The sequence below is a fragment of the Trabulsiella odontotermitis genome (genome assembly GCF_001297775.1).
Taxonomy (GTDB): Bacteria; Pseudomonadota; Gammaproteobacteria; order Enterobacterales; family Enterobacteriaceae; genus Trabulsiella; species Trabulsiella odontotermitis.
Map to the genome: position 1 here is coordinate 172,852 of NZ_LIFX01000009.1, position 46,230 is coordinate 219,081.

The window sequence follows — 46,230 nt, forward strand, 5'->3', positions numbered from 1 at the left end:
GCCATATTTGATAATGGCGACCCCTGCCGCGAGCGTGACCGGTAAACCGACGATACTCATCGACAGCAGCGTACCGGCCAGCGACGATGATACATTCAGGCAGTAGACGCAGAAGAAGACAAAGACCGTGTTATAAACATCTTTTCCGGTGAATGAGAAAAGATAGATAGCCAGATGCTTCCGGAACGCTCTGACTTTCAGCGTCGAGGCATATTCTTTAAACAGTCCGCCAAAGGCCGCCAGTTTTTCGTTCAGCGTGCGGGAGGTGCGCGAGTTTTCCAGCTCCGCTTTCATTTCCGGTGTTAACTCGCGTTCCCAGGTGACTTTCCAGGAGACCAGCACACAGAGCATGAACAGCACCGCAAAGACAATGCCGTTGATCAGATAGGCATTAGCGTTGTGCTCGCCAAAGTAATTGATGAGCAGCCCTGGAATAAAGGTCGCCAGGAAGGTCCCTGAGGCGGAAAGGAACATGCGGCAGGTGGAGAGTTTGGTCCGCGAGTTGAAATCGCGGGTCATCTCAGATGGCAGCGTTTCCCATGGGATCAGCACCATTGCGGCGATGATTTCAAACGCCAGATAGACCGCAAGGTAAAAAGCGTAGTTCATCCCTTCGACCCACAACAAGGCGTAGACCAGCATCAGCGGTGCGCCGATCAGCAGGAAGAAACGACGACGGCCGAATTTTTTACCCAGATAGTTTTTATAGAAATGATCGGTAAAGCTTCCCATAAACAGGCTGACGATCGCATCGACGATACGCGCAATCGCCACAATTGAGGCCGCTTCAACCGGAGAAAGACCGACAAATGTCGTATAGAAATATAACAGCCAGGCGCCAATAACCGTGAATGCGCCACCACCCATAATGTCTGTCAGGCCATAACCGATACTAACGGGAATGGTGATTTTTTTGTTTGTACGGGACATAGTTGTTCTACCCCATCGGATAAGTCGTTAAAAGTTAAAGTAATGACTGGCGTTATCGTGACAAATATTTTTAATCATCCGGGTTAATATCTCCCGGTCGTCAGGAATTTCACCGTGGGCGACCCAGTCACCGATCAGGTTGCATAATATTCTGCGGAAATAGTCATGACGGGTGTAAGAAATAAGACTGCGGGAATCCGTCAGCATTCCGATGAAATTCATCAGCAAACCTTGATCAGCCAGGGTATTTAACTGGTTCTCCATTCCACGACGTGTATCGTTAAACCACCATCCCGATCCAAACTGGATGGGCGATTTCACACCCTCTTCCGCTGACTGGAAATTGGCGATGGTCGAGGCAACCACATCGTTATAGCTGGCGTTTAAGTTATACAGAATGGTCTTCGGTAACTCGTTGCGTTTCGCCAGTGCATCCAGAAATTGATTCAGATTCGCCGCCAGATCGGTTTGATCATTTATGGAGTCGAATCCGCTGTTAATACCGACAGCCTTCAGCATCCTGCTGTTATTATTGCGAATGGCGCCAAAATGAATTTGCATGGCCCATTTCCGCGCCTTGTAGTGGCGGGCAAGCATCAGGAACAGCGCGCTGGTTAGCACATCCTGCTCCGCTGAAGAGAGCGCTTCACCGGCCCGTTTGCGGGTAAACAGGCGTTCGGCTTCACCGGGTTCAGCATCACGAAAACACATCGCCAGCGGGCCGTGGTCGGAAATACGGCAGCCGGATTCATGAAACCAGTCAATTCGTTTTTCAATCGCCTGGCTGAAATCCGCCAGCGAAACGATATTCTGCCCGGTCATGGCGCTTAATTTTTCAATAAACTGAACAAAGCGCTGCGGATCGTTTTCAAATACGTCATCCGGGCGGAACGTCGGCAGGACTTTCGCCGGGAATGAAGCGTCATCACGCAGCAGACGATGATATTCCAGCGAATCCAGCGGTGAATCGGTGGTGCAAATAACTTCCACGTTCGAGCGGGTAATTAACCCTCTCGGTTTAAAATCATCACTGGCTAACTGACGATTACATTGCGACATGATTTCGTGCCAGTTATTCCGGTTCAGCGTCTGGTCAATGCCGAAATAAAATTTCAGCTCCAGATGCGTCCAGTGATATAGCGGATTACCAAAACAGGCTTCTACCGTCTCCGCCCACGCGCGGAATTTTTCCTCCGCGCTGGCATTGCCGGTAATAAAATCTTCGCTGATACCATTGGCGCGCATTGCACGCCATTTATAATGGTCCCCCGCCAGCCAGAGCCGGGTAATATGGTCGAAGGCTTTATTTTCGTAAATCTCTTTCGCATCCAGATGACAATGGAAATCGATAATTGGCAGCGCTCGGGCGATATCGCAATACAGTTTCACACCTGGCGCGTTGTTAATCATAAAGCTGTCATTGATAAAGCTCATGATCGTCTCCGGTTTACCAGTTCCACAACGTGCCGTCTTCAAGACGGGCAACGGGCAGACAGGCGGGTTCGTAGGGATATTTCGCGGCGAGTTTTTCATCGAATTCGATGCCGATGCCCGGCTTGTCGCCCGGATGCATATAGCCGTTATCGAAGGTCCAGCTGTGCGGGAATACTTCCAGCATTTGTTCGGAATACCCCATGTATTCCTGAACGCCAAAGTTCGGCACCCACAAGTCGAAATGCAGCGCGGCGGCCATACAGACTGGCGACAGGTCAGAAGGACCATGCGCACCGGTACGTACCTGGTAAAGTGAGGCGAAATCAGCAATGCGGCGCATGCCGGTGATCCCGCCCGCATGGGTCAGCGTGGTGCGGATGTAGTCAATCAGTTGCTCTTCGATAAGCTGTTTGCAATCCCAGATGCTGTTAAAGATTTCCCCGACGGCAATCGGCGTCACGGTGTGCTGGCGAATCAGGCGGAAGCATTCCTGGTTTTCCGCCGGGGTCGGATCTTCCATCCAGAACAGGCGATAATCTTCGATGCTCTTGCCAAAGCGCGCGGCTTCAATCGGCGTCAGACGGTGGTGCATGTCATGAAGCAGATGTTCGTGGAAACCAAATTTTTCGCGCACGGCCTCGAACAGTTTCGGTGTGAAATCGAGGTATTTTTCCGTCGACCACAGTTGTTCGTCCGGCCAGGCGCCTTTGGTTGCCGGTTCGTAAGCCAGCCCTTTCCCCTTCGCCATGCCATACGTGGTTTTCATCCCCGGAATGCCGCACTGCACGCGGATCGCTTTAAATCCCATCTCCTTATGGCGCGCGTAATCATCCAGCACGTCGTCGATGGTATGACCGGTGGTGTGGCAATAAACCATCACGCCGTCACGCGATGCCCCGCCCAGCAACTGGTAAAGCGGCATGTTGGCGGCTTTCGCTTTGATATCCCAGAGCGCCATATCAATCGCCGAGATGGCGGACATGGTGACCGGCCCGCGGCGCCAGTACGCGCCTTTATAGAAGAACTGCCAGATATCTTCGATGCGCCGCGCGTCGCGGCCGATCAGCTGCGGACACAGGTGATCTTTGAGATAGGATGCCACCGACAGCTCGCGCCCGTTCAGCGTGGCATCACCCAGTCCGACAATGCCGTCCTCGGTGGTGATTTTCAGTGTGACAAAGTTACGACCCGGGCAGGTGACAAAAACATCAGCACCAACGATTTTCATTTTTTTCGATCCTTACATCTCAGCGGTTAATGCCGAAACTTTATGCATTTGCCTACTACCATACAAGTATATTGATCACAAAAATGACATCGCCCTGGATTATTTTTCAGATTCTCTGCCACCCTTCCCGGCCCAGCGGTGATGCGCTGTCTGACATTAACTACTGCGTTTTCTGGCGAGAATGTTGTAAACTTTGCACAGGGATTAACCGCATTCATCACCAAAGGAAACCGCAATGAAAATTACGCTTAGCAAACGCCTGTGCCTTGCGGCAATGCTGACGCTGGGTGCCCTCGGGTACACGACTTCCTCTTTTGCCGAAACCAACAAACTGGTTATTGAATCCGGTGACAGCGCGCTGAGCCGTCAGGAAGCGGCGATGCAAAAAGAACAGTGGGGAGACACCCGCTCGTTACGCCAGAAAGTGAATAAACGCGCTGAAAAAGAGTTCGATAAAGCCGATGTGGCGTTTGATGCCCGCGATAAATGCGAGCAGAGCGCCAACCTGAATGCCTACTGGGAACCTAATACCCTTCGCTGCCTCGATCGTTCAACCGGCCGCGCGATCAACCCATAATCCCGACGGGTGCCGACTCCGGCACCCTTTTTACTCGTTGTCACAGTAAGGATTTTTCATGGCTGACGCCTGGACTATCAAGCTACGCCCGCTTGAGCGCGAAGACCTGCGCTTTGTTCATCAACTCGACAACAACGCCAGCGTCATGCGCTACTGGTTTGAAGAGCCGTACGAAGCCTTCGTCGAACTCTCTGACCTGTACGACAAACACATCCACGATCAGAGCGAGCGTCGGTTCGTGGTGGAGTGCAATGGTGAGAACGCCGGTCTGGTTGAACTGGTCGAGATCAATCACGTTCACCGCCGCGCCGAATTTCAGATCATTATTTCCCCGGAATATCAGGGCAAAGGGCTGGCGTCGAGAGCGGCAAAACTGGCGATGGACTACGGCTTTACCGTCCTGAATCTCTACAAGCTCTATTTAATCGTCGATAAAGAAAACGAGAAAGCCATTCACATCTACCGCAAACTGGGCTTTATGGTGGAAGGAGAACTCATCCATGAGTTCTTCATCAATGGTGAATACCGCAACACCATCCGGATGTGTATTTTCCAGCAACAGTATCTTTCCGCGCATAAAACCGGTCACTCGCTGCTGAAACCAACGGCTCAGTAGTATTCAATATTGTTTTTGATGGTGTAATGCCGCGTTACTGGCGGTTTTACGCTTTCGTCAACAATCTGCAAATCACAGTTGATGGGGTTATCGTGGTGATCGTAGTCGCAGCTTTGCTTCACGTTGCCGACCCGCTGCTCATTCAACGTACTGATGGCGGTGTAATCCATCTTTTTACGCTTGTCTTTTGACGGCGTGGCAACCACCGACAGATGCTCATTCTTCACGTCGGTGGTTTTCCCCAGCGGATAACCATCGCTGTCGTAACGATAGGTAATGTGCATATCTTTTCCGCTCGCGGAAACGACAAACCCGTTGTCATCGGTGTCCCATGTCACGCCTGAAGCGGGCAACGCCGCCAGCTGACACTTCCCCTGCAGCCGCAACAATTTTTTCTGCGAGATAGCATCAAGATAATAGTTGGCATCCAGCACCAGCGACGCGCCGGTGTTCTTTTCCAGGTCATGAAACTCCAGCAGGTCGAAGCACCCTTCTTCCGACATTTTGCCGGTCACGTATTTCGACACTTTTCCCTGCGCGTCCATCAGCGTCTGGCTGAAATCTTTCACCGGGCCGCGCAGCGGGTCAAAATCAAACTCGCTGGAAAAGCTCGCCATTTCCGGGGTAAAAGCCGCTGGCGTCGACGAATTATCACAACCCGCTAAAATCAGCGTCACTGGCGCCATCATCAGCAATTTCTTCACGCTTTTTTCCTGTTCGGAGAATTCTCCCGTCAATAGTAACAACTAAACCCCGCTTTCGAACAGTCATCGCGGCAACGTTGTTAACATCGCCCTACGACAGGTTCACTCTGCTATCCTTTGAAGACTATCCAACACAAGGAGGCGAACATGAAATCTGTAAAATGGTTACTGGCTTTATTGATTGCAGCATCCGCGCCCGCGCTGGCGGCCCCCGATTCCTGCGAACGTGTCAAAGACGAGATCGCACAGAAGATCATCAACAACGGCGTTCCGGAGACTGGATTCACCCTTGATATCGTCCCGAACGATCAGGCAGATAAGGCAGGCTCGCAGGTGGTTGGCCACTGTGCTAACGATACCTTTAAAATTCTCTACACCCGTACAAGTGATGCACAGTAATTCGTGACAACGTCACGAACATCTACAATAAAAGAGTGAATGAAGGGAAGTTGCCGGGCAGGCAGAACGCTGCCCGGTGGTTTACGGTGTTACGCGAAAACGCGGTCAACCGCCAGCACGCTGCCGAGAATGGACACATCGACATAATGCGACAGATCGCGCTGTTCGGCGCGAGGCAGATATGGCAGTTCACCGATCAGCGGTGCGGGAAGCTTTTTACTCAGGACTTCAATGATTTCAGCATAATGCGCCAGCCCCGGGTTGATGCGATTCGCCACCCAGCCAATCAGCGGCAGGCCATCATTGGCAATCGCCTGCGCCGTTAACAGCGCGTGGTTGATGCACCCTTCCTGGATCCCCACCACCAGTATGACCGGCAGTTGTTCCTGGACTACCCATTCAGAAAGCGGACGCAAATCGTTCATCAGGCTGCGCCAGCCGCCGGTGCCTTCCACCACGACGTGTTCAACCTGCTGGCTCAACTGCGCCAGCCCGTTCGACAGCAACGAATAATTAATCGGGCCACTGTGCGCAACGCTGCTTTCCTCTTCGCTGAAAGCCAGCGGATTGACCGCCGCATACGGCAATTCTGGCGTGGAGACGCTTTGTAGCACCAGCGCGTCTTTATTGCGCAGCCCGTCTGGCGTCTCTTTACTGCCTTTCGCAACCGGTTTATACCCTGCGACGCTTTTGCCACTGGCAGCCAGCGCCTGCAGCAGTGCGCGAGAAACGACCGTTTTCCCGACCGCAGTATCAGTTCCCGTTACAAAGAAACGCTTAAGCATCACTAACTCCACAGTTATGCCGGTAAAATATCAAGAAAGGTAATTATTCAATATCAGGGAAAGTCTACGCGATGCCAGAATGGGACAGATTGAGATAGCGCAATTTTTCTTGAACTATGAAAAATTGTTAACCCTGTAACAGTCGAATGAGCAAAGATCCGTTATAGAGGGCGTCCTTTACCAGCGCGGCCCCGGCCATCGTGCCACGGTTGGAAAATTGCGTGCTTTCCACGGCGATGTGCCGACTGTAGGCGGGTAAGGATTGCTGGCGGATACAATCGGTTATTGCCGGGAAAAGAATTTCTGCCGCCTGGTTAAACGGCGAGCCGATCAATATTTTTTGCGGGTTAAACAAATTCACCATGATCGCGAGAATGCGCCCGACGTTAGTACCGACACCGCTAATGATGTCTTTCGCCAGCAGATCCCCTTTCAGCGCTGCCTGACACAGCCAGTCCACGCTCAGCGGCTGCTGATGCAACATGGAACTCATTGACTGGTTCATTCGCACCTGCGCCAGTTCCAGTACGCTCTCCACGCTGGCGATAGTTTCCAGACAACCATGGTTGCCGCAATAGCAGCGTTTTCCGTAGGGATCGACCTGCGTATGGCCAATCTCCACCAGGCTGCTGCTACCGGCATGAAGCAGTCGTCCGTCAGTGATCACCCCGGCGCCCACGTTATGGTCGATGACCACCTGAATCACGTCACGTGCGCCACGCGAGGCGCCAAACAGCGATTCGGCCATGGTCCATGCGCTGATATCGTGCTGAATGTATACCGGTACACCAGTGTGCTCCGCCAGCGTTTCGCCGAGCTGCACTTCTTTTACGTCATCATAAAACGGCATCCGATAGATAATGCCGTTTTCGGTATCGATAATCCCCGGCAGGGTGATGGCGATAGCCGTCAGACGTTCCAGCATGTGCTGATGACGGATAAAAAACTGGTCAATGTGGGTGATGATGCGGGTCAGAAACGGGGTGGGATCCTGCAATGGCAGCGGCAGTTGTTCTTCCACCACCAGCTTACTGCTGAGATCACGCAGCGCCAGATGGATCTCGCCACGGTTAATCCGCAGTGACAGATAATGCCAGGCTTCTGTCTCTACCATCAGCCCGACAGCGGGTCGGCCACGGCTGCCTGGCTCCTGGATTTCCGTCTCCTGCACCAGATGCGCTTCGAGCATTTCGCGAACAATTTTGGTGATACTGGCCGGAGCCAGTTGCGCCAGCCGGGAGAGATCGATACGCGAAACCGGACCGAGCTGATCAATCAGGCGATATACCGCTCCTGCGTTCGTCTGCTTTATTTGATCAATATGCCCTGGCTGACTATCGGCTACCACCACTCTCTCCCTTATTTTCGCGCTTCGAAATAAACTGTGGACTATGGTGAAGCACTTCAATAGCGGTCGTCAAATATTTACTTAGCCTTGTGATTTACTGCACATTTTTAACCCCGATTCAGCAGAATTATTAAGTATTCGCCACATGAATAAGGTGTTGCCTGAATCGTTCCGTCGCCTGACTCAGTTCGTGATGTTTGGACCACACCAGCCACATTTCTGATACCGCCTCTTTTTCGGTGATCGGCAACCAGCACATTTCATGCAACTGCACCCGCTTAAACGATGCCGGTAAAATCGACACGCCAAGCCCCGCCGCGACCAGTCCAATGATCGTCATCGCCTCGCCCACTTCCTGGGTAATCACTGGTGTCAGACCGAAGTGCCGCATCAAACCGAGAATGTCGTCGTACAGCCCGGTTCCCACATGCGGATCGAAAAAAACAAACGGTTCTTTCGCCAGATCATACAGGCTGACTGATGATTGCTGCGCCAGCGGATGCACGCGCGGGATCATCGCCAGCAGCGGTTCACGCAGGATCATCTGCCACGCCAGGGTGTCCGGCAGTTGCGTGTTGCGCATCAACCCCAAATCCAGCGTTCCTTCATTCAGCGGCGCTATCTGTTCGCGGGTGTTGATCTCACGTGTCTGCAGGTGGACATCCGGGTAATGCTGGCGAAACATCGACAGCGTGTCAGAAACCGCCTTAATAAAGGGAGCCGATGACGTAAACCCGAGGCGCAGTTCCCCTGTCTCGCCCTGATGGAGTCGTTCGGCGCGCGAGGCGGCATCTTCTACCATGCTCAGGATTTGCCGGCTGTCCGCCAGAAACTGTTTCCCGGCGGCTGTCAGACTCACGCTGCGGTTGGTACGGGCAAACAGGCGTGCGCCGATCTGCTGCTCAAGCGACTGAATTTGCTGGCTCAATGGTGGCTGAGAAATGTTCAGCCGTGCGGCCGCGCGGCCGAAATGCAACTCTTCAGCAACGGCAACGAAATAGCGGAGATGACGCAGTTCGATATTCATAGGTAAAAAGTATCATTTGAGATTATTAATATATTAGACAGAATATTTACAATTTCCTACTCTGGTGTTGCGTCGTTCTGACGTGTGATGAATCGCTCGTTTTTGCAAGGATCTATTGTGAGTCGTACTACTACCGCTGACACCGCCCCGGCTGGCGACGTCAGCGAAGCACCAGCATCTCAGCCAACGGAATTTATCCGGCGAGGAACGCCACAGTTTATGCGCGTTACCCTCGCTCTTTTCTCTGCCGGTCTGGCGACCTTTGCCCTGCTCTATTGCGTGCAGCCAATTCTGCCGATTCTGTCGCATGAGTTTGGCATCTCACCTGCCAGTACCAGTATTTCACTGTCGATTGCCACGGCGATGCTGGCGATAGGCCTGCTGTTTACCGGCCCGCTCTCTGACGCGATCGGCCGCAAACCGGTGATGGTCACCGCGCTGCTGCTGGCCTCCTGCTGTACGCTGCTCTCCACGATGATGACCAGCTGGCATGGCATCCTGATCATGCGTGCGCTGATTGGTCTGTCACTGAGCGGTGTGGCCGCGGTCGGCATGACCTACCTGAGCGAAGAGATCCACCCCAGCTTTGTGGCGTTCTCGATGGGGCTGTACATCAGCGGTAACTCTATCGGCGGAATGAGCGGACGTCTGCTGACCGGGGTATTTACCGATTTCATGGGCTGGCGTATCGCGATGGCCGTCATCGGCTGCTTCGCCCTCGCCTCCGCGCTGATGTTCTGGCGAATATTGCCCGATTCCCGCCATTTCAGGCCAACGTCGCTGCGGCCCAAAACGCTGTTTATCAACTTCCGTCTGCACTGGCGCGATCGCGGGTTGCCGCTGTTGTTCCTTGAAGGTTTCCTGCTGATGGGGGCGTTCGTCACGCTGTTTAACTACATCGGCTATCGCCTGATGATGTCGCCGTGGTCACTGAGCCAGGCGGTAGTGGGTTTACTTTCTGTTGCCTACCTCACCGGCACATGGAGTTCGCCAAAAGCAGGCGCGATGACCGCGCGCTATGGCCGCGGCCCGGTGATGCTGTTCGGTATCGCCGTGATGCTCACCGGTTTGCTGGTGACGCTGTTTTCCTCCCTGTGGCTAATTTTTGCGGGCATGCTGCTGTTCTCTGCCGGTTTCTTTGCTGCGCACTCGGTCGCCAGTAGCTGGATCGGCCCACGCGCCCGCCGTGCCCGCGGGCAGGCATCGTCACTGTATCTGTTCAGCTACTATCTGGGCTCCAGTATCGCCGGTACCCTCGGCGGCGTTTTCTGGCATAACTACGGCTGGAATGGCGTCGGCGGGTTCATCGCGGCAATACTGGTTGTGGCGTTGCTGGTGGGTGCTTCGTTGCATAAGCGGTTGCATTAACATTTATCGTGGCTCTGTTCAGGGGCCACATAATTCCCGCAAATCCTTTTCCCTCGCCGCCAGGCATGTAATAGTGACCCCACTCATTCACAACGCACTTCAGGGCACTATGGAAAACGAAAACTACCAACAACTCACCCGCACTTTCCTTCGTCTCTCCCGTTTCTCGCATCTTTCGGCCATCGCTGGCTGGGATATGTTCGCGATGATGCCCCCGGGCGGCAGTGCGGCGCGTGGCGAAGCGCTGGCCGAACTCGGCGTACTCCAGCATCAGATCCTGACAGATAAAAACGTCGCGCAATGGCTCAATGCGGCGCAGCAGGAAGATCTGAACGATGACGAGCAGGCCAACCTGCGGGAAATGGCGCGGGCGCATTATCAGGCCGCCCTGCTACCGGAAAGCCTGGTAGAAGCGAAATCGCTGGCGGGCAGCCGTTGTGAACATGCGTGGCGCACGCAGCGCCCGGCCAATGACTGGCAGGGTTTCTCGGCAAATCTGAAAGAAGTGGTCAGACTGAGCCGCGAAGAGGCGCGCATTCGTGCGGAGGCTAAAGGCGTTTCCTGCTACGACGCACTGCTTGATATCTTCGAACCGGACATGACCAGCGCCCGGCTGGATGTGTTGTTTGCCGACCTCAAATCCTGGCTGCCGGATCTGCTGGCACAGGCGGTGGAGAAACAGTCCCGTCAGTCACTGGTGGCGCCACAGGGCCCGTTCCCGATAGAAAAACAGCGCGCGGCCGGGCTGGAAGTGATGCGGATGCTGGGGTTTGATTTTGACCACGGTCGTCTGGACGTCAGTGCGCACCCGTTCTGCGGCGGCGTGCCGGAAGATGTGCGCATCACTACCCGTTACAATGAAAATGAACTGCTGAGCGCCCTGTTCGGCGTGATCCACGAAACCGGTCACGCACGCTATGAGCAAAATCTGCCTCGCCACTGGCCGGGGCAACCGATCGCGCTCGCCCGTTCCACCGCCATTCATGAATCGCAAAGCCTGTTCTTTGAAATGCAGTTGGGTCGCAGCAAGGCGTTCCTGCAACACCTGCTGCCAGTTGTCATCCAGCACTTTGGCATGCAGCCCGCGTTTGAACTGGATAACTTCACGGCGTGGAACCAGCGCGTGAAGCCTGGTTTTATTCGCGTTGACGCCGATGAAGTCAGCTATCCGGCCCATGTGATCCTTCGTTATGACATTGAGCGGGCATTGATTGATGGCGACATTGAGGTGGATGACATCCCCGCCCTGTGGGATGAGAAAATGCAGTCCTGGCTGGGGCTTTCCACCAAAGGTAATTACCGCGACGGCTGTATGCAGGATATTCACTGGACCGACGGCGGATTCGGTTATTTCCCGTCCTACACACTGGGCGCGATGTACGCCGCACAACTGTTTAATGCCGCGCGCTCGGCGCTGCCGGATCTTGATGACGCTCTCGCCCGGGGAGATTTCAGTCCGCTGTTTGGCTGGCTCTCGCAGAACATCTGGCGGCACGGCAGCCGCTTCAGCACCTCGCAACTGATTCAGCAGGCCACCGGGGAAGATCTCAACAGCCGTTATTTCCGCCAGCACCTCACCGCCCGTTACCTCTGAAATCCGCGCCGGGAGCCTGCTCCCGGCGTTGTACAAATGGTTACACGCCGATACCAATCACTCACGGAAAGCCTTTAAACACAGGGATATAGTTTCTTCAACGGCCCCGCAGTGGGGTTGAAATGAAGAAACTAATTTCGAGGGTATCAGAATGAATAAAGTATTAGCTCTGGTTGTTGCCGCTGCTATGGGTCTGTCTTCCGCTGCATTCGCGGCTGACACTGCAACCTCTACTGCGGCTCCGGCAGCACCTGCTGCAACAGCCTCTACTACCGCTAAGGCTGCTCCGGCAAAAACGATGCATCACAAAAAACACAAAAAAGCAGCGCCAGCTCAGAAAGCGCAGGCTGCTAAAAAACACCACAAAAAAGCCGCAAAAGCTGAAGCGACCAAACCGGTAGAACAGAAAGCGCAGGCCGCTAAAAAACATAAAAAACACGTGAAACACGAAGCCACTAAACCGGCAGCAAAACCAGCCGCATAATCTCGTCTGGTCGTACATTCCTGTGTAATAAATCGGCGCTGGTTCAGCGCCGTTTTTTTCTGGAGAGCAATGATGTTGCGGCGCTATCGATTTGAGCTCATCCTTATTCTGCTGATTATTTGCGCGCTTGTTGCGACGAGATTTTTCTTATCCTGAATGTAGCACGCTGATTTTACTCCCCCTTTTCCGCTGTCCCGTCTATAGTTATTTCATTGGGTTCACTTTTAATAATTCTAATTGCCCCATCAGAGTGAGATATGCACAAATTCGTAGTACCTGTTCTGGGATCGCTTTGCTTGTTTTGTACTTTCGCCCACGCCGATAGTCCCGATGATGACAGTATCAGTGCGAGCGATGTGAAAACGCTTTTCTTCGGGCAGGACGACAGGATACGCGTCACCCATCCAGCCGACGCCCCCTGGGACGCCATCGGTCAACTGGAAACCGAAAGCGGGAACCTCTGTACCGCAACACTTATCTCACCACGACTGGCACTTACCGCCGGTCATTGCCTGCTGACACCACCCGACGCAAAGCCCGATAAAGCCGTCGCATTGCGCTTTGTGTCGCAAAAAGGCGTCTGGCGCTATGAAATTCATGGTATCGAAGGACGCGTTGAACCCTCACTGGGTCGTCGTCTGAAAGCCGATGGCGATGGCTGGATTGTGCCGTCCTCCGCCGCGCCCTGGGATTATGGCCTGATTGTGCTGAACTATTCGCCATCAGGCATCACCCCACTGCCGCTGTTCGAGGGCAACAAAGCAGCGCTGATTGCCGCCCTGAAAGCGAACAACCGCAAGGTGACGCAGTCCGGTTATCCTCTCGATCATATCGATGATCTCTATAGCCATCAGGATTGTATTGTCACCGGCTGGGCGCAGACGTCCGTGATGTCACATCAGTGTGACACGCTCCCCGGCGACAGCGGCTCTCCGCTGCTGCTGAAAACGGATTCCGGCTGGCAGGTGATTGGCGTGCAAAGCTCGGCACCGGCGGCGAAAGATCGCTGGCGCGCCGACAACCGCGCCATCTCCGTCACCGGTTTTCACGACAAACTGGAAGCGCTGGCAAACGAATCGCCTTAGCCCTCCTGGCCTTGTTGCTGATGCAACTGCAGCAGCGAGGCGATGGGTACCGGCTCGCTGAAGTAGAATCCCTGCAACAAGTCACACCCCGCCAGACGCAGCATCGTCAGCTGTTTTTCCGTCTCCACGCCTTCAGCAATGACGGTCATTCCCAGTGCACTGGCGACGCGGATCGCGCCACTCACCAGCGCCGCCGCCTGCTCATCTTCCGTCACCAGACCCGCCAGTGATTTATCGATTTTGACGGTATCAAAGCTGAAACGCCGCAGATAGCCGAGGCTCGAATAGCCGGTGCCGAAATCATCCAGCGCCACCGTGGTGCCGAGGGTTTTCAGGTTGAGGATCGCCGTGCGGGCGCGCTCAGGGTTTTCCAGTACGTAGGTTTCTGTTACTTCGAGTTGCAGACGCGAGGCGGGAAAACGACTGGCAATCAGCACGCCCGCCACCTTCTCTTCAAATCCAGGATCGCGAAACTGCGCCGGGGAAATATTCACCGACAACCGGAGATCATTCAGCGGTTGCAAATCCTGACAGGCGCGGCGTAAGACAAATTGTCCCAGCGAATAAATTAGCCCGCCGGTTTCGGCGATACCAATAAACTCATCCGGTTTCAGTTCCCCTTTCGGCCGCCGTGGCCAGCGTACCAGCGCCTCGACGATGATCGTCGTCTGCGTACGGGCATCAACGATCGGCTGATACCAGACGTCAAATTCGTCGTTTTCCAGCCCCAGGCGAATGTCGTTTTCAATCATCAACTGGTATTCACGGGCGCTGTTCAGCTCGGCGTCGTAATGGGTGATCCGTCCTTTGCCGGTGATCTTGGAATGGTACATCGCGATATCCGCGCGCCGGAACAGTTCGGAGCGCAGACAGTCCGCTGGCGAACCGCTGGCGATACCGATGCTGGCGCCAATATAAATGGTGCGATCGCCCAGTCGGACAGGCGCGTTAAGGCGCTCCAGCACGCGCCCGGCAAAGGCCGACGCCTGTGCCTCTGAGTATTCGCCTTCGAGGGTCATGGCGAACTCGTCGCCTCCCAGTCGCGCCAGCATGCCGCCTGGTGGCACAATCGCCTGCAACGTATGGGCGATGTGAATAATCAGCTCGTCACCCACATCATGACCGTGCACATCGTTGACGTCTTTAAATCCATCGAGATCGATAAAGACCACGGTTTTGATTTCGTTGTTATCCGGGTTCTGCGCGTCTTCCAGCCGTTCGATCAACGCGCGACGGTTCGGTAAGCGGCTGAGCCAGTCCGTCAGTGCAATATCCCGCGCGTACTTTTCGTTGCGTGCCAGCCTGAACAGCCCCACACCACTGAAGAGGATGAACAACACAATTAACCCGGCGGCCAGCAACACAATATGACGGATGTCAGCGGACGCGGCGCCTGCTGCCTCCGCACCCGGCAGCCGCGGACGCCAGTTGAGATAACCCACGACAGCGCCATTGGCAGTACGCAACGGCACGCTGAAGCTGCTGTTTTTCCCGGCGGTCATGTTGAGATTATTAATCTGGAAGATATTTCCCAGCTCTTTGAGATTTGCGGCATTAATATGGCGGGTTATCACCAGATAGCGACGGGTGTTGTCATAAACCTGCAGCCGACCGGTCATCGGCCGAATCAGACCGATCCCGACAATAGCGACGCCAGCGCCTGTTTTGGTGATCCCGGCGTAGATATTTTTTCCGCTTTTCAGTTCGTCACCATGCAGGCGAATAATAGACTGCAGGCCATCCCCTAAAAAGCGTATGTTGGTATCCGTAAATGGCTTGCTGCGAAATGATCCCCACAGCAATTTGAAATTCTGATCGAGCACAAAGGTGCCGTCATACAGATTGTTGACTTTATAACTACCCGCCCAGGTTTCATATAACCAGGCGTTGTCCAGCACCGGAGAATATATTTTGCGTACGGCATCGTTCCAGATGGCATTATCGATAACCAGCGAAAGCACGCGATTAACCGAACTCTGAATGGCCCCCTGGACGGCGAGTGTTGTACGGCGTTCATCTATTTCATTGGTTTTAGAACTGATGAGATGGAGAGAAAGATAAAGCAACGCAACAATAGAAACGACAAGCCCGGTCCCGGCTATAAGGATCATGACAAAAAGCGTCCGTGCGGTAGTAATATTACGCCACTTTAACGAATTGAGCATTCACTACCCTCATACAGACAGAGGCCAGAAAAAATTTCCTGTTGTTTCCGTTAAGCGTAATACAGCCGTTAAATTTCGCTGCCCATAAATACGGACAGCGATCACATCAGGCGAGTTTTATCATTACCATGCCGAGGATCAGCAGGATGACGCCAGCCCAGCCTTTGCCGTTCAGTCGCTGGCCAAACAGCACCCAGCCCGCTGCCAGCGTCGCGGCGATACCAAACCCGCCCCACAGGGCGTAGGCAACAGAAAGATCAATCCCTTTCACCGCCTGCGACAGAGAACTGAACGCCGCCAGCACCGCGACCAGGGACAGGATGCCATAGGTTTTGCGACGAAAACCGTCGGAAAACTTTAAAAACACGTTAGCCAGAATTTCCAGCACGATGGCCAGCGCCAGCCAGACGCCGTGGATCCACTCAAACTGTTGCATGGCCTGGCTCCTTTTTCCGCGCGGCCGCTTTGCGGGTGCCTGATTTAATCAGCACAATCCCCACAACCAGCGTCGACAGACCGGCCACTTTCATCATCGTCAGTGTTTCATCAAATAACAGCACGCTGAATAACGTGATCAGCAAAATACCAATCCCTTCCCACAAAGCATAGGCCACACCGAGGGCGATTTTTTTCACAGCAAACGCCAGGAAAATATAGGAAAGGGTGATCATTGCCAGCATTAAAATAAAACCGGTGCTGCCGTCACTGATACTTGCCCATTTCATCGACAACGTCCCTGTGATTTCGGCAACAATAGCGAATGCTAATAAGATCCAGTAAAACATCTTTTTTCTCCTGCAGAGAATATATCCCTTGACGGCTAGCGACTTAGCGCGAACCGAAAATAATTCGATAAGATTTAGTCAGACGTGAAACGTCTGCTCAGGCAGGAAAAAAGACTATAGCGCGGTGCGCCAGTGCTGCTCACCCAGAGAATGAGTAAAGGAGGAGGAAAGCGTAACAGAGTGGGTAAAAAATAACGTCCTGAACATATTGTCCATAAAATTACAATTATCCGCGGTGTTGCTTCTCGTCATTGCGGATGAAAATTGTCCTCGGTAGTTAAACACGCTTAATTTGTAGCATAACGCCACATTTTACTCAAAACCTTTTCATTTCTTTACTGAATGTATTTAGTGGTATTACCTCCTGACGGCAAGGCGCCAGGAGGTAACGACTATTTTTGCAGGCGGTCGACGCGCAGGATCGGCGGCGTCATTTTCTTATCCAGACTGCCGTTGATACTTAACAACTGGTCGGGCTGCACCTCCCGGCCATCAAACACCGCAGCGGGAATAATCGCCTCAATGTGGTCGGTTTTATCGCGGAAAACGTAGCGATCGTCGCCCAGATGTTTGACCAGATTACCGCGCAGTGAAATTGTCGCCCCGTCATGCATCGTTTTAGCAAATTTGACGGTCATGACGTGCTCATCTTCCGTACCACGGTAGCCGTCTTCCATCTTATGGGGTGGAGGCGGTGCGGCATCGTTTTTTAAGCCCCCTGCTGTTTCCGCTGCATAGCCATTTTGCATCATGAGCAAACAGTATCCCAACAGTAATAGTTTTTTCACGCATTCCTCCACGTTATCCGTTGCCTTGACTTATTAAGCCTGGTTGCTATTTTTAATTTTTACAAACATTAGTTCGCATAATTGTCTCTGCCAGAATAGCGCTACCCGGCAGCAAAGCATTTTTATAAATAATTGGTCAGCGAGATATTTATGTATGAAACAACAAGATAAGGAAGATCCTCGTGTTGAGGAAAGCGCCAGCGCCCTCAACTTCGAATATAATGTTAATCGCTTTGGCGTTCTTTTTCTGCTGGCTGTCATTTTTGCTGCCTTATTAGGAGTTTTCTCAAACGGACTGCTTAGTTCTGCCAGCAAACAAAATACCGCCCACACGCTCGATGTTAATTATGATCGTTTTGCACGATTAATGAGTGAATCCGAAATAAATATCGTGATTCAGGGGATTCATGCCGATCGTTATATCGTCAGTGTTGGTGATTCACTGCTGAATACTTATCAAGTGGGTGATATTCGGCCTGAGCCGGACAGCATGTACAGTCACGGCGGCACGCTATATTTAATTTATAACACCGCTGATTTTCCGCCTCCACTTTCGTTGTGGCTTTCCATTACACCGAGAAAACCAGGTTATGTCACCAGCACGGTTAAGGTCAACGGCGAACCCGAAATAACCTACAACCAGTTGGTCTATCCCTAGGAGATGCTATGGAAATGGTGTTCAGAGCGATAGCGATATATCTCATCCTGTTGATTGTATTCAAAATTGCAGGGAGAAGAACGCTGTTGCAGATGACCAGTTTCGACCTGATTTTATTATTGATCATCAGTGAGGCAACACAACAAGCGCTGCTGGGAACTGATTATTCTGTGACCGGCGCGATGCTCACCATTGTGACATTAATTGTCGTCGACATCCTGTTCGGTTTTATGAAAAAACGCTTTTCTCGCGCTGAACAACTATTAGATGGCGCACCGGTTGTGCTGGTTGAAAATGGCACGCCCATCGACAGTAAGATAAAAAAGGTTAACGTCTCTACGGACGATATTATGCTGGTCGCCAGGCAAAATCATGGCATTTATCAGATCGAAAAAATTAAATTTGCTATTCTTGAACGTAACGGACAAATATCAATTATTCCGGCAGACGGTTAACCGCCTGCCGGTTATGGTTATTTACCACGCTCTGGCTGTTTATCTCCTGACTCCGGATTAACTCCGAATCTGATGTTCACTGAAAAATATCGAGGTCTGTATGTCTGTCGTTGTGATTACCGGTGGCAGCGCGGGGGCAGGAAAAGCTACCGCACTGCGTTTTGCCGATGCAGGATACGATATTGCCGTTTTCGCCAGGGGCGATGCCGGTCTGGAAGCCACGCGCGTCGCCTGTGAACGCCGTGGCGTCAGGGTGCAGGTTTTCAGCGTCGATGTGGCTGATGCCGATGCCGTAATGCGGGCAGCGCGTGAGACCGAAGACAACCTCGGTGAGATCGCGGTCTGGGTCAATAACGCCATGTGTGCCGTACTCTCGCCGTTTACAGAGATGAACCACGACGAGTTTCGGCGTGTGACGGAAGTGACCTATTTTGGCTTCGTCAACGGCACCCGGGCGGCACTTGCGATGATGGGGCCGCGAAATCGTGGCGTTATTATTCAGGTGGGATCCGCGCTCGCTTACCGCTCCATTCCCCTGCAATCGGCCTATTGCGGCGCAAAAGCGGCGATTCGCGGTTTTACTGATGCGGTGCGTACAGAACTGATGTATGAGAAAAGCGGCATCCGGATAACCATGGTGCAGTTGCCGGGCATGAACACGCCGCAGTTCGCATGGGCGCGCAACAAAATGGGGTTCGCGATGCAACCGGTGCCACCGGTCTACCAGCCAGAAGTCGCTGCGGAGGCGATTTATTCCGTTACCCGGCGCCCGGTTCGCGAACTGTGGGTGGGCAAAAGCACGTTACAGTCGATTGTCGGCCAGTTTTTGTTCCCGCGCTTTCTCGATCGCCTGATGGTCAGGAAAGCCTGGACGGGTCAGCTCACCGATGAGCCGCATTTTGACGGCCAGCCAGACAACCTGTTTACGCCGTTACAGGGTCACCACCACACCCACGGACGCTTCGGCGAGGGCGCCAGACACCAGGCGCTGAACGTCCCCTCCGACCTGCCCGGCAAAGCCCTCTCCTGTGCGGCAGTGGTCACCGGCGTGGTGGTGCTGGCGCGGTTGTTACAGCGAAAACGCTAGTCGCATTGTTGGCTGAACCACCGGTAGCCATAACCGCCAAGTTCAACGCCCGTCTCAGCATCGGGCGCTGAATAGTGTTTGTCTTCGAGGCAGGCTTCCCAGTACCCGTCTGCCAGTTGTTCGAGAGTAACGCAGGCGGGACGATCGCTGAAATTGGCCAGCGTCAGCACTCTTTTGGTTTCACTTTGATAGAGAATGACCAGCACGGACGCCTGCTCGACGCGGACAAGGGTAAACGGCGCATTGCCGATTTCCGGCAGTACCGCCCGCGCATTGACCATATCGATAATCCGGTGCAGCAACGAGTTTCGGCTCAGCAACGCCTTTTCAACATTCACCTGCTGATAGCGCCATGGGCCGGACGAGATGGGCGATCGGATTAGCTCATCCGGAGCCGCGCTGGAAAACCCGGCGGCTTCGCGGGATGACCACTGCATGGGCGTTCGTACCGCATACCGCTCTTCAAGACGCAGATCGTCACCCATACCGATTTCATCACCGTAGCGCATCACTGGTACACCAGGCAACGACAGCAATATGGCATGCGCCACCGCCAGGTGCTGAATATTCCCCGACAGCATGGGTGCCAGCCGCCGCCGGATGCCGCGTTGATAAACGTACATCGTCTTATCCGGCGCGAACGCTTTCAGCACCGCTTTCTTGTCGGCCTCGCCGATGCCTTCCAGATCCAGTTCATCATGGTTGCGTAGCCAGTTGGCAAAACAGCATCCGTCGGGCGGCGTGATCATTTGATCCAGCGCGTCGATCACCGGCCGCGCGCTTTTCCGCGCCAGACTGACGTAAAAGTATTTGTTTAACCAGAAATTGAGCGTGATATGCAGACGATCGCCATCTCCAAAATAATGACGATACTCTTTTACCGGTACGTCCACTTCGCCAAGAATAATCGCCTGCGGGTTGGTGCTGGTAACGAGCTGGCGCAGATGGTTGAGGATCCAGTACCCCTTTTTTTCATCCCCTTTCCCGGCCTGCTTTGTCAGGTGCGACGCCGCATCCAGTCGAAACCCCGACACGCCGAGCCTGAGCCAGAACAACACAATGTTGTCGATCTCTTCAATCACCGCCGGTAAGGCCAGGTTCAGATCAGGCTCGTGATGATAAAACATATGCCGGTAATACTTTTTTGCCTCGTCGTCCCAACTCCAGACGCTTTTCTCCACACCGGGAAACATCGGCGGATCATCGTTGGGATCGGGCTCGTCAGCCCAGAGATAATAGTCTCTGTAGGGTGAGTTTTTGTCGCGCCTCGCCTGCTGAAACCAGGGATGCTGCGACGAGGTATGCTGAATAACCAGTTCTATGATGACGCGCAATCCCAGCGCCTTCGCCTGACTGACAAACTCAATAAACGCCGAAATGGAGCCAAAACGCGGATCCGGCTGCAGGTGATCCGTCACGTCATAACCTTCATCCAGAAACGGCGTCAGGTAAAAGGGGGTTATCCAGATTGCCGTCGCCCCGAGGCGGCGAATGTAATGCAACTTTTCGGTGATCCCTTCTATGTCGCCACATCCGTCACCATTTGAATCATAAAAAAGCGAAGTATCTATCTGATAAATAACCGCCTGGCTATACCAGCTCTTTTTAGCATTCATTTTGGGATTGCGCCTTTCTTGTTGATTTATGAGTGCAGACCGGCCAGCGTCATCAACCAACGTAACAACGCACTGACCGCCAGCAAGGCCAGGACGCTGCCCAGCCATATCAGTATCATCCACCCGGTTCTGGTTGCTATTTTTCGTACCATCAGTGATACCCTTCGTCGCTTTGCACTTTGCCGCGAAAGACGTAGTAGCTCCATGCGGTGTATACCAGGATCACCGGCACGATCAACAACGTGCCGACCAGCATAAAGCGCTGGCTGGCCAGCGGCGCCGCGGCCTGCCAGATCGTAATATCCGGAGGAATAATATGCGGCCATACGCTGATACCCAGCCCGCTGAAACCGAGAAAAACGAGCCCTAATGTCAGGACAAATGGCCAGACGTGGCTGCTGGCGCGTCGGGTCTGTCGCCACAGCCACAGGCTGAAGACCACAACCAGCGCCGGTACCGGCATAAAGTAGACGATATTCGGAAATGAAAACCAGCGTTCGGCAATCTCCGGCAGCGCCAGCGGCGTCCACAGGCTGACAATGGCGATGGCGACCAGCAGCGCCAGCAGGAACCCCCGCGACAACGCACGCATGTGCTCCTGTAACGCGTCGCTGCTTTTGAGGATCAGCCACGTCGAGCCCAGCAGGCTGTATGCCACCATCAGTCCGATACCGCAGAACAGATTAAACGGGGTGATCCAGTCCAGCGCCCCGCCTGCGAACTGGCGGTTAACGACCGGGAAGCCGTGAATAATGGCACCCACCACAACGCCCTGGCTGAAGGTTGCCAGCAGCGAACCGCCCATAAAAGCATAGTCCCAGAACGGCCGGTGTTCCTCCGTCGCTTTGAAGCGAAACTCAAACGCCACGCCGCGAAAGATCAGCCCAATCAGCATCGCGGTCAGGGGAATGGTCAGCGCATCAATGATCACCGCATAGGCCAGAGGAAAAGCGCCAAACAACCCGGCCCCGCCAAGCACCAGCCAGGTTTCGTTGCCATCCCACACGGGCGCCACGCTGTTCACCATCGCGTCCCGTTCTTCTTTTCCGCGGACAAACAGGAACAGGAGGCCGATGCCCAGATCGAACCCATCCATGATGATGTACATCAACGTGGCAAAGACAATGATCGCAAACCAAATCACCGTAACATCGATACCCATCAGAATTTCTCCTGTGGTGGTAATTTTTCCGCCGCAGAGAGTGGGCGTGCCGGGGTACCGTCAGTATGCAGGGTCAGATCCTGTTCCGGTTTCGGGCCTTTTTTGATAAGCCGAATCAGATACAGATAGCCAACGCCGAATACCGCAAAGTAGACCACGATAAAGGCGAGCAGACTGATACTCATCTGTAATGTACTGTGAGCGGAAACCGCATCCCGGGTGCGTAACAGACCATATACCACCCACGGCTGGCGCCCGACTTCCGTGGTTATCCACCCGGCGAGAATGGCTACCAGCCCCATCGGCCCCATGCCCAATGCGAACCACAAAAAGGGACGCGACTGATAAAGGCGTTTTTTGTAACGCAGCCAGAGTCCCGCCAGCCCCATCGCAATCATCAGCAGACCGGCGCCGACCATCACGCGGAACGACCAGAAAACAATCGTCGAGTTGGGTCTGTTTTCGGCAGGGAAATCTTTCAGGGCTGGCACCTGCTTATCCAGGCTATGGGTCAGAATCAAGCTGCCCAACCCGGGGATGGCCAGCGGATAACGGGTCCGCTCTTCGTCCATATCTGGCAGACCAAACAGCAGCAGTGGCGTCGCTTCTCCCGGTTTGTTTTCCCAGTGCCCTTCTATGGCGGCGATTTTGGCGGGTTGATGTTCAAGCGTATTCAGCCCGTGCATATCGCCAATCACGGCCTGGACCGGGGCGACCAGCAACGCCATCCACAGGGCCATGGAAAACATTTTACGTATGGCCGGGGTGTCGTTGCCCCGCAGCAGATGCCACGCGGCCGACGCGCCCACGAACAGCGCGCTACTGAGGAAAGCGGCGGTAGACATATGAATCAGTCGCCACGGAAACGACGGGTTAAAGATGACTGCCATCCAGCTGTCCGGCACCACCTGCCCGTCGGCAATATGAAAGCCTTGCGGGGTGTGCATCCAGCTGTTTGAGGCGAGTATCCAGAAGGTGGACATCAGCGTGCCCAGCGCGACCATGCAGGTGGCGAAAAAATGCAGTCCTGGACCGACCTTATTCCAGCCAAACAACATGACGCCAAGAAACCCCGCCTCCAGAAAGAAGGCGGTGAGCACTTCGTAGGTCAGCAATGGCCCGGTAATGCTTCCTGCAAACTGCGAAAAGCCGCTCCAGTTGGTCCCGAACTGATAGGCCATCACCAGACCCGACACCACCCCCATCCCGAAATTGACGGCAAAAATGCTGAGCCAGAAATGGTAAAGCGAACGCCAGAGCGCATTACGGGTTTTCAGCCACATGCCTTCGAGAACGACCAGATAACTGGCGAGTCCGATGGTCAGGGCTGGAAAAATGATATGAAAGGAGACCGTAAACGCAAATTGTAGTCTGGCAAGATGAAAGGCATCTAACTCAGCCATTATTATCTCCTGAATTTACCCGGACGATTTATTTTTTGGCTTCAACGCCTTCTGCTTCTGAGCGCAGAATAAATTGTTCAGTCACTTCAGGGAGATGTTGCAATAACCAGTCGGCCATATTGCGTTCTTCTGCAAGGATGGTCTGAATCGCCGGGATGGAGGCGGTGTCCCCTGCTTTTTCAGCGGCGATCAACAGCGAGGTATAGCAGGCAATTTCAAACTGCTCAAAGACATACCCGCTAATTGCGCCTTTGACTATTTCGTCTGACGGGAACATACCGCCGATAGATTGCCCCAGCGCCGCCAGTTTGCTCACTGAATCTTTAATGACGGAACGGGAAATACCGTTCTGATCAATAATACCTTCAAGGACCGTTAACTGACGTTTTGTTTCAAAAAGATGCTGTTCAATTCTGGCTTTTAAATCCGGATAATTTTCTATCCGGCTTGCCATTGATTCAAGCATGGATTCTGCTTGTTTTTCCATTGCATGGGCGTCACGTAACCAGGCATGATAATTTTCAATATGCGTCATCATTCTTCCTCACGATATTTATCAGTTATTCAGATTTTGAATTTTCATCCTCGGCAGCCTGATCGGCTCTTGCGGCGCTATAACCCGATAAATGACCAACAATATTTGCATAAATACTGATAATAATTACCCACAGCACGCTGTTTTTCCACCAGATAACGGATGGAATGGCAAGGACACACCATGTAACAGCGGCTGCAAGATGGCATCGTTTAATAATGCGCGGCGACAGATGCATTTCTGTTAACCTTCAATAGATAACGCGGTTATGCCGTTTTTTGTGCGCCCTGATTGACTTTACCGACTGCGATATCGGTGAGTTTTAAATCGGCGCTTTTTTCCTCTTCCAGCGTTTCCGCCAGAAGTTTCACCGCTTTTCTGTAACCGAGCTGTTCTGCCAGGGTACAGAGCGTACCGTAAGCGGCAATTTCGTAGTGCTCGACTTTTTGTGCGGCGGCAATTAACGCGGCGTCACGAACTTCATTTTTTTCCGTGGACTCAATGACTTCGTTGGCTTCTTCAATCAGCCCTTCCATTGCGACACATTTCATACGCTTAATACGAACATTGGCTTCCTGCTCAACGATCTGGTCGATGCGCTCAATTTGCCCCTGAGTCTCTTCAAGGTGGCTGCTGAATGCGGTTTTCAATTGTTCACTGGAGGCTTCCCTTGCCAGTTTAGATAAGGCACGGGTGAGTTGTTTCTCTGCACTATAAGTATCAGATAATAGATGGATAAAGATATCTTCTATGGTCTGAAGTTTCATGCTGTATGCTCCTGTGTTATTTCCGGAAGCTGCGAGTCCGTAGACCCGCAGCATGCTCATTTCATTCACAATTGCAATGAAAGATTAGTCATAAACTTATTTATCGCCAGATTTACGGCCACCGCCGTGGCTACTTTGGCCGCCTTTTTTCCCGGCTTCGGATGCACGTTCCGGGTCATTTTTAAAATTCCCGCCGCTGTGCTGTCCGCCTTTACGTCCTGCGTCAGACGCTTTTTCACGGTCTTCTGCGAAATTACCTGAACCGCCTCTATGCTCTGCCATAACGTTACCTTTCTGTGTTGTTGAAAAAGTAATGACATGCATTTGCATATCATCGCCGTGGATATTTAAAACTAGCCGCTATTGCCGCATAGTCAAATAGAAAATGACGACCTGTGTTGTTATAAACGAGGCGGCAAAATATGAATAACATCTTAAAAATAATGAGGTAACAGGCTGTCACTCTGTGCGATAAAATTATTTTAGAGACATTTTCTCTAATTATTCTGATTTATTCCCCAAACAGCGAAACAACGTCTACGCTTAAATCTCACGTGTACAAGGAGGCCAATTATGAGTGACAACGCAAACCACTCGCAGCACTATCCCCGCCCACCCTTTGTTAAACAGCCACAGAATCCGCCGGGGCTGGCATCGGAAATGAAACCGATCCCCGATCATGGTGAAACCAGCTACAAAGGCTCAGGACGGCTTCTCGGTAAAAAGGCGCTGATCACCGGTGGCGACTCCGGGATAGGACGCGCTGTGGCTATCGCGTTTGCCCGTGAAGGCGCCGACGTCGCCATCAACTACCTGCCTGAAGAAGAGAGCGATGCGGAGACCGTGATTGAACTCATCAAGGCGGAAGGCGGCAAAGCGATCCCGATCCCGGGGGATATTCGTGATGAGGCCTTTTGTGGATCTCTGGTGGAAAAAGCCGTACAGCAACTGGGCGGACTGGATATTCTGGTGAATAACGCGGGCCGCCAGCAGTATTGCGAATCCATTGAAGAACTGACGACAGAGGCGTTTGACGCGACCTTTAAAACCAACGTTTATGCGACGTTCTGGATCACTAAAGCCGCGCTGCGACACCTGAAAACCAACGCGGTGATCATCAACACCTCCTCCGTGCAGGCGTTTAAACCCAGCGCCATTCTTCTCGATTACGCCCAGACCAAAGCCTGTCTGGTGGCCTTCACCAAAGCGCTGGCCAAACAGCTCGGGCCGAAAGGCATTCGAGTGAACGCCGTTGCGCCGGGGCCTTACTGGACCGTGTTACAGTCCAGCGGCGGTCAGCCGGAAGAAAAAGTGCAGCAGTTTGGCGCAGACGCACCGCTGGGCCGCCCGGGCCAGCCGGTTGAGATCGCGCCGCTGTACGTTACCCTCGCCTCCGACGCCTGTTCTTACGCGTCCGGCCAGGTGTGGTGTTCTGACGGTGGCACCGGCACGCTATAAACCACAACGGCAGGGAAACCTGCCGTTTGTTTTCCTGCCAGATTAAATTTCCTCACACTTCAATATCTTTGGCTGAAGACCCGATAAGCCGCTTGATTCGTTCCGTTAATTCGCAATACTGTATATAAATACAGTATGCAGTAAGGATCACCATCATGCGAACAGCCAGCCAGTCTGAAACCAGCGACATCAACGCGTTACCGCTCTTCCTTGAGCGCGTCCCCTGCGGTTTCCCGAGCCCTGCGCAGGATTACGTCGAAAGCAGTTTTGATCTGAATAAGTTCGTCATCAGACACCCATCGGCCACCTATTTCATCCGTGCCACTGGCGATTCAATGATCGACGCCGGGATCGGCGACGGTGATTTACTGATCGTCGATCGCGCGCTCACCGCCGTGGATGGCGATATCGTCATTGCCGCCGTCGAAGGCGAATTCACAGTCAAAGAACTGCGCACACGTCCGCGGCTGCAACTGATGCCGCGCAACCCGCTTTTCTCCCCGATCATTATTCACCGTGAAGAGACGCTGGAAATTTTTGGTGTCGTCACTTTTACGCTAAAAGCGAATCGCTGATGTTTGCCCTGGTCGATGTGAACAGTTTTTACGCCTCCTGCGAACGGGTGTTTCGCCCGGACCTGAAAGGCAAACCCATTGCCGTGGTTTCCAATAACGACGGCTGTCTGATCTCCCTTTCGCCGGAGGCCAGACAGCTTGGGCTGAAAATGGGGCAGCCCTACTTTAAGCTCAAAAACGATCTGCAACGTCTTGGCGTCAGCGTGTTCAGTTCTAACTATGAACTGTACGCCGACATGAGCCATCGCGTGATGTTGACGCTGGACGCGATGGCGCCGTCGATGGAAATTTACTCTATCGATGAAGCATTTCTGGACGTCTCCGGCGTTGAAAACTGTCTCAGTCTGGAAACGTTTGGCCGACAGGTGCGGGACACCGTTTACAAGCACACCGGGCTGTATGTCGGCGTCGGCATTGCGCAGACGAAAACGCTCGCCAAACTGGCGAACTATGCCGCCAAACGATGGCAACAACACACTGGCGGGGTGGTGAATTTGTCAAACGTCGACCGGCAGCGGAAACTGCTGGCCAGCGTTCCTGCGGATGAAGTCTGGGGCGTGGGGCGTCGGATCACGAAAAAACTGAATCTGATGGGCATTCAGACCGCGCTGGATCTGGCGAACTGCTCGACCTGGGTAATTCGCAAACACTTCAATGTGGTGCTGGAACGTACCGTGCGTGAACTCCGTGGCGAGCCCTGTCTGGCGCTGGAGGAATTTGCCCCCTCGAAACAGCAGATCATCAACAGTCGCTCCTTCAGTCACCGCATCACACAATATGACGAGATGTATCAGGCCGTGTGCGCTTATGCGGAGCGCGCGGCGGAAAAGTTGCGCGAAGAAAAACAGTATTGCTGCATCATCAGCCTGTTTATGCGCACCAGTCCTCATGCGGAAAACGAAGTGTATTACGCTAACCAGGCTTCTGGTCGTTTAAACACGCCCACTAACGACACGCGGGACATCATCCGCGTCGCGACGGAAAACCTGAACCGCATCTGGCGCAACGGCTGTCGCTATATGAAAGCCGGTGTGATGCTCAGCGATTTTTACAGCCAGGGCGTGGCGCAGCTAAATCTGTTCGATATGATTCAGCCGCAGGCAAACAGCGCGGCGTTGATGGGAGTAATTGATTCGCTGAATAAATCAGGCCGGGGAACGATCTGGTTTGCCGGTCAGGGCATCCAGCAACCCTGGGCCATGAAACGGGAGATGCTCTCTCCCGCCTGGACCACGCGCTATGAAAATTTTCCGCTCGCGAAGTGACCTAGCGACTGCGCTTAGCGTGACGTTCCCAGTTTTCCAGACGGGCTTCGGCCGATTTGCGCAACGCCACATAGCAGGCGCCGTTTCCGCCGTGGTGCGGCAAGGCGCAGCAGAACGCCTGAACATCGTCGAACTCTGTCAGCCAGCGCGCAAGATAACTGCGGACGATATTGGCATGAGACTTATCCTCGCGCCCTTTTCCGTGAACAATCAGCACGTTGCGCAAACCTTTTTCACAGGCCTGATGGATAAACGCGAACAGTTGCTGGCGGCACTGCTCCACTGGCTGGCGCAACAGATTCAGGCTGGCCTGCTGGGTGTATTTCCCCTGTCGCAGTTTATCCAGCACGCCGGTCTGGAGCCCTTCGCGTTTAAATTCCAGTGGCGTGCCCAGCGGGATCACATCCAGAAAACCGGTGGTCAGGAAATTGTCGAGTTGCAGGGTGTCGAGGGTTTGCGGCTTGCGCGTGTTTCGGTTCGGCTGCCAGTGCACATCGTTACATCGTTTCAGGGGCCGGACATCTTCCATGGCGTCAAGAAACAGCGATTTGTCGTCAGGGTTCATCATCAATCCTCCAGCAACGTCTGAAGAAGTACTATAGCCGTGCTACCGTACTGTCACAATATGGTATTTGTTAACAATTAAACCTCACTTACCGAGATGGTATTCAGAATAATATTTATCAATTTTGTTAATTGAATGTGAAATAAGATGATGAGAGAGATGGAAATATTTCCTCAAACCGCTATAACTTTTATTAGCTCGCACAGGGGAAAACGTGCGGGGATAAATGAAGGACGAATTGCTGTGTGTACTTCGGGGCCTGGCGGATGTCGGCAGGCCCTGATTTTTTTATACCTGCCCGCCGCTGGGGCGATATATCCGGTATGTTGTTGATGTAAACGGCATGATATCGTGTCGGCAGTCCACCTCTTCCTCTTGTCGATATAAAGGAATATGCATGCTGAAAATACTCGAAGATAAGATCGCAACGCCGTTGGGACCATTGTGGATCCTGTGCGATGAGCTATTTAACCTGCGTGCCGTTGAGTGGGAAGAGCACAGCGATCGTATGGAACAACTGCTCGATATTCATTATCGCGCGGAGGGTTATCAGCGCATCGCGGCCAGTAACCCCGGCGGTCTGAGCCAGAAACTGCGCGATTATTTTGACGGCGATCTGGCCATTATCAACACACTGCCCTCCGCCACCGCAGGCACGCCGTTTCAGCGTGAAGTCTGGCAGGCGCTGCGCACCATTCCCTGCGGTCAGGTGATGCATTACGGCCAACTGGCTGACGCGCTGGGCCGCCCCGGCGCCGCGCGCGCCGTTGGTGCAGCGAACGGTTCTAATCCGGTCAGCGTGGTGGTTCCCTGCCATCGCGTCATCGGACGCAACGGCACAATGACCGGTTATGCGGGCGGAGTTCAGCGCAAAGAGTGGCTGTTACGCCACGAAGGTTACCTGCTGCTTTAGCGTTCCGTGCTTTCTGGAACCGTTCGGTAAGTTCAGGGCTCAGAACCGTTAAAATAAATGCCAGTTTTTCAGAAAGTTGCGGTTTTGAGACTTTTTCACTTTCTAATATTGCGTGAAACGGGATCTCCAGACTTACTTGCCACATAAAAAGATGTTAAAATTGACCAATATCAATTACGGCTTGAGCAGACTTATGATCCCGGAAAAGCGAATTATACGACGCATTCAGTCTGGCGGTTGCGCAATCCACTGTCAGGATTGCAGCATCAGCCAGCTCTGTATCCCGTTCACGCTGAATGAGCACGAGCTTGATCAGCTGGATAATATCATCGAGCGTAAGAAGCCGATCCAGAAAGGACAGACCCTGTTCAAAGCGGGTGATGAGCTGAAATCGCTGTATGCCATTCGTTCAGGCACCATCAAAAGTTATACCATCACCGAGCAAGGCGACGAGCAAATCACCGGTTTCCACCTGGCGGGTGACTTAGTCGGTTTTGACGCCATCGGTACCGGTCATCATCCGAGTTTTGCGCAAGCGCTGGAAACCTCCATGGTCTGCGAAATCCCGTTTGAGACGCTGGATGATCTGTCAGGCAAAATGCCGAACCTGCGCCAGCAAATGATGCGCCTGATGAGCGGCGAGATTAAAGGCGATCAGGATATGATCCTGCTGCTCTCCAAGAAAAATGCCGAAGAGCGTCTGGCGGCGTTTATCTATAACCTGTCCCGCCGTTTCGCGCAGCGCGGTTTCTCCCCTCGCGAGTTCCGCCTGACCATGACCCGTGGCGACATCGGTAACTACCTCGGCCTGACGGTCGAAACGATCAGCCGTCTGTTAGGTCGCTTCCAGAAAAGCGGCATGCTGGCGGTGAAAGGCAAGTACATCACCATCGAAAACAGTGATGCGCTGGCCGTGCTGGCAGGCCAGGCGCGTAACGTCGCCTGACAGTACGACCCTCTCATGCAATAGCCGGAGCGTCCCCGTTCCGGCTTTTTTATTTCTGGCCTGGATAAGACTAGAAATACGTAATTAATATCACCACTCCATTTTTTGTATAAAAATAACCCAGCCCTTCTTTATCATTAATCAATTCTTGTGCGTAATGTCTTATGGCTCGTATATGCTGTGGATGTTAATCTTATTATGAGTTGCTGATTTTCGAAAAGATGATCTATCGTTATAAATAAGGTATGGGAGGATTATTTGAATAAAGGAGGTGAGATGCATTGGGAGATAAAGAAAATGATCGTGTGCCCGGGAAGCGGCACGGCATATGCTGTTGCCACAACGCCGGGGGATCTGGATATCATCGTGTGGTATAAAGGTTCCTACTTTTTACGTCCGGGTAACACGTTGACCACCAGTGACTTAGGCTTATTTGTGAACGGTCGATCACGCGATATTAAACTCATCAGTTGTTTCCCCTACAGCCACTCTTTATGGTTATATTACAAAGTCAGATCCGCCTGTCCTGGTAATAATAACGAACTTCTTAGTCACTGCAACGATACAGACCATTGCCAGTTCGAATACTGTCCCTATGGTGTGCCGTTATGTCATCAGCGTCGCGAGCTGGAATAATGTCTTCTTTCACAGACAGATGCGCGAACATCAACATTTCATCCTTTTTTCTGATTTGTTGATCTGACAGCGTCTCTTTGCTGTTTCATTTTACGCGTATGGGTTATCTTTTAGTTAATGAATGTAGTTACAGCTGTAAGGAGACCCTGTATGGCAATGTATCAAAACATGCTGGTGGCAATCGATCCAAACCAGGACGATCAGCCAGCGTTACGGCGTGCTGTTTATCTGCATCAGCGGATTGGAGGTCGTATTAAGGCCTTCTTACCGATCTACGACTTTTCGTATGAAATGACGACCCTGCTTTCCCCCGACGAACGCACCGCAATGCGCCAGGGGGTGATCAGCCAGCGCACCGCATGGATCCGCGAACAGGCAAAATATTACCTGGAAGCCGGTATTCCTATTGATATCAAAGTGGTCTGGCACAACCGTCCGTTTGAAGCCATCATCCAGGAAGTCATCAGCGGTGGTCACGACCTGCTGCTGAAAATGACGCACCAGCATGACCGTCTGGAAGCGGTTATCTTTACCCCTACCGACTGGCACCTGCTGCGTAAATGCCCTTGCCCGGTGTGGATGGTGAAAGATCAGCCCTGGCCGGAAGGCGGCAAAGCGCTGGTCGCCGTTAACCTCGCCAGTGAAGAGGCGTATCACGATTCGCTGAACATAAAACTTATCAAAGAGACGCTGCAACTGGCCGAGCAGATCAACCATACCGAAGTCCATCTGGTGGGCGCCTACCCGGTCACTCCCATCAATATCGCTATCGAACTGCCGGATTTTGACCCCAGCGTGTATAACGACGCGATTCGCGGGCAACACCTGCTGGCAATGAAGGCGCTACGGCAGAAGTTTTCCATTGCCGAAGAGCTGACGCATGTGGAAAAAGGCTTGCCGGAGGAGGTGATCCCGGATCTCGCAGAGCATCTGCAGGCGGGGATTGTGGTGCTGGGCACCGTGGGGCGTACCGGGCTCTCGGCGGCGTTCCTCGGCAATACCGCGGAACAGGTGATAGACCATCTGCGCTGTGACCTGCTGGCGCTCAAACCCGAACAGTATCAGACACCGGTCGAACTCGACGACGAAGAAGACGACTGACCACAAAAAAAGCCGCTCTCAGAGCGGCTTTCTCATCGTGAATCACATCAATGGATACCCAAACGCCAGGCAAAATAAATCTCTTCTTTCAGCTCACTGGAAGACAGCGCCATCAGATCGGCAAATTCCAGCTCCAGCTGTTTCAGCTTTTTCAGGTACTGTGCGGGCGTCAACAGGCTGGTGTCGCGACGAAGGTATTCAATGGCCAACTGCGCCGGGGTTATTTCGGTATCCATAACATCCTCATTCGTGTTTAAATCCTGACCAGTATAACACATCAGCCTGGGTGTTTTTTGACCATTTGCAATAAATATGTGAATAAAAAAGCCGCCTCATGAGAAGCGGCTTTAACAACGGGAACGGCAATCAAAGTTCTTTCAGGATCGCATCCACGCTGGCTTTCGCATCGCCAAAGAGCATCGACGTGTTCTCTTTGAAGAACAGCGGGTTCTGTACCCCGGCATAGCCGGTGTTCATCGAGCGCTTAAAGACGATAACGTTTTGCGCTTTCCACACTTCCAGCACCGGCATACCGGCAATCGGACTCTTCGGATCATCCTGCGCTGCCGGGTTAACGGTGTCGTTAGCGCCGATCACCAGCACGGTGTCGGTATCAGCAAAGTCGTCGTTGATTTCGTCCATTTCCAGCACGATGTCATACGGCACTTTCGCTTCCGCCAGCAGCACGTTCATGTGACCAGGCAGACGCCCCGCCACCGGGTGGATACCGAAACGCACCTTCACACCACGCGCACGCAGTTTCTCGGTGATTTCCGCCACCGGATATTGCGCCTGCGCCACCGCCATACCGTAGCCCGGGGTGATGATGACGGAATGCGAGTTTTTCAGTAAATCCGCCGTCTCTTCGGCGCTGATTTCGCGGTGCTCGCCCGCTTCTTCATCACTGCCTGTTGAAGAGCCATCAGTACCAAAACCACCGGCAATCACGCTGATAAACGAGCGGTTCATCGCCTTACACATAATGTAGGAGAGGATCGCACCCGACGAACCGACCAGCGCACCGGTCACGATCAGCAGGTCGTTGCTCAGCATAAAGCCTGCCGCCGCGGCCGCCCACCCCGAGTAGGAGTTCAGCATCGATACCACCACCGGCATATCCGCGCCGCCGATGGAGGCCACCAGATGCCAGCCAAACGCCAGCGCAATAATGGTCATCACCAGCAGTGCCAGTACCTGCAGCCCGACGCTTTCGGTACGTACAAACACGATCAGCAACAGGAACGAGACAACCAGCGCCGCCAGGTTCATTTTGTGACGGTTCGGCAGCATCAGCGGTTTAGAGGAGATCTTACCGCGCAGCTTACCAAACGCCACGATGGAACCGGTGAAGGTCACCGCACCGATGAAGATACCGAGGAACACTTCAGTGAGATGAATGTTCACCAGAATCGGTTCGAGGCCAGGTTCGTGGTAAAGGTAGCTGTTGAAACCAACCAGCACCGCCGCAAGACCCACAAAGCTGTGCAGGATCGCCACCAGTTCCGGCATTTCCGTCATTTCGACTTTCTTCGCCAGACGAATACCGATAGCACCACCGATGATCATCGCGACGAGGATCCACGCCACGTTGCCGGTATCCGGCCCGAAGATGGTTGCGACCAGCGCAATCGCCATCCCGGCGATACCGTAATAGTTGCCCTGCTGAGACGTCTCATGCTTAGAAAGCCCCGCCAGACTGAAAATAAACAGGATCGCGGCAACAATGTATGCAGCTGTAACTAATCCACCAGACATTTGTTACCCCTTACCCTTTGCGGAACATTTTCAGCATGCGCTGAGTGACGGTGAAACCACCAAAAATGTTAATACTGGCGATCAGTACCGCGATAAAACTGAGGAAACTGACCCAGCCACCCTGCCCGATCTGCAACAACGCACCCACAACAATGATCCCCGAAATAGCGTTGGTGACGGACATCAACGGCGTATGCAGCGCATGCGACACGTTCCACACCACGTAATAACCCACCACGCAGGAGAGCGCGAAAACGGTGAAGTGACCGAGGAACTCTTTCGGCGCCACATCGGCCAGCCAGCCGAACAGGATAATCACCAGCGCCATCAGCGCGTATTTACGCCACGGTGAAGCCGGTTTTTCTGGCGCTTTCGGCGCTGTATTGACTTTTGCCGCCTGCGGTTGCGCAGAAACCTGAATCGGCGGTGCAGGCCAGGTAATTTCGCCTTCACGCACCACGGTCACGCCGCGCACCACGACATCATCAAAATCAATGGTGACTGTGCCGTCTTTCTCTTTGCACAGCAGTTTCATCAGGTTAACCAGGTTGGTGCCATACAGCTGAGAAGACTGCGTCGGCAGGCGCCCCGGTAAATCTGTATAGCCAATCACCTTCACGCCGCCCGGCGTGGTCACCACTTCGTTGGCGATGGTGTATTCACAGTTACCGCCGTTTTGCGCCGCGAGGTCAACGATCACGCTGCCCGGCGTCATGGAGTCGACCATTTCACGGGTGATGAGCGTCGGCGCGGGTTTGCCGGGGATCAGCGCCGTGGTGACGATGATGTCCACCTCTTTCGCCTGGGCGGCGAAAAGCGCCATTTCTGCCTTAATAAAGGCTTCTGACATTACTTTGGCGTAACCGTCGCCACTGCCCGCTTCTTCTTCAAAATCCAGTTCGAGGAACTCAGCGCCCATACTCTGCACCTGCTCTTTAACTTCAGGGCGAGTATCGAACGCGCGGACAATCGCGCCGAGGCTGTTTGCCGCGCCAATGGCCGCAAGACCTGCCACCCCGGCGCCGATCACCATCACTTTGGCTGGCGGCACTTTCCCGGCAGCGGTGATCTGACCGGTAAAGAAGCGGCCGAACTCGTGAGCGGCTTCGACGATCGCACGATAACCGGCGATGTTAGCCATTGAGCTCAGGGCATCCAGTGACTGCGCACGTGAAATACGCGGTACAGAATCCATCGCCATCACGTTAATGTTGCGCGCCGCCAGCTTTTCCATCAGTTCAGGGTTTTGCGCAGGCCAGATAAAGCTGATTAAGGTCGTGCCCGGATTGAGCAACGCGATCTCTTTGTCCGTCGGCGCATTCACCTTGAGAATGACATCCGAATGCCATACGACATTGCCGGTCACAATCTCCGCGCCCACGGCTGCGAAGGCGCTGTCGTCGAAACTGGCCAGATGCCCCGCGCTGCTTTCAACGGCGACCTCGAAACCGAGTTTGAGTAACTGTTCCACCGTTTTTGGCGTCGCAGCAACCCGGGTTTCCTGGGCCCACCTCTCTTTTGGTACACCAATACGCATAATTTTCCCTTCCATCGTTATGTAATGATGGTTTGTTGAGTCGTCGGCTAAAGTGGGTCGCGACGCGACGCAAGCCCTTTCTCAGCCTGAAAATAAAACAGTAACAAACTTTCTATAACCTACTGAAAATAACGGCTGCGATCTACATCCTGAAAAAAGTATTTGTGAATTTATTGCGGAAAAGGCATCGCTGCACTGCGCAGCAGCAATATTTACCTTTATTTTAAGACGAGCCCTGATAATTCGCTCTAACGAAGCGGTAAAACGTGATCAATCGCCTGGGTGAAAAGCGTTTTTAACAATACATTAACTTATAAAAGTGGTATCAATGACCAGTTTGACTGTTCAAGCGGCTGTTTTTTCAACATATCGACAAAAGTTATCTTACTCTGCTATCGACTTCGCACTGGAAATGAAAAATGCCGCAGACAGCGAGCTGAATTAAATGCAATAATCAGCCACGTTTCTATTCAACAACACTACCAGTATCTGGTTTGCGCAAGGCGAAGGATTATTTTTATGAAGCTTAAGTATACACTCCTGGCGTCAGCACTCCTGTCTGCAACTGCCCTGTCAGCCAATGCAGCCACCGAGTTGACCCCGGAGCAAGCGGCAGCACTGAAGCCCTACGACCGCGTTGTGATCACTGGCCGCTTTAATGCTATTGGCGAAGCGGTACAGGCAGTTTCCCGCAAAGCGGATAAAGAAGGCGCGGCCTCTTTTTATGTTGTAGATACCTCAGATTTTGGCAACAGCGGCAACTGGCGCGTCACTGCCGACCTTTATAAGAGCGATGCAGGCAAAGCTGACGTACCGGAAAACCGTGTGATTAACGGCGTGACCGAACTGCCGAAAGACCAGGCCGTTGAGCTTGAGCCTTTTGACACTGTCACCGTTCAGGGTTTCTTCCGCAGCCAGCCGGACGTGAACGATGCCATCACCAAAGCTGCGAAAGCGAAAGGTGCGGCGTCCTTCTTTATTGTGCGTCAGGTTGATGCGAACGATGGCGGCAATCAGCGCGTAACGGCGTTCATCTATAAAGCCGATGCGAAGAAACGTGTTCTGCAGAGCCCGGATGCTATCCCGGCGGATTCCGAAGCAGGCCGCGCAGCCCTGGCGAAAGGCGGTGAAGAAGCGAAGAAAGTCGAAATCCCGGGCGTGGCGAGCACCGCTTCCGTCGGTATGGGAACCGGCGTAGGTCGTTTCTTCGAAACGCAATCCTCTAAAGGTGGTCGTTACACTGTCACCCTGCCGGATGGCACGAAAATCGAAGAAGTGAATAAAGTTACGGCAGCGCAAATGGTTCCGTTTGACAGCATCAAGTTTACCGGCAACTACGGCAACATGAGCGAAATCTCCTACCAGGTTGCCAAACGTGCGGCCAAAAAAGGCGCGAAGTATTATCACATCACGCGTCAGTGGCAGGAACGTGGCGGCAATATGACCATCAGCGCCGATCTGTATAAATAAGCAAATACCCTTCACAAAAAGGCGGTTTTTACCGCCTTTTTTCATTTTTTTATGCATACGTCATTGCATGCAGCGTAGACTCTTCGTAAAATCCCGCGCCTTAGCGTAATCCACCATGTTTATGCGATTACACACAATAAATATTCTTTCATCCCGATTTTCTGCCACAGGATGCCCATGGAAAAGAAACTAGGTCTCAGCGCGCTAACGGCTCTGGTATTAAGCTCAATGCTGGGTGCCGGCGTGTTCAGTCTGCCGCAAAACATGGCCGCCGTGGCCAGCCCGGCAGCGCTGCTCATCGGCTGGGTTATTACCGGCGTCGGGATCCTGTTTCTCGCCTTTGCCATGCTGGTACTGACGCGAATTCGCCCTGACCTCGACGGCGGCATTTTTACCTATGCCCGCGAAGGGTTTGGCGAGCTGATCGGCTTTTGCTCAGCCTGGGGATACTGGCTGTGCGCGGTGATCGCCAACGTCTCCTATCTGGTTATCGTCTTTTCCGCGCTGAGTTTCTTCACCGATACGCCGGAACTGCGGCTGTTTGGCGATGGCAACACCTGGCAGTCGATCGTCGGCGCGTCAATGCTGCTGTGGTTCGTGCATTTTCTTGTCCTGCGCGGCGTACAGACAGCGGCGAGCATCAACCTGGTCGCCACGCTGGCAAAACTGCTGCCGCTCGGGCTGTTTGTGGTGCTGGCAGCGATGGCGTTTCGCCTTGACGTGTTCAGTCTGGATTTCAGCGGCATTGCGCTCGGCGTGCCGGTCTGGGAACAGGTGAAAAACACCATGCTGATTACACTGTGGGTGTTCATCGGTGTCGAAGGCGCTGTGGTGGTCTCCGCCCGCGCGCGCAATAAGAATGATGTCGGGCGCGCGACGTTGCTGGCAGTGCTTTCTGCGCTGGCGGTTTATCTGCTGGTAACGCTGTTGTCGCTGGGCGTGGTCGCCCGCCCGGAACTGGCAGGCATGCGCAATCCGTCAATGGCCGGTCTGATGGTGAACATGATGGGCTCCTGGGGTGAAGTGATCATCGCCGCCGGGCTTATCGTCTCGGTGTGTGGCGCCTATCTGAGCTGGACGATCATGGCGGCCGAAGTGCCTTATCTGGCCGCGACGCATAAGGCGTTCCCGCGCATCTTTGCCCGGCAGAATAAAAATAACGCACCGTCCGCCTCGCTGTGGCTGACCAACATCAGTGTTCAGGTCTGTCTGGTGCTGATCTGGCTGACCGGCTCCGACTACAACACGCTGCTGACCATCGCCTCAGAGATGATCCTCGTGCCCTATTTTCTGGTTGGCGCATTCCTGCTGAAAATCGCCACCCGTCCGCTGCATAAAGCGGTAGGTATCGGCGCCTGCATTTATGGCTTATGGTTATTGTATGCTTCCGGCCCGATGCATCTGCTGCTGTCCGTGGTCCTGTATGCGCCGGGGTTACTGGTCTTTCTTTACGCGCGTCGTACGCATCAACATGATGGGGTGCTGAGACGCCGTGAAATGGCATTAATTGGTTTTATACTGGTTGCCGCCTTCCCGGCAACGTGGATGCTGATGGGGTAACCGTGTTTCCCCGTCGCTGAACGCTAAGGAGACACTGATGGGTACCACCCGACAGCGCCCGATCCTCATCACCGGTGGAGGTCGTCGTATCGGCCTCGCCCTTGCCCACCATTTTATTAATCAGAAACAGTCCGTTATCGTCAGCTACCGCAGTGAATACCCGGCCATCGACGGATTACGTGAGGCCGGAGCACTCTGCCTTCAGGCTGACTTTTCCACCGACGCGGGTATTCTGGCGTTTGCAGATACAGTGAAAAGCCACGCCCCACAGGGTCTGCGTGCAATCCTGCATAATGCCAGTGGCTGGGTTGCAGAAAAGAGCGGCATCCCGCTGAGCGAGGTGCTGAACACGATGCTGCAAATTCACGTTCATGCGCCCTATCTGCTCAACCATGCACTGGAAGGATTACTGCGCGGTCACGGCCACACCGCCAGCGATATCATTCATTTCACCGATTATGTGGTGGAACGCGGTAGCGACAAGCATATCGCTTATGCTGCCAGCAAAGCGGCACTGGATAACATGACCCGCTCGTTTGCGCGGAAGATGGCACCGGAAGTAAAAGTGAACGCCATTGCTCCCTCGCTGATTCTGTTTAACGAAGGCGACGATGCTGACTACCGGCAGCAGGCGCTGAATAAGTCGCTGATGAAAACCGCGCCGGGCGAGAAAGAGGTTATCGAACTGGTCGATTATCTGCTGGTCAGTTGCTTTGTGACCGGACGATCTTTCGCCGTGGATGGCGGTCGCCATCTGCGTTAATGGAAGCGACTCCACAGGGCAATTAGCAGCCAGGCGCTGAGCCCCCAACAGGCGACAGCGCCGGTCAGCGCCCACGAAAGCCGCCAGAAGCCGGTGAAATACCAGAGCGACAGCAGGTAGAGAAAGTACGGAATGATTGACCACATGCCAAAAACAATCGTCGCGCGCAGTGCTTCAGTGCCCCGCTCGCTGGCCACAATGTAATGGGCGATCAGGGCAAAGGTCGGAAATAACGGGATTAGCCCGGCGATATAGTAGTTTTTGGTTTTCGCCAGTATGCCAATCAGTAACACCACCAGCGCACCCAACGCTGCCTTGATCACCAGCCCCATCGTTTTGCCTTAACATTCAAATAACAAGAACCGGCAGCATAACGGAATTCATTGTGTTTATAAAAGATTAATGGAAGCCGGTTGTCCGCGGGTGTATGTTACGTTTTTTAGTTGCGCATGTAGATTATGAACAAGATTGTTTATGTCGAAGATGATCCCGACGTTGGCGCGCTGATTGCCGCCTATCTGGGCAAGCATGATATGGATGTTGTCGTTGAGCCGCGCGGGGATCGCGCAGAAGAGATTATCGCCCGCGAGAAGCCAGATCTCGTGTTGCTGGACATCATGTTGCCGGGCAAAGATGGCATGACGTTATGTCGTGATCTGCGCAACCAGTGGCAAGGACCGATTGTCCTGCTGACCTCTCTCGACAGCGACATGAACCATATTCTGTCGCTGGAAATGGGTGCCAGCGATTACATCCTGAAAACCACGCCGCCCGCCGTTCTGCTGGCGCGTCTGCGATTGCATTTACGTCAACGTGTCGCCCCTGCGACGGTGACAACGGCATCGTCGTTAACCCCGCATAAAGCCCTGCGCTTTGGTTCGTTATCGATTGACCCGGTGAACCGGCAGGTGATCCTCAGCGGGGAAAACATCGCGCTCTCAACCGCCGATTTCGATCTGCTCTGGGAGTTGGCAACCCATGCCGGGCAAATTATGGATCGCGACGCGTTGCTGAAAAACCTGCGCGGTGTGACCTATGACGGGCTGGATCGCAGCGTTGACGTGGCGATTTCCCGCTTACGCAAGAAACTGCTCGACAGCGCGACGGAGCCGTACCGGATCAAAACCGTTCGCAATAAAGGCTATCTTTTCGCGCCCCACGCCTGGGATAACTGACCCAATGACTTTACAGGTCGCACTATGAAAAAGCTGTTCGTTCAGTTTTACCTTCTGCTGTTTGTCTGCTTTCTGGTGATGACCATGCTGGTCGGGTTGGTCTATAAATTTACCGCCGAGCGGGCCGGACGCCAGTCGCTGGACGACCTGATGAAAAGCTCTCTGTACCTGATGCGCAGCGAACTGCGTGAAATCCCGCCGCGCGACTGGAGCAAGACCCTGAAAGAGATGGATTTCAACCTCTCTTTTGACTTGCGCGTGGAGCCGCTCAATAAGTTCCAGTTGAACGACATCGCCATGAAACATTTACGCGGTGGCGATATCGTGGCGCTGGACGATCAGTACACGTTCATTCAGCGCATCCCGCGCAGCCATTACGTGCTGGCGGTCGGCCCGGTGCCCTATCTCTATTTTCTGCATGAAATGCGCCTGCTGGACATGGCATTGATGGCGCTGATTGCCGTTTCGCTGGCGTTCCCGGTATTCGTCTGGATGCGCCCGCACTGGCAGGACATGCTGCGACTGGAAGCCGCTGCCCAGCGTTTCGGCGAAGGACACCTTGCCGAACGTATTCATTTTGACAATATGTCCAGCTTCCAGCGGCTCGGCGTGACCTTCAACCAGATGGCCGACAACATCAACACGCTGATCGCCAGTAAAAAGCAATTGATCGACGGCATTGCCCACGAACTGCGAACACCGCTGGTGCGTCTGCGTTATCGTCTGGAAATGAGCGAGAATCTGGATGAAGCTGAATCCCAGGCGCTTAACCGCGATATCAGCCAGCTCGAAGGGCTGATTGAAGAATTGCTGACCTACGCCCGCCTCGACCGCCCGCAGAACGAGCTGACACTGACCACCCCCGATTTACCGCTGTGGATCGGCGCGCATATCGAAGATATTCAGTCGGTGAATCCTCAGCGGGCTGTCGCGTTGTCGCAACTGAATCACGGCGATTATGGCGCGCTGGATATGCGCCTGATGGAGCGTGTACTCGATAATCTGGTCAATAACGCACTGCGTTACAGTAATCAACGCGTTGAAGTGAGCCTGACGTTACAGGGTTCCCGCGCCACGCTGTGCGTTGAAGATGATGGTCCGGGTATTGCGCCAAATGAACGCGAACGCGTGTTCGAACCGTTTGTTCGTCTTGATCCGAGCCGTGACCGGGCGACAGGCGGTTGCGGCCTTGGACTGGCGATTGTGCATTCCATCGCCCAGGCGATGTCCGGCGATGTGGCCTGCGACCCGAGCCATCTTGGCGGCGCGAGGTTCAGTTTCAGCTGGCCGGTTTACCATCACATTCCCCTTTCTGCCCTTACCTGACACTGGTTTGCACAAATGCTGACCTGTGCGTATACTCAGCCGATATTTAGTATGTTGTAACTAATGAAGGGCATGACGATGCACTACGATCTTGTTGAACGGCTGACCGATACCTTCCGCCAGTTAGAACGTGAACTGGCCGCCTTCCGTGACGATCTTACCGACTGTCGACTGCTGGCGGCGCGGGTGTTTGTTCTGCCGGAAATCAGCAAAGAAGACGAGCATGCCCCGCTGTCGCAGATTCAGGTGACGCAACTGATCGGCCAGGAGGCGCGTGATACGGCGCTCGCTCATTTCAGCCATCTGTTTATTCAGCAACAATCTGAGAGGCGCAGCAGCAAGGCCGCGGTTCGCCTGCCGGGGGTGCTCTGTTTTCAGACCAGCGAGGAGCAGCGAGCACAGCTGACAGCACGCATCACGCATATCAATACCCTGAAAGCCGCGTTTGAAACGATCGTGACGGTGGAATCCGGTCTGCCCTCCGCCGCCCGCTTTGAGTGGGTGCACCGTTATTTGCCCGGACTGCTCACCCTCAGCGCCTATCGTTCGCTGACGCTACTGAACGACCCGAGCACACTACGTTTTGGTTGGGCGAACAAGCATTTCATCAAAAATCTGACTCGTGACGAGGTGCTGAAACAGCTGGAGAAAAGCCTGAGTGCGCCGCGCGCCGTGGCGCCGTGGACGCGGGAACAATGGCAGGCGAAACTGGAGAAAGAGTATAAGGATATCGCCGCCCTGCCGCAGCGCGCGAAACTGAAAATCAAGCGACCGGTGAAAGTACAGCCTGTCGCCCGCGTCTGGTATGCGGGCGAGCAAAAACAGGTGCAGTACGCCTGCCCTAGCCCGATGATTGCCCTGATGACCAGCACGCGCGGTGTTAGCGTGCCGGATATCGGTGAACTGCTGAATTATGATGCAGAGAATATTCAGTACCGCTATAAACCACAGGCACAACCGCTGACGCTGATGATCCCACGGCTGCACCTGTATCTGGCTAGCGATTAACGTCCATGCTGCCGACCATCTCTTGCGGGCGCACCCAGCTGTCGAACTCGTCGGCGCTGAGGTAACCGAGCGCCAGCGCAGACGCTTTCAGGGTCAGCCCCTCTTTATGCGCTTTCTTGGCGATTTCCGCCGCTTTATCGTAACCGATGTGAGTGTTGAGCGCCGTCACCAGCATCAGCGATTCATTCAGCAACTGATTGATTCGCTCACGGTTCGGCTCGATACCCACCGCGCAATGCTCGTTGAAGCTCTCCATGCCGTCGGCCAGCAGACGGACAGACTGCAGGAAGTTGTGGATCACCATCGGACGATAGACGTTAAGTTCGAAGTTACCGGACGCGCCGCCCATATTCACCGCCACATCGTTACCCATTACCTGGCAGCACAGCATCGTCATCGCTTCACACTGCGTCGGGTTGACTTTACCGGGCATGATTGACGAACCGGGCTCATTTTCCGGAATGGCAATTTCCCCGATGCCGCAGCGCGGACCGGAGGCCAGCCAGCGCACGTCATTGGCGATTTTCATCAGCGACGCCGCCAGCCCTTTCAGCGCGCCGTGGGCATGCACCAGCGCGTCGCAGGTTGCCAGCGCTTCAAACTTATTCGGCGCAGTAATAAATGGCTGCCCGCTGAGCGATGCCAGCTCTTTTGCCACGCGTACGGCATATTCCGGGTGCGTGTTCAGCCCGGTGCCCACCGCCGTGCCGCCCAGCGCCAGTTCGCTCAGATGCGGCAGGCTTAATTCGATATGCTTCAGGTTGTGCTCCAGCATCGCCACCCAGCCGGAAAACTCCTGCCCGAGGGTCAGCGGCGTGGCATCCTGCAGATGCGTACGGCCAATTTTGACGATGTCAGCAAACGCGGCGGATTTATCGCTCAGCGTTTTTTTCAGCACTTTCAGTTGAGGCAGCAACTGCTCGTTGAGAGCAATCACCGCGGCCACGTGCATGGCCGTCGGGAAAACGTCGTTAGAACTCTGGCTTTTATTGACGTCGTCGTTGGGGTGGATTTTCCGCTCCATACCGCGAATGCCGCCGAGCAGTTCACTGGCGCGGTTCGCCAGCACCTCATTCATGTTCATGTTGCTCTGGGTGCCGGAACCGGTCTGCCAGATAGCCAGCGGAAATTCGTCTGCATGTTTACCAGCCAGCACTTCATCCGCGGCAGCGATAATCGCCCCGGCTTTTTCATCGGCCAGCAGGTGCAAATCCTGATTCACTTTTGCCGCTGCCCGTTTGGTCAGCGCCAGTGCGTGGATCAATGCGGTCGGCATCTTCTCCGTTGAGATACGAAAATGCTCCAGCGAACGCTGAGTTTGCGCGCCCCACAGTTTATCTGCCGGGACGTCAATCGCGCCCATGGAATCTTTTTCGCGGCGTAACGTTGTCATTACTTTCTCCTTGATAACAATGAAGTCAGGGGCATTGCTCACATGCCAGCCAGGATAAAGTATTGCGTGATTCAGAATGACTGCATGGCGCTTTGTGCGCTCTTAAAAATGCCGGGTGGCGGCTATCGCCTTACCCGGCCTGTTGATCACTTCACGCAGCGCGTGCACTGCGATGACTGGATCTGCTGGAAGAAGTCGTTGCCTTTATCATCCACCAGGATGAACGCCGGGAAATCTTCCACCTCGATTTTCCAGATAGCTTCCATCCCCAGTTCCGGGTACTCCACACACTCCAGGCTCTTAATGCTGCCCTGCGCCAGTACCGCTGCCGGACCACCGATGCTGCCAAGATAGAAACCGCCGTGCTTATGGCACGCGTCGGTCACCTGCTGGCTGCGGTTGCCTTTCGCCAGCATGATCATGCTGCCGCCTTCCGACTGAAGCTGATTCACGTAGGAATCCATCCGCCCTGCGGTGGTTGGCCCCAGCGAGCCGGAAGCATACCCTGCCGGGGTTTTGGCCGGACCGGCGTAGTAGATAGGGTGATCCTTGATGTACTGCGGCAGCCCTTCGCCTTTATCCATCCGCTCTTTCAGCTTCGCGTGGGCGATATCGCGCCCGACGATAATGGTGCCGGTCAGCGACAGGCGCGTGGATACCGGGTACTGCGACAGTTGTTTGAGGATTTCATTCATCGGGCGGTTCAGATCCACACGTACTGCTTCACCCTCGCCCGCCTTACGCAGCGCTTCCGGGATGTATTTGCCCGGATTGTCTTCCAGTTTTTCCAGCCAGATACCGTGACGGTTAATCTTCGCCTTGATGTTGCGGTCCGCCGAACAGGAAACGCCCATGCCGACCGGGCAGGAGGCGCCGTGGCGCGGCAGACGGATCACGCGGATATCATGCGCGAAATATTTACCGCCAAACTGCGCGCCGAGGCCGAGGTTCTGCGCCTCTTCCAGCAACTCTTTTTCCAGTTGTACGTCGCGGAACGCCTGGCCGTGCTCGTTACCTTCCAGCGGCAGACCGTCATAGTATTTGGTCGAGGCGAGTTTGACGGTTTTCAGCGTGGCTTCCGCCGAGGTGCCGCCAATGACAAACGCAATATGGTACGGCGGGCAGGCCGCGGTCCCCAGCGTGCGCATCTTCTCAACCAGATAGTTTTTCAGTTTACCCGGCGTCAGCAGCGCTTTGGTTTCCTGATACAGATAGGTTTTGTTGGCCGAGCCACCACCTTTGGCGATGCAGAGGAATTTGTACTCGTCGCCGTCCACGCTGTAGAGGTCAATCTGCGCCGGCAGGTTGGTGCCGGTGTTAACCTCTTTATACATGTCCAGCGCGGCGTTCTGCGAGTAACGCAGATTGTCTTCGATATAGGTGTTGTACACCCCGCGGGCCAGCGCCGCTTCATCGCCGCCGCCGGTCCAGACGCGCTGGCCTTTTTTACCGGTGATGATGGCGGTGCCGGTGTCCTGACAGGTCGGCAGAATGCCCTTCGCGGCGATTTCCGAGTTACGCAGGAACTGCAGCGCGACGTATTTGTCGTTCTCGCTGGCATCCGGGTCGTTCAGGATATCGGCGACCTGCTGCTGATGCGCCGGACGCAACATAAAAGAGGCATCGTGGAAAGCGTGTTGCGCGAGGAGCGTCAGCGCCTGCGGGTCTACTTTGAGGATCTCCTGCCCTTCAAATTCTGCGACAGAGACATAATCGGGGCTGAGGAGATAGTATTCGGTGTCATCCTTTGCCAGGGGGAAAGGATCCTGATAATGAAAGGGTTT

51 protein-coding genes (1 of these 51 only partly in view) are annotated in these 46,230 nt (G+C 53.9%); 24 read left to right on the plus strand and 27 right to left on the minus strand.

Annotated features, from left to right (window positions below; all coding sequences use genetic code 11):
* The 3 genes in view from AOY23_RS13600 to manD are tightly spaced (at most 27 nt apart) and all read right to left on the minus strand, a layout consistent with a single transcriptional unit that may run on beyond the window.
* A protein-coding gene (locus tag AOY23_RS13600) for an MFS transporter (RefSeq protein WP_054180147.1) crosses the window boundary here: on the minus strand, positions 1 to 930 show its 5' portion. Its footprint begins 615 nt before the window's first position; the window shows 930 of its 1,545 coding nt (coding positions 1-930); it begins with the start codon at positions 928 to 930; the stop codon falls past the left edge of the window.
* 27 nt (positions 931 to 957) lie between these two features.
* The gene (gene uxaC / locus AOY23_RS13605) at positions 958 to 2,364 is read right to left on the minus strand and encodes a glucuronate isomerase (protein WP_054180148.1); all 1,407 of its coding nucleotides are present in this window, start codon (positions 2,362 to 2,364) and stop codon (positions 958 to 960) included.
* Between the two features lie 13 nt (positions 2,365 to 2,377).
* Positions 2,378 to 3,592 carry a D-mannonate dehydratase ManD gene (gene manD / locus AOY23_RS13610; RefSeq protein ID WP_054180149.1) on the minus strand — a complete coding sequence of 405 codons (1,215 nt, stop codon included), beginning with the start codon at positions 3,590 to 3,592 and terminating at the stop codon, positions 2,378 to 2,380.
* Between the two features lie 235 nt (positions 3,593 to 3,827).
* On the opposite strand from manD, the gene AOY23_RS13615 reads away from it, so the two are divergent.
* Entirely contained in the window at positions 3,828 to 4,169 is a 342-nt protein-coding gene (locus tag AOY23_RS13615) for a DUF1283 family protein (protein ID WP_054180150.1), read from the plus strand.
* Between the two features lie 58 nt (positions 4,170 to 4,227).
* Positions 4,228 to 4,785, plus strand: a complete 558-nt coding sequence (gene speG / locus AOY23_RS13620; protein ID WP_054180151.1) for a spermidine N1-acetyltransferase — start codon at positions 4,228 to 4,230, stop codon at positions 4,783 to 4,785.
* On the opposite strand, the gene AOY23_RS13625 is transcribed toward speG, so the two are convergent.
* Positions 4,779 to 5,489, minus strand: a complete 711-nt coding sequence (locus AOY23_RS13625) for a YnfC family lipoprotein (protein WP_081005604.1) — start codon at positions 5,487 to 5,489, stop codon at positions 4,779 to 4,781. The two genes, speG and AOY23_RS13625, sit on opposite strands and share 7 nt — an antisense overlap.
* 147 nt (positions 5,490 to 5,636) lie before the next feature.
* On the opposite strand from AOY23_RS13625, the gene AOY23_RS13630 reads away from it, so the two are divergent.
* Positions 5,637 to 5,888: a DUF1161 domain-containing protein gene (locus AOY23_RS13630; protein WP_054180152.1), complete on the plus strand. Its 252-nt coding sequence runs from the start codon at positions 5,637 to 5,639 to the stop codon at positions 5,886 to 5,888.
* Positions 5,889 to 5,977: 89 nt separating this feature from the next.
* Here AOY23_RS13630 and bioD read toward each other — a convergent pair whose 3' ends face one another.
* From bioD to AOY23_RS13645, 3 genes are all read right to left on the minus strand, one after another.
* The gene (gene bioD / locus AOY23_RS13635) at positions 5,978 to 6,673 is read right to left on the minus strand and encodes a dethiobiotin synthase (RefSeq protein WP_054180153.1); all 696 of its coding nucleotides are present in this window, start codon (positions 6,671 to 6,673) and stop codon (positions 5,978 to 5,980) included.
* A gap of 127 nt (positions 6,674 to 6,800) precedes the next feature.
* On the minus strand, positions 6,801 to 8,021 hold the full coding sequence (gene mlc, locus AOY23_RS13640) for a sugar metabolism global transcriptional regulator Mlc (protein ID WP_054180194.1): 1,221 nt from the start codon (positions 8,019 to 8,021) through the stop codon (positions 6,801 to 6,803).
* 130 nt (positions 8,022 to 8,151) lie between these two features.
* Entirely contained in the window at positions 8,152 to 9,048 is an 897-nt protein-coding gene (locus AOY23_RS13645) for a LysR family transcriptional regulator (protein WP_054180154.1), read from the minus strand.
* Between the two features lie 117 nt (positions 9,049 to 9,165).
* Between AOY23_RS13645 and AOY23_RS13650 the strand changes: the two genes are divergently transcribed.
* The 5 genes from AOY23_RS13650 (at position 9,166) to AOY23_RS13665 (ending at position 13,579) form a co-directional block, all read left to right on the plus strand.
* Positions 9,166 to 10,416, plus strand: a complete 1,251-nt coding sequence (locus AOY23_RS13650; protein WP_054180155.1) for an MFS transporter — start codon at positions 9,166 to 9,168, stop codon at positions 10,414 to 10,416.
* Between the two features lie 109 nt (positions 10,417 to 10,525).
* Positions 10,526 to 12,010 carry a carboxypeptidase M32 gene (locus AOY23_RS13655; protein WP_054180156.1) on the plus strand — a complete coding sequence of 495 codons (1,485 nt, stop codon included), beginning with the start codon at positions 10,526 to 10,528 and terminating at the stop codon, positions 12,008 to 12,010.
* Between the two features lie 151 nt (positions 12,011 to 12,161).
* Positions 12,162 to 12,494 carry an acid resistance repetitive basic protein Asr gene (gene asr / locus AOY23_RS13660; RefSeq protein WP_054180157.1) on the plus strand — a complete coding sequence of 111 codons (333 nt, stop codon included), beginning with the start codon at positions 12,162 to 12,164 and terminating at the stop codon, positions 12,492 to 12,494.
* A 72-nt stretch (positions 12,495 to 12,566) separates the two neighbouring features.
* Entirely contained in the window at positions 12,567 to 12,650 is an 84-nt protein-coding gene (gene ydgU / locus AOY23_RS23300; RefSeq protein ID WP_456154869.1) for a small membrane protein YdgU, read from the plus strand.
* 101 nt (positions 12,651 to 12,751) lie between these two features.
* On the plus strand, positions 12,752 to 13,579 hold the full coding sequence (locus AOY23_RS13665; RefSeq protein WP_054180158.1) for a trypsin-like serine peptidase: 828 nt from the start codon (positions 12,752 to 12,754) through the stop codon (positions 13,577 to 13,579).
* Here AOY23_RS13665 and AOY23_RS13670 read toward each other — a convergent pair.
* From AOY23_RS13670 to AOY23_RS13685, 5 genes are all read right to left on the minus strand, one after another.
* A complete protein-coding gene (locus AOY23_RS13670; RefSeq protein WP_054180159.1) occupies positions 13,576 to 15,744 on the minus strand; it encodes a bifunctional diguanylate cyclase/phosphodiesterase in 2,169 nt (722 codons plus the stop codon). The genes AOY23_RS13665 and AOY23_RS13670 overlap by 4 nt on opposite strands.
* 106 nt (positions 15,745 to 15,850) lie before the next feature.
* Positions 15,851 to 16,180, minus strand: a complete 330-nt coding sequence (gene mdtI / locus AOY23_RS13675; protein ID WP_054180160.1) for a multidrug/spermidine efflux SMR transporter subunit MdtI — start codon at positions 16,178 to 16,180, stop codon at positions 15,851 to 15,853.
* The gene (gene mdtJ, locus AOY23_RS13680) at positions 16,167 to 16,529 is read right to left on the minus strand and encodes a multidrug/spermidine efflux SMR transporter subunit MdtJ (protein ID WP_054180161.1); all 363 of its coding nucleotides are present in this window, start codon (positions 16,527 to 16,529) and stop codon (positions 16,167 to 16,169) included. The genes mdtI and mdtJ overlap by 14 nt, the downstream gene beginning before the upstream one ends.
* Positions 16,530 to 16,643: 114 nt before the next feature.
* Positions 16,644 to 16,814, minus strand: a complete 171-nt coding sequence (locus tag AOY23_RS23305) for a protein YdgV (RefSeq protein WP_456154870.1) — start codon at positions 16,812 to 16,814, stop codon at positions 16,644 to 16,646.
* A gap of 107 nt (positions 16,815 to 16,921) precedes the next feature.
* Complete coding sequence (locus AOY23_RS13685) at positions 16,922 to 17,317, minus strand: YdeI family stress tolerance OB fold protein (RefSeq protein ID WP_072171004.1); 396 nt, start codon at positions 17,315 to 17,317, stop codon at positions 16,922 to 16,924.
* A gap of 154 nt (positions 17,318 to 17,471) precedes the next feature.
* On the opposite strand from AOY23_RS13685, the gene AOY23_RS13690 reads away from it, so the two are divergent.
* The 3 genes from AOY23_RS13690 (at position 17,472) to AOY23_RS13700 (ending at position 19,517) form a co-directional block, all read left to right on the plus strand.
* Positions 17,472 to 17,975 carry a hypothetical protein gene (locus AOY23_RS13690; protein WP_054180162.1) on the plus strand — a complete coding sequence of 168 codons (504 nt, stop codon included), beginning with the start codon at positions 17,472 to 17,474 and terminating at the stop codon, positions 17,973 to 17,975.
* 8 nt (positions 17,976 to 17,983) lie between these two features.
* Positions 17,984 to 18,430, plus strand: coding sequence for a DUF421 domain-containing protein (locus AOY23_RS13695; RefSeq protein ID WP_054180163.1), 447 nt, complete (start codon positions 17,984 to 17,986; stop codon positions 18,428 to 18,430).
* 100 nt (positions 18,431 to 18,530) lie between these two features.
* Complete coding sequence (locus AOY23_RS13700) at positions 18,531 to 19,517, plus strand: SDR family oxidoreductase (protein ID WP_054180164.1); 987 nt, start codon at positions 18,531 to 18,533, stop codon at positions 19,515 to 19,517.
* On the opposite strand, the gene AOY23_RS13705 is transcribed toward AOY23_RS13700, so the two are convergent.
* The 8 genes from AOY23_RS13705 to AOY23_RS13735 form a co-directional block, all read right to left on the minus strand.
* On the minus strand, positions 19,514 to 21,133 hold the full coding sequence (locus tag AOY23_RS13705) for an alpha-amylase family protein (RefSeq protein ID WP_054180165.1): 1,620 nt from the start codon (positions 21,131 to 21,133) through the stop codon (positions 19,514 to 19,516). The two genes, AOY23_RS13700 and AOY23_RS13705, sit on opposite strands and share 4 nt — an antisense overlap.
* Before the next feature lie 26 nt (positions 21,134 to 21,159).
* Entirely contained in the window at positions 21,160 to 21,339 is a 180-nt protein-coding gene (locus AOY23_RS21850) for a DUF2474 family protein (protein WP_407830027.1), read from the minus strand.
* A complete protein-coding gene (cydB, locus tag AOY23_RS13710) occupies positions 21,285 to 22,295 on the minus strand; it encodes a cytochrome d ubiquinol oxidase subunit II (RefSeq protein ID WP_054180166.1) in 1,011 nt (336 codons plus the stop codon). Before cydB ends, AOY23_RS21850 begins: the two co-directional genes overlap by 55 nt.
* On the minus strand, positions 22,295 to 23,698 hold the full coding sequence (locus AOY23_RS13715) for a cytochrome ubiquinol oxidase subunit I (RefSeq protein WP_054180167.1): 1,404 nt from the start codon (positions 23,696 to 23,698) through the stop codon (positions 22,295 to 22,297). The genes cydB and AOY23_RS13715 overlap by 1 nt, the downstream gene beginning before the upstream one ends.
* Positions 23,699 to 23,726: 28 nt before the next feature.
* Entirely contained in the window at positions 23,727 to 24,233 is a 507-nt protein-coding gene (locus AOY23_RS13720) for a ferritin-like domain-containing protein (RefSeq protein WP_054180168.1), read from the minus strand.
* Between the two features lie 25 nt (positions 24,234 to 24,258).
* Positions 24,259 to 24,471 (minus strand): hypothetical protein, encoded by a 213-nt coding sequence (locus AOY23_RS13725; RefSeq protein WP_054180169.1) that lies wholly within the window; start codon positions 24,469 to 24,471, stop codon positions 24,259 to 24,261.
* Positions 24,472 to 24,499: 28 nt separating this feature from the next.
* The gene (locus AOY23_RS13730) at positions 24,500 to 25,000 is read right to left on the minus strand and encodes a YciE/YciF ferroxidase family protein (RefSeq protein WP_054180170.1); all 501 of its coding nucleotides are present in this window, start codon (positions 24,998 to 25,000) and stop codon (positions 24,500 to 24,502) included.
* 96 nt (positions 25,001 to 25,096) lie between these two features.
* Entirely contained in the window at positions 25,097 to 25,282 is a 186-nt protein-coding gene (locus tag AOY23_RS13735) for a con-10 family general stress protein (protein WP_054180171.1), read from the minus strand.
* Between the two features lie 291 nt (positions 25,283 to 25,573).
* Between AOY23_RS13735 and AOY23_RS13740 the strand changes: the two genes are divergently transcribed.
* From AOY23_RS13740 to umuC, 3 genes are all read left to right on the plus strand, one after another.
* Positions 25,574 to 26,458 carry an SDR family oxidoreductase gene (locus tag AOY23_RS13740; RefSeq protein WP_054180172.1) on the plus strand — a complete coding sequence of 295 codons (885 nt, stop codon included), beginning with the start codon at positions 25,574 to 25,576 and terminating at the stop codon, positions 26,456 to 26,458.
* Between the two features lie 155 nt (positions 26,459 to 26,613).
* A complete protein-coding gene (gene umuD, locus AOY23_RS13745; RefSeq protein ID WP_054180173.1) occupies positions 26,614 to 27,033 on the plus strand; it encodes a translesion error-prone DNA polymerase V autoproteolytic subunit in 420 nt (139 codons plus the stop codon).
* A complete protein-coding gene (umuC, locus tag AOY23_RS13750; protein WP_054180174.1) occupies positions 27,033 to 28,298 on the plus strand; it encodes a translesion error-prone DNA polymerase V subunit UmuC in 1,266 nt (421 codons plus the stop codon). The genes umuD and umuC overlap by 1 nt, the downstream gene beginning before the upstream one ends.
* 1 nt (position 28,299) lies before the next feature.
* Here umuC and smrA read toward each other — a convergent pair whose 3' ends face one another.
* Positions 28,300 to 28,863, minus strand: coding sequence for a DNA endonuclease SmrA (smrA, locus tag AOY23_RS13755; protein ID WP_054180196.1), 564 nt, complete (start codon positions 28,861 to 28,863; stop codon positions 28,300 to 28,302).
* A 397-nt stretch (positions 28,864 to 29,260) separates the two neighbouring features.
* On the opposite strand from smrA, the gene ogt reads away from it, so the two are divergent.
* The 4 genes from ogt to uspE all read left to right on the plus strand — a co-directional run bounded on the left by ogt (position 29,261) and on the right by uspE (position 32,459).
* Entirely contained in the window at positions 29,261 to 29,776 is a 516-nt protein-coding gene (ogt, locus tag AOY23_RS13760) for a methylated-DNA--[protein]-cysteine S-methyltransferase (RefSeq protein WP_054180175.1), read from the plus strand.
* A 193-nt stretch (positions 29,777 to 29,969) separates the two neighbouring features.
* Entirely contained in the window at positions 29,970 to 30,722 is a 753-nt protein-coding gene (gene fnr / locus AOY23_RS13765; RefSeq protein ID WP_152958553.1) for a fumarate/nitrate reduction transcriptional regulator Fnr, read from the plus strand.
* Positions 30,723 to 30,998: 276 nt separating this feature from the next.
* On the plus strand, positions 30,999 to 31,358 hold the full coding sequence (locus AOY23_RS23310) for a hypothetical protein (RefSeq protein ID WP_072171006.1): 360 nt from the start codon (positions 30,999 to 31,001) through the stop codon (positions 31,356 to 31,358).
* Between the two features lie 150 nt (positions 31,359 to 31,508).
* Positions 31,509 to 32,459 (plus strand): universal stress protein UspE, encoded by a 951-nt coding sequence (uspE, locus tag AOY23_RS13770; protein WP_054180177.1) that lies wholly within the window; start codon positions 31,509 to 31,511, stop codon positions 32,457 to 32,459.
* Between the two features lie 47 nt (positions 32,460 to 32,506).
* Here the strand turns inward: uspE and AOY23_RS13775 are convergent, their stop codons facing one another.
* The 3 genes from AOY23_RS13775 to pntA all read right to left on the minus strand — a co-directional run bounded on the left by AOY23_RS13775 (position 32,507) and on the right by pntA (position 35,751).
* Positions 32,507 to 32,695 carry a YdiH family protein gene (locus AOY23_RS13775; RefSeq protein ID WP_038154034.1) on the minus strand — a complete coding sequence of 63 codons (189 nt, stop codon included), beginning with the start codon at positions 32,693 to 32,695 and terminating at the stop codon, positions 32,507 to 32,509.
* Positions 32,696 to 32,825: 130 nt separating this feature from the next.
* The gene (gene pntB, locus AOY23_RS13780; protein ID WP_054180178.1) at positions 32,826 to 34,214 is read right to left on the minus strand and encodes a Re/Si-specific NAD(P)(+) transhydrogenase subunit beta; all 1,389 of its coding nucleotides are present in this window, start codon (positions 34,212 to 34,214) and stop codon (positions 32,826 to 32,828) included.
* Between the two features lie 10 nt (positions 34,215 to 34,224).
* Complete coding sequence (pntA, locus tag AOY23_RS13785) at positions 34,225 to 35,751, minus strand: Re/Si-specific NAD(P)(+) transhydrogenase subunit alpha (protein WP_054180179.1); 1,527 nt, start codon at positions 35,749 to 35,751, stop codon at positions 34,225 to 34,227.
* 519 nt (positions 35,752 to 36,270) lie between these two features.
* Here pntA and ydgH point away from each other — a divergent pair.
* From ydgH to folM, 3 genes are all read left to right on the plus strand, one after another.
* Entirely contained in the window at positions 36,271 to 37,221 is a 951-nt protein-coding gene (gene ydgH / locus AOY23_RS13790; protein WP_054180180.1) for a DUF1471 family protein YdgH, read from the plus strand.
* Positions 37,222 to 37,398: 177 nt separating this feature from the next.
* The gene (locus tag AOY23_RS13795) at positions 37,399 to 38,781 is read left to right on the plus strand and encodes an amino acid permease (RefSeq protein ID WP_054180181.1); all 1,383 of its coding nucleotides are present in this window, start codon (positions 37,399 to 37,401) and stop codon (positions 38,779 to 38,781) included.
* 37 nt (positions 38,782 to 38,818) lie between these two features.
* Entirely contained in the window at positions 38,819 to 39,544 is a 726-nt protein-coding gene (gene folM / locus AOY23_RS13800) for a dihydromonapterin reductase (RefSeq protein WP_054180182.1), read from the plus strand.
* On the opposite strand, the gene AOY23_RS13805 is transcribed toward folM, so the two are convergent.
* The gene (locus tag AOY23_RS13805; RefSeq protein ID WP_054180183.1) at positions 39,541 to 39,876 is read right to left on the minus strand and encodes a GlpM family protein; all 336 of its coding nucleotides are present in this window, start codon (positions 39,874 to 39,876) and stop codon (positions 39,541 to 39,543) included. The genes folM and AOY23_RS13805 overlap by 4 nt on opposite strands.
* A 126-nt stretch (positions 39,877 to 40,002) precedes the next feature.
* Here AOY23_RS13805 and rstA point away from each other — a divergent pair, with 126 nt between their 5' ends.
* From rstA to tus, 3 genes are all read left to right on the plus strand, one after another.
* A complete protein-coding gene (rstA, locus tag AOY23_RS13810; RefSeq protein WP_054180184.1) occupies positions 40,003 to 40,719 on the plus strand; it encodes a two-component system response regulator RstA in 717 nt (238 codons plus the stop codon).
* Between the two features lie 24 nt (positions 40,720 to 40,743).
* Positions 40,744 to 42,045 (plus strand): two-component system sensor histidine kinase RstB, encoded by a 1,302-nt coding sequence (gene rstB / locus AOY23_RS13815; RefSeq protein ID WP_054180185.1) that lies wholly within the window; start codon positions 40,744 to 40,746, stop codon positions 42,043 to 42,045.
* Between the two features lie 78 nt (positions 42,046 to 42,123).
* A complete protein-coding gene (gene tus / locus AOY23_RS13820) occupies positions 42,124 to 43,053 on the plus strand; it encodes a DNA replication terminus site-binding protein (RefSeq protein ID WP_054180197.1) in 930 nt (309 codons plus the stop codon).
* On the opposite strand, the gene fumC is transcribed toward tus, so the two are convergent.
* Together fumC and fumA are read right to left on the minus strand one after the other, a co-directional pair.
* Positions 43,043 to 44,446: a class II fumarate hydratase gene (gene fumC / locus AOY23_RS13825; protein WP_054180186.1), complete on the minus strand. Its 1,404-nt coding sequence runs from the start codon at positions 44,444 to 44,446 to the stop codon at positions 43,043 to 43,045. The two genes, tus and fumC, sit on opposite strands and share 11 nt — an antisense overlap.
* 146 nt (positions 44,447 to 44,592) lie before the next feature.
* Positions 44,593 to 46,230: class I fumarate hydratase FumA (gene fumA / locus AOY23_RS13830; RefSeq protein WP_072170928.1), on the minus strand; the 1,638-nt coding region annotated here is incomplete at its 5' end.

Excerpts from the sequence above, each read along its gene's own strand:
- speG (WP_054180151.1), top strand. The coding sequence starts at position 4,228 with ATGGCTGACGCCTGGACTATCAAGCTACGCCCGCTTGAGCGCGAAGAC.
- AOY23_RS13715 (WP_054180167.1), bottom strand. The coding sequence starts at position 23,698 with ATGGCTGAGTTAGATGCCTTTCATCTTGCCAGACTACAATTTGCGTTT.
- AOY23_RS13700 (WP_054180164.1), top strand. The coding sequence starts at position 18,531 with ATGTCTGTCGTTGTGATTACCGGTGGCAGCGCGGGGGCAGGAAAAGCT.
- fnr (WP_152958553.1), top strand. The coding sequence starts at position 29,970 with ATGATCCCGGAAAAGCGAATTATACGACGCATTCAGTCTGGCGGTTGC.
- AOY23_RS13705 (WP_054180165.1), bottom strand. The coding sequence starts at position 21,133 with ATGAATGCTAAAAAGAGCTGGTATAGCCAGGCGGTTATTTATCAGATA.
- AOY23_RS13670 (WP_054180159.1), bottom strand. The coding sequence starts at position 15,744 with ATGCTCAATTCGTTAAAGTGGCGTAATATTACTACCGCACGGACGCTT.
- AOY23_RS13720 (WP_054180168.1), bottom strand. The coding sequence starts at position 24,233 with ATGACGCATATTGAAAATTATCATGCCTGGTTACGTGACGCCCATGCA.
- AOY23_RS13805 (WP_054180183.1), bottom strand. The coding sequence starts at position 39,876 with ATGGGGCTGGTGATCAAGGCAGCGTTGGGTGCGCTGGTGGTGTTACTG.
- ydgU (WP_456154869.1), top strand. The coding sequence starts at position 12,567 with ATGTTGCGGCGCTATCGATTTGAGCTCATCCTTATTCTGCTGATTATT.
- uxaC (WP_054180148.1), bottom strand. The coding sequence starts at position 2,364 with ATGAGCTTTATCAATGACAGCTTTATGATTAACAACGCGCCAGGTGTG.
- tus (WP_054180197.1), top strand. The coding sequence starts at position 42,124 with ATGCACTACGATCTTGTTGAACGGCTGACCGATACCTTCCGCCAGTTA.
- asr (WP_054180157.1), top strand. The coding sequence starts at position 12,162 with ATGAATAAAGTATTAGCTCTGGTTGTTGCCGCTGCTATGGGTCTGTCT.
- AOY23_RS13730 (WP_054180170.1), bottom strand. The coding sequence starts at position 25,000 with ATGAAACTTCAGACCATAGAAGATATCTTTATCCATCTATTATCTGAT.
- AOY23_RS21850 (WP_407830027.1), bottom strand. The coding sequence starts at position 21,339 with ATGGAGCTACTACGTCTTTCGCGGCAAAGTGCAAAGCGACGAAGGGTA.
- pntA (WP_054180179.1), bottom strand. The coding sequence starts at position 35,751 with ATGCGTATTGGTGTACCAAAAGAGAGGTGGGCCCAGGAAACCCGGGTT.
- mdtJ (WP_054180161.1), bottom strand. The coding sequence starts at position 16,529 with ATGTTTTACTGGATCTTATTAGCATTCGCTATTGTTGCCGAAATCACA.
- manD (WP_054180149.1), bottom strand. The coding sequence starts at position 3,592 with ATGAAAATCGTTGGTGCTGATGTTTTTGTCACCTGCCCGGGTCGTAAC.
- AOY23_RS13645 (WP_054180154.1), bottom strand. The coding sequence starts at position 9,048 with ATGAATATCGAACTGCGTCATCTCCGCTATTTCGTTGCCGTTGCTGAA.
- mdtI (WP_054180160.1), bottom strand. The coding sequence starts at position 16,180 with ATGCAACAGTTTGAGTGGATCCACGGCGTCTGGCTGGCGCTGGCCATC.
- uspE (WP_054180177.1), top strand. The coding sequence starts at position 31,509 with ATGGCAATGTATCAAAACATGCTGGTGGCAATCGATCCAAACCAGGAC.
- AOY23_RS13725 (WP_054180169.1), bottom strand. The coding sequence starts at position 24,471 with ATGCATCTGTCGCCGCGCATTATTAAACGATGCCATCTTGCAGCCGCT.
- folM (WP_054180182.1), top strand. The coding sequence starts at position 38,819 with ATGGGTACCACCCGACAGCGCCCGATCCTCATCACCGGTGGAGGTCGT.
- pntB (WP_054180178.1), bottom strand. The coding sequence starts at position 34,214 with ATGTCTGGTGGATTAGTTACAGCTGCATACATTGTTGCCGCGATCCTG.
- rstA (WP_054180184.1), top strand. The coding sequence starts at position 40,003 with ATGAACAAGATTGTTTATGTCGAAGATGATCCCGACGTTGGCGCGCTG.
- AOY23_RS13795 (WP_054180181.1), top strand. The coding sequence starts at position 37,399 with ATGGAAAAGAAACTAGGTCTCAGCGCGCTAACGGCTCTGGTATTAAGC.
- umuC (WP_054180174.1), top strand. The coding sequence starts at position 27,033 with ATGTTTGCCCTGGTCGATGTGAACAGTTTTTACGCCTCCTGCGAACGG.
- AOY23_RS13735 (WP_054180171.1), bottom strand. The coding sequence starts at position 25,282 with ATGGCAGAGCATAGAGGCGGTTCAGGTAATTTCGCAGAAGACCGTGAA.
- ydgH (WP_054180180.1), top strand. The coding sequence starts at position 36,271 with ATGAAGCTTAAGTATACACTCCTGGCGTCAGCACTCCTGTCTGCAACT.
- AOY23_RS23310 (WP_072171006.1), top strand. The coding sequence starts at position 30,999 with ATGCATTGGGAGATAAAGAAAATGATCGTGTGCCCGGGAAGCGGCACG.
- AOY23_RS13665 (WP_054180158.1), top strand. The coding sequence starts at position 12,752 with ATGCACAAATTCGTAGTACCTGTTCTGGGATCGCTTTGCTTGTTTTGT.
- AOY23_RS13630 (WP_054180152.1), top strand. The coding sequence starts at position 5,637 with ATGAAATCTGTAAAATGGTTACTGGCTTTATTGATTGCAGCATCCGCG.
- umuD (WP_054180173.1), top strand. The coding sequence starts at position 26,614 with ATGCGAACAGCCAGCCAGTCTGAAACCAGCGACATCAACGCGTTACCG.
- rstB (WP_054180185.1), top strand. The coding sequence starts at position 40,744 with ATGAAAAAGCTGTTCGTTCAGTTTTACCTTCTGCTGTTTGTCTGCTTT.
- bioD (WP_054180153.1), bottom strand. The coding sequence starts at position 6,673 with ATGCTTAAGCGTTTCTTTGTAACGGGAACTGATACTGCGGTCGGGAAA.
- cydB (WP_054180166.1), bottom strand. The coding sequence starts at position 22,295 with ATGGGTATCGATGTTACGGTGATTTGGTTTGCGATCATTGTCTTTGCC.
- AOY23_RS13695 (WP_054180163.1), top strand. The coding sequence starts at position 17,984 with ATGGAAATGGTGTTCAGAGCGATAGCGATATATCTCATCCTGTTGATT.
- AOY23_RS13690 (WP_054180162.1), top strand. The coding sequence starts at position 17,472 with ATGAAACAACAAGATAAGGAAGATCCTCGTGTTGAGGAAAGCGCCAGC.
- smrA (WP_054180196.1), bottom strand. The coding sequence starts at position 28,863 with ATGAACCCTGACGACAAATCGCTGTTTCTTGACGCCATGGAAGATGTC.
- AOY23_RS13775 (WP_038154034.1), bottom strand. The coding sequence starts at position 32,695 with ATGGATACCGAAATAACCCCGGCGCAGTTGGCCATTGAATACCTTCGT.
- AOY23_RS13740 (WP_054180172.1), top strand. The coding sequence starts at position 25,574 with ATGAGTGACAACGCAAACCACTCGCAGCACTATCCCCGCCCACCCTTT.
- AOY23_RS13615 (WP_054180150.1), top strand. The coding sequence starts at position 3,828 with ATGAAAATTACGCTTAGCAAACGCCTGTGCCTTGCGGCAATGCTGACG.
- ogt (WP_054180175.1), top strand. The coding sequence starts at position 29,261 with ATGCTGAAAATACTCGAAGATAAGATCGCAACGCCGTTGGGACCATTG.
- AOY23_RS13655 (WP_054180156.1), top strand. The coding sequence starts at position 10,526 with ATGGAAAACGAAAACTACCAACAACTCACCCGCACTTTCCTTCGTCTC.
- fumC (WP_054180186.1), bottom strand. The coding sequence starts at position 44,446 with ATGACAACGTTACGCCGCGAAAAAGATTCCATGGGCGCGATTGACGTC.